Here is a 57671-nt window from a genome sequence, read left to right as displayed (position 1 = left end):
GTTTGGTAAATCAGTTATAGGATTACTATTTATCATCAATCTCTTCAAATAATCATTTATTTCATTCCAAACCTCTTCTACATTGTAGTTATCATCTAGCAAAGGAATTATCTCTTCAAGATATTCGCTATATGATGCTGAATAACTACTATTTAAGATGTCATTTGAAAATACATCAAATGCTTTTTCCTCATGCAAATTTGCATCTATATTTTTCAATGCCTTGAAGGCATTTATTCTTGTTCCTCCGTCATAGTATTTTATCCAGCCTGAACTTTCAGATAAATTTAGGCTTGTGTTAGCTAAATCTGTTGCTAACTGTTTATTGTTAAGTTGTAAGGCTATTTGACTCAATTCACAATATAATTCAGCTTCTTTATTTTTGCCTTTTACTAGTTTTACTATTTCTTCTAACTGTGGTAATGTAATTGTAGAAGATATTTTTTTTATAAAAGGCAACCAGTTAAAATGTGAGGTATTTTGTTCTTGTATTATTATTTCTTTAAATTCTTCATAGCTTGTTATCCTTTCAAAAAGCTCTTTCTCTGTTATTTCATCATCATTTTTTAATGTCAAGTTGCTAGGATAACTGTTTTGACTTTCTTCTTCAAGTTCTAACTTAGAATAATAATTTTCTGAGTTAATCTCGTTTGAAGACAGAAAATCATTTATAATAGACAATAATCTATTTCTATCTTTTTCAAAGACTTTAGTATTTATTTTTAGAATAATATCTGACAAATACTTTTCAATAAACTTATTTCCAAAAAGTTCATATCCCTTATTTAATATTTGTTCAAGAAGAAGAGAGTATGGATGTTCTACGATAGAAAAATATAGAGTTTTGTATAGTTTTAGAATACTTACAAATTCTTCTCTATTTTTGATTTGTTTTATATAATATTCTATAAATAGCTCAATAGAATCTTCAAAGCTGACTAAGCCCTTTTCTAGTTGCCATTTTGATTGAATGAATCCAGCATAAAAATTAAGTTCGTATGTAGTTTCTAGTAGTTCTTTTGAAGCATTCCAGTAAGCTCTTCCCCTTGTGGTATTTTTTATGTATTCCAAATGAGATAAAAACCATTTTATTCTTCCAATAGCAGATAAAGGTTGCTTTTTATTTATCTTTTTTAGCCAGTCAATCCAGTTACTAAACTGATAATCTTTTTTATAGCCAACTCCTATTGAGTTTTTCAATACTTCTTTGAGCCAAAACTTTCCTCTTTCGTATTCTTTAATGTCAAAATACGCCTTTGCTTGACTTTTGAAATCTTGTACTCTATCCACTATTTCATAATCTTCTCTCATAGATGGTTCTATGAACTCTAATTGTTTTCTAGCCTCTTCTTTATTGTAACCTATATCTACTAATGAGCTAATTATTATACGTTTAGTATTCATAATCCAATGCTCTGGAGTATCTACAAATTCTTTGAATATAAAATTAGCAACCTCTTCTATTTGCTCAATTTCAAGTTTAGATACTATGCTTTTTATAAAAAAAGTAAAATATTCTTCTTGTACTCGCTTTATATTGTTCCAATGTTGATTTCTATGTGATAAATCTTTGTAATAAAAACGAACAACAGGAATGATTCTTCTTATGATATTGCTCTTAGTTTCATCAGAAAGTTCTTTTGATTCTAACTGTACCATTAAACAAATCATTCGTTCAAACTCAACTATAACTTCTTCATCACTATCTTTCTCAACAGAAGGAATCGCCTCTGTAATTTCTACTCTATTGCCACATTTATTTAATACTCTATTATAGATTATCAAAGGGTGGAATTCAGAAAACGACTGCATATATCTAATGTTTTTTCCATCTACAGTTGAAGGTTGTTTTACGTCTTTTATCCACGATAAGGCTTCTTTTTCGTTCTTTGTTACTCTATACACTACACTAGCAATGTATATTTTATTTATAGATGTTGTATGTTCAACTTCATTTTTCATTTTTGATAAATAGCAAACTGCTTTATCGTTGTTTTTGATAAACAAACATTCATCTATAGCTTGATATAAAAGGTTGAAAATAATGTATTCTTTTTTTTCTTCATAATGACTATCAAAAATCTCCCCTTGAAAAATAGTATTTCTACTGATTTCTATAATAGAATCTATATCAAGAAAATGAGATACTACTTTTCCCCATTCAATTAAATGTTCTTGTGCTTCTCTGTATCTGTCAGATTCTTTAATTATTATACTTTTATAATGAATATATTTGGGATAAGCTAGATTAAAAAAAAGATTAGCTTCAGAAGTATAATGATAGTCTAAAAATAATTGTACTAACATCATAGCATTTTTCTCATCTACATAGAGTTTAGTGCCAGACCTTAAATGTTCTTTTGCTAGGTCAATATTCCCCAGTTTGAGAAACTCTTCTATAAACGAAATATTACTAAGGTAATAATCTCTTCTTTCAACTTCTGTGAGAAAAAGTAGGCAACGTATTAATAAACTTATATTTCTATCTACCTTAGAAATTTTTATTGCTAAACGAATCTCTTGTTTTACTTCTTCTAAAGGTCTAAAATCTATAATATTATCAAGAAGTTTCTCTGGATTTGCTTCTTTTAAGAAGTTGTTATATTTCTTTGCTTCAAACAAATGGTAATTTTGTTTCCAATACTTCTCTACTTTAGATTCTTTATAGAACTGTGCTAATCTAGCATGATATATTTTATCTAACTTAGGGTCAAACTTTTCTTCAAAATAATTTAATGCCGTTTTATTTAGTAAAAATTGCTTAAATGAATTATGAAAAAATGACAAGAAGTTCTCTGTTTTACTAAACAGAGGTACAACTTGCTTCATAAATAGTCTAATTATTTCACGTTCGAAATTCCACTCTTCAATAAATGCTAAATTTATCAGTCCATTAACTCTTGTAACTAAACCTATTAATTCTATTAGCTTTTCGTTCTGTTCAATTGGTTTCCATATTTTCTCATAATAATTATCAATATCACTATTTACTATTGAAAATGAATCTATTAACGAAGGTAAATTTGTTGTTTCTATTTGGTCTAAAATTACAGATAAGTATAATGGATGTCCTTGTGATTTATGAAATATATCTAGTTTCTGTGATTGCTCAAGACTTCTGCAAAAATCAAAATTATCAATGTAGTTATATACTTCTTGTTTGGTAAAAGGAGATATTTTAATCTTTCTATTATCATTTTTAGCTTCTTTCTGTATTTCTAATGGTATATCTACGAGGTCATAAGATTGACTACCCAAAATAATAAAGATACCTTTTGGAAGCTCTGAGGATAATGGAAGTTCCCTCAAAAAACTATGGATAACATCTTTATACTCTCTAGGAACATGGTCTAATCCATCAATTATAATTACTACTTTTTCTCCTGTTTTTTTATAATGATTACTTAGCTCTATAAGTTGCTTCGCAAATGTGTTTTTTAAAAAAACAATCTCTTTGTAAGGCAGAACATCAATACTGCATATAGACAGGCTTTGTATCTGAATAACTAAATCAAAAAATAGACTAACAGAATTTCCTCTTTCATAAAAGTTGTGTGTAGAAGAAGGGTTTACAAAATCAAAGGCATAATACTTAACAAAAGGAATTTCTAAATCTTTAGACCATTGGTTTAGTAAAGTTGATTTACCTGACCCTGGACTTCCCACTAAGAACAAATACCCACTTTCAAATTGTGATAAACTTGAATTCATTGAATCAATAGTTGAGTTGATGGGTTGGTATTTTTTTCTCTCAATAATTAATTCATGATTGAAGGTAGTTCGAAACCTATCAGCCCAACCTAGGTTTTCAATTATTTGCTTTCTAGTAAAACGAACGGGTCTATCAGGACTAGCTACACTTTCAATAAGAAAACTACTTAATCTTTGAAGATCATCATGTTCTTTATCATGTCTAGCACTCTTTATATTAAATCCTTTTTGTTTATGATTTGGTTGAAATTCAAAACAACGAACAAACTCTACAAATTCGGAATCACTTATATTCAAATTCTTCTTCAATTCTTTAACTACTGGATTCCATTTATTATCTATTTTTTTATCTATTTTTAATTTATTCCAAACTTCATCAATAAAGCTATCGAAAGAGCCTAAACCTTTGCCTACTTTGTCGTTAGAAGAAAGTTGTTTATTTGTTAGTAAATGAGGCACTACTTTTTTACCAAGATTATTGTTCTTTATTTTTTTCCAACTAGAAATAAGTAAAGGCATTAATTCTACAAAACCCTTATAAGATATTTTTTCCTTATTAATAGTCCACTTTACTTGATATGCATGAATTTCTGAGAAAGTTGAATATTGTATATCATCAAGCTTTTCTGCTTCTGGGTCTGCTACTTTTATCCACTCCAATTGTCTATTTACTATATTTATATAGACAAATGAAGCAAACTCGTTAAATTGAGGTAAATAACCTCCGATTGCTGCTCTTTCTCCAGCAGCTGATATTTTCTCTTCATCCATATGAATAGAAATTTTAGTAAAAAAAGAAATTACACTTTATCTACTAAATATAAATAATTATTTCTTAAAAAGAGTAAGATAAGTAATGTATAAAAATTGTATTAATATAACTTCTCCAATCTCCTCAAAAAACAAATCCAATCAAAAGTCCTATCAAAATCAAAAAAGGAGCAGGAATTTTAGTGAATTGAAGAATCAAAAAAGTAGTAATCATTATGCCAATATTAATAGGCGATTTTTCAATAGGTTCTAAAAGCAAAAATGCTCCTGCAATGACCAAACCTGCACTTGCTCCATTTATTCCTTCCAAAGATGCTTTTATAGGACGGTATTTTTTGAGCTGCTCCCAAAAACGAATTACAAAGAAAATCAGAAACATTCCAGGTAAAAAAACAGCTATTGAAGCTGTAAAACCTCCGAGTATTCCACCTAATACTCCACCCAAAATTCCTCCAAAAGCACCACTAAAAAAAGACCCAAAATATCCAGAAGAAGCCAAAAAAGAAGTCTGTAACCAAGAAAGACGCTTGTACATCGTCAGTGCACCCACAAAAGCAGCAAATGAAAACACAGGACCTGGAACAGCTTGAACGAGTGCATAACCAGATAAAAATTCGTCAGCCGTTAAGAATTGTTTGAAGGTTACAAATTCGGTATAAAGAATTGGTATCAAAACCTGTCCACCACCAAAAATAAGACTTCCATTTCTATAAAAATTTTCAAAAATAAGAAGCAAAACACCTTTAGTAGCATTTCCCAAAATAGCCACACCAATAAAAACACCACCATATAAAATCAAAAAACGCCACCGAATATCAAATTTTTGTTTTTCTTCCTTTTCTTCTTTATCAAATTTCAATGCTGTTACTACTCCTCCAGCAATCAAAATCAAAGGAAAAACCCAAGGCGTTCGATAAAAATAAGAAGCAATTCCTGCCAAAACCATCAGTATAAAAGCTGTCTTTGTCTTGACTACTTTACGAGAAATACGCAACGCAGCAAAAGACACAAAACCAATCGCCATAGGTTGAATAAAGCGAGTAAAATCTAAAGAAATTTGTTGTTTTTGAATATATGCTAGTCCAATCGCAGCAGCAGACATTAAGATTGTAGCAGGCAAAATCCAAACTAAAAGCGTCCAAAAGGCAAGAAATGTTCCTCCTCTTTTATAACCAACAGCCATCAAAGTTTGAGTAGAAGTAGGACCAGGCAGAATCTGACAAAGAGCATTGAGTTCAATCAGTTCTGCTTCTGTTAAATAAGCTCTTTTTACCACCAAAATATCCAAAAACATAGCTATATGTGCTTGAGGCCCTCCAAAAGCAGTCAGAGCAAGCAGTAGAATATCTCTCAAAAAAATATAATTGCGTAATTTTTTCACGTTCAGCTACGTTTGAAAACACATTCATAAAAAATAATCAAAACTAACTTTTGACAAAAATACAGCTTTTGATTTAGAATTTTAAAAATACAAATATAATAGACTTCCTAATCTAGTAAAAAGCATATCTTTCTATCGATTCAAAATAGATTAGAAAACTTTATTATATACAACACATTCATGACAAAATGACCCATAAAAACAATATAGCCTACTTTTTGTTTAGTTTTGGTAAAACGATTAAAATATGTACTGAAAGAAAAGTGAATGTATTTTATTTCGTATTGAAAAATTATGATAATTATGAAAAATTCATTTTATAATCATTCATAATTTAGTACAAAAAAACAAATTATGGCTTACTTAAAACTTTACAAGAAAAAGTTAGAACACAATCACGCATTTTTGAATAAACTATTCAAAGAAGAAGGAGTAGAATGGGGTGTCGTAACAAAACTATTCTGTGGAACAGAAAAATATCTTCAAGAAATAGTCAATTTAGGTGTAGTAGAAGTACACGATTCACGGATTAGCAACCTCAAAAAACTAAAAGAATTAAAGTCTGATATTCAAACTGTTTATATAAAACCTGCTGCCAAACGAAGCATAAAAGATATTATTTCGTATGCTGATGTTAGTTTGAATACAGAGTTGGACACAATAGAAATGCTTTCGAAAGAAGCACAACGACAAGACAAACTACACAAAATTATTATTATGATAGAAATGGGCGACCTTCGTGAAGGAGTAATGCCTGATGATGTAGTAGAGTTTTATGCTCAAATCTTCAAACTTCCAAATATTCGTGTTATTGGTTTGGGTACAAACTTAAACTGTTTGCACGGCGTTTTGCCTTCAGAAGACAAACTCATTCAACTTTCTCTTTATAAAAAAATAATTGAACTAACCTTTGGTAGAGAAATTCCTTGGGTATCAGCAGGAACAACCGTAACTCTTCCTTTACTTTTGAGAAAACAACTTCCAAAGGGAGTAAATCATTTCCGAATTGGAGAGGCTCTTTATTGGGGAAATGATATTTTTACAAATGGATATATCGATGGAATGGAAACCGATGTACTAGAGTTTTTTGCTGAAATTGTAGAAATTACTAAAAAACCTTTGATTCCGACAGGAGTTTTGGCAGAAAATCCAAGTGGTGAAATGTTCCAAATCAATGAAGAAGATTATGGGAAAATGTCATATCGTTGTATTATTGATGTGGGGCTTTTAGATATTCGTCCAGAGTTTTTGATTCCGAAAGATGAAACTATCGAACTGGTAGGAGCTAGTTCGGACATGCTTGTCATTGATTTAAAAACAAATCCTAATGATTATAAAATTGGCGATGTGGTCGTTTTTACACTCAAATACATGGGGGCACTTTCACTCATGAATTCAAACTATGTGGAAAAGATTGTGGAGTAAAATAGTATTTATTTGTGAAAGGTTTAATAAAATTGCGTTTATGAGTTGAATCCAAGAGACTAAAAAAATACAAATTATTTATCTCCTCTAAAAATATAATCAAAGTATATAAACAACCTTATAAAACTTGATATTTCATGTTACTTTAGAAAATCCTTATTCAATTTTTTAGTTGGATAAGGATTTTTTTGTACATTCAATTAAAAAACTCTTATGATACAATCACAATTCGTTTACAATATTTTAGACTTACTTTTAGATGAAGACGAAGGAGAAAATGAAATAAAAGCAAGATTACAACTAGAATATTTAACAGAAAACCATTATGAATATACTGGAGTAGGTGTTTTTATAGGTTTTGTTTATGATGAAGGAATAGAAAAACATAAAGTTACAGAAGATAAGTTGATACTAAGTGGAGTTGAAATAAAATCGGATGAATTAGAAATTGGTGCAGATGTTCATTTATTTTTCACAAACGGAATAATAGATTTTATGGAAATATGCTCATATGACGGAGTATATCCCAAATCAGAACTAAAAACCTATTCTTTAGAACAAATTTGGGAAGGTTCGAGTCGTAAAAAAATAACTAGAAATTAACCAAATCAAAACCATTTCCAAAAAATTCCGTTAATCAAAACAATAGAAATTGTACATTTGACACTAACCTGATTTATCTACAAAAATTGCTGTTTTTGACTGGTTCAAGCGTCGACGCTTGAACCAGAAATACAAATTAAAAAATCCCTTTATGAAATTACTAAAAGTAGCCTGTGCCGTCGTAAACCAAACCCCAATGCACTGGGAACGCAACAAAAGAAATATTCTGCAAGCCATTCAAGAAGCGAAGGCAAAAAATGTAAGTGTGCTTTGTCTGCCCGAACTCTGTATTTCTGGTTATGGCTGTGAGGACATGTTTTATTCACCCAATGTTTTGGAGCAGTCTATTCGTGTTTTGTATGAAGTTTTGCCCCATACAAAAGGAATTATTACTTGTGTTGGTCTTCCCATGATGTATCAGAATCGTACTTTCAATGCTTGTGCGCTTTTGGTAGATGGAAAAATTGCTGGTTTTGTAGCAAAACGATTTTTGGCAGGAAATGGCATTCATTACGAACCTCGTTGGTTTACACCTTGGGTAGCTGACAAACATATTAATTTGACTATTCAAAATCCACAAACAAAAGAAACAGAAAGCTATCTTTTTGGAGATATTTATTATGAGGTAGGAGGAATAAAAATTGGTTTTGAGATTTGTGAAGATGCGTGGGTGGCTCATCGTCCAGGGAGAGCCTTGTCAAATTATGGCATTGACGTAATTATGAATCCATCAGCTTCTCATTTTGCTTTCAATAAAATTAATGTCAGAAAGCGTTTTGTTTTGGAGGGTTCTCGTGCTTTTGGTGTGGCGTATTTGTATGCAAATCTCTTAGGAAATGAATCGGGAAGAGCTATCTATGATGGAGGAACAATGATTGCATCGGCTGGAGAAATTGCAAATATTGGTCAGCGTTTGAGTTTTCATGATGTCTTGGTTACAAGTGCAGTTATTGATATTAATGCTAATCGAATTGCACAATCACAGGCAAGTATGAATTTTGATTTGCCCAATAGTCAAGAAAATAAAATTACGATAGATTACGATTTTCCAAACATAGACCCAGAACCCTACGACCCAAGTGAATCAAAATGGGAGTATAGTGATTCTATCCAAGAAGAAGAATTTACACGAGCTTTAGCATTAGGACTTTTTGATTATCTTCGAAAAAGCCGTTCGAATGGTTTTGTAGTTTCGCTTTCTGGAGGAGCTGATTCAGCAGCCGTTGCGTGTTGTGTGTATTTGTTGATAAAATTAGGAATAGAAAATATTGGCTTAGAAGAATTTAAGAAAAAACTCTATTATATTTCTGCCATTCAAAATCTAAATACAGTTGATCAGATTGCTGAAAAATTATTACTTACAGCTTATCAACCCACAGAAAATAGTTCGGATACAACGGAAAATGCAGCAGGAAAATTAGCTAAATCTTTAAATGCTACTCATTATACTTTCAATATCAACGAAGTTGTGAAAGAATATCATAAAATTATTGAGAAGGGATTAGACAGAAAACTGACTTGGCAAACTGATGATATTGCGTTACAAAATATTCAAGCGAGGGTTCGTGCGCCTTCTGTTTGGATGATTGCAAATATTTATAATGCCCTTTTACTCTCTACGAGCAACCGTTCGGAAGCTGCCGTTGGTTATGCAACAATGGACGGAGATACAAGTGGTGGACTAAGTCCGATTGCAGGAATTGATAAATTTTTCCTAAGAAATTGGTTGAAATGGCTAGAAACGAAAGGAGTTTTGACTTGGATTACTGATTCTGAATCTTCTTATTTCAAAATTGAAGCTCTCAACTCTGTCAATGTACAACAACCGACTGCCGAACTTCGTCCTTCTGAAAACAAACAAACCGATGAAGATGATTTGATGCCGTATGATTTGCTGGATGCAATAGAAGAGGCTGCAATCCGTGATAAAAAATCGCCTGCTGATTGCTTGAAATTATTAAAATTAATGTTCAAACAATACGATGAAAAACAACTTAAAGAATGGACAATCAAATTCTTTAGATTATGGAGTAGAAATCAATGGAAACGTGAGCGTTATGCGCCTTCTTTCCATTTAGACGATAAAAATCTTGACCCAAAAACATGGTGTCGTTTTCCTATTTTGTCTAGTGGTTTTGAGTATGAATTGGAGCAGTTATAGGAAATCTAAACAAACGGTTTGCTTTAAGCGAACCGTTTGTTAAAATTGTAATTTTAATCAAATTTCATTATTTTTATAATCAATCAAAAAATAAAAATTATGTATCCACAAGAATTAAAACAAGAAGAATTAAAATATAAATTAATAAATTGGATTGTCAATTTGAATGATTCTAAGAAATTAGAACAGTTGATGAACTTATTGCAAAAAGATGAGACTCTAAATTCTACTATTTCCAATACAGAAAAACGTAAATTTGGTTTTGGAAAAGGAACTTATACAAACGTTGCAGATGATTTTGATGAGCCTTTAGACGATTTTAAAGAATATATGCCTTAAATTATGGATTACTTAATAGATACACACATCTTAATTTGGTTTACAGAAGGTTCAAATAAACTCTCTAAAAATCATGCTGATATAATTACAAATCCTAAAAATGTAATTTATGTAAGTTCGGTAACTTTGTGGGAAATTGCTATAAAATCAAGTTTGAATAAATTAGACTTAGCATTTCCTTTCAATGAGTTACAAAACCAATTACACTCACATGGTTTTGTGGTATTGAATCAAGATTTTGAAGATTTGAAAACACTTACATTACTACCTTTTCATCATGGCGATCCATTTGATAGATTAATTATTTCTCAAGCAATTACCAAAAATATCAATTTAATTGCACAGGATAGTAAATTTTCTTACTATGAAGAACAAGGATTGAAATTGATTAAATGAAAAATACACATCCAAATCGTCTTTTATTATTCCTTTTTTCTGTTTTTGCGTTATTATTTGCCATAATTACTTTTTTATACAAGGGTAAAATAATCTATTTGTACTTAGATGAAGATATAATTACAGTTTTTTCTTACAAACTCATTTTGTTGTTTTCATTTATCTATGTTGGCTATTCTTCTGTTTATTATGTTATTGTAAGACGAAAATTATTTCTGAATCAATTTATCTCTCTAGCTCATTTTTTTGCAACAATACTAGTGTCAGCATTTATTTGTTATGGCATCTATGAAATTAGTTTTTATAAAGAAACTCCTGAAATGTTTCGTGGTGGTTCACTCAACTTTTTCTTTCCACATTTTATTGGATTTACAATTATTCAAGTTTTATTTTTAATTTGGGTAGTCTTGAGTAGTAAGCCTATTCAAAATAAAAATATTCAAAACTAATCAAGACCACCAACTCATGAACACTTCCCTCACAGAAGAAATGTTTTTGAACTAATGAACCAAAAATTAAAAGAATTAGCTGAAAAGTGATAAATATAAGGTTAATATTAAAACATAAAACATAATTTGGTAATTAGTAACAACAAAATCAAGACAATAGGGTATTTCTTTTACCTAAAAAATCCTTATTAATCTACTTAATAAGGATTTTTTATAACTTAAAATCGTGATATGATAATTACTAGCCAGCAGGAATCATACAATGATTAGGTGGATAATTACTTACTTCACTTAAAGGTACTATGATGTTGAATCCTGTTTCTGCATCATAACAGATAGCATAATTGCCACCAGTAATTTGTTGAGCTTTTTTAGTAGTTAAAGCGAATTTTTTAAACTTGTTTAAGTTCATAGTTTTTGATAAATTAATATTTGAAAATATAAAAGGTACATGTTTTACATGACGTTGCAATATATAAATAATATCTATAACTAAAAATAATCTAATTATGTATTTTATTTTTTAAGGTTATTTAACTGATTTTTATTAAATGATTAATAACAGAGTTTTCACAAATGAATTTTTTATCAAAACAATACTTTGTTTTTTACTCTAAAAAAATACAATTTACCTATCCTCATTACTTAGTTTAGCTCAATAGGATACTACTGAATACAGCGTAATATAAGTTTGGCAATATTTTAAAAATCTTTTTGATGACAATTTTTATCAATAAAACTAACTGTCAGACACTTTTAGAAGTGTCAGTATGGTTAAGCTAAACTATCAGATACTTCTGAACGGCTTTAGCCCTCAACTTAAAGTGTCTGATAGGAATAAACAATCTCAAAATATAAACAAACTATTATTACAAGGTACTGAAGGAATACAAAATAAAATTTGGTATGCGATTGGTATTGAGAAAATCCTAAATAAATCACATTTATGAATACATTCCCTCTTACAGAATTAGAAACCTACATCAATTCTTATTTTGGCATTCAACAAGCTGGAAAGTTGCGTGAGGTAAGTAATTTATTTAAATTAACCACACTCAAAAAAGGTGATTTTTTTCTCAAAGAAAATGGACGTTGTGATAAACTAAGTTTTATCAAAAGTGGTTTTTTACGGATTTATGCTCTAAAAGAGGGAAATGAAATTACACAATGGATTTCTACAAAAGGTTATTTTATTACAGATATTTCGGGTTTTATGTTCGAAAAACCTTCTCGTTGGAATATGCAAGCCCTAGTAGATACAGAAATTTATACCATAAAAAGAAGTGATTACAACAAAATTCAAAGTATCGAACCCAAATGGTTTGAGTTTGAAAAAATGTTTATCGTAAAGTGTTTTGAAATGGTAGAGAATAGAGTTTTTAGCCATCTTTCTATGAATGCAGAAGAAAGATACAATGCTTATTTTGATATGAATAATGAAATTTTTAATCAAGTTCCTTTACAATATATTGCCTCTCTTTTAGGAATGAGTCCTGAAACATTGAGTAGAATTCGTAAAAAACAGCTTGAAATCTAATTTATCTAGCAAATAAAGAATAAAATTGTCTTGATATAGGTCAAGAAATTGAATTTTGATAAAACGGATATTTGTATCATTCAATTAGTAAATAATTAATACACAAGTATCACACTTATATCAAAAATAATTATGGCTTATCAAATTCAAACTTCGATCATCATTCATTCTTCTGCTCAAAAAATTTGGTCAATTCTGACAGATTTTAAAAATTACCCAAATTGGAATCCATTTATAAAATTCATAGAAGGAACTCCAAAAGTAGGAAATAAAATAATAGCTAAAATTCAGCCTCCTGATTCTAGTAAGATGACTTTTACACCAAAAGTTCTTGTTTTTGATGAAAATAAAGAATTTGTTTGGTTAGGACATTTACTCTTTAAAGGATTGTTTGATGGAGAACATCAATTCAAACTCATTGATAATCAAGATGGAACAACTACTTTCATTCAAAATGAAGATTTCAAAGGCTTACTTGTTCCTATTTTTAAAAGTCAGTTAGATAAAAATACACGAAATGGTTTTGAATTGATGAATCAAAAATTGAAAGAATTAGCTGAAAAATCTTAAATTAAGACTGATATTAAAACATAAAACTTAATTTTGTAACTTAGATAGAAAAATAATAGACCATTTTTTACAGAATTAAGTTACGTTTTAATGAAAAGAGCAGCTATCATAGGAGCAGGAATTGCAGGAATAGGAACGGCTATTCATTTAGCCAACAAAGGATATAAAGTAGAGGTTTTTGAAGCCAATAGTTATGCAGGTGGAAAGTTATCTGAGTTTTGGAAAGATGGTTTTCGTTATGATGCAGGACCTTCATTATTTACGCTGCCAGAGCGTGTAGAAGAATTGATTTTGAAATCAGGAAAGAAAGTAGAAGATTATTTTTCGTATAAAAGACTAGAAACCATCAACAAATATTTTTGGGAAGATGGTACAAAACTAGAAGCCAGTGCAGACATAGAAACTTTTGCAAAACAGTTAGAAGAAAAACTAGGGGAACCCAAAGAAAATGTCTTGAAATTCCTCAAAAACAGCAAAGAAAAGTATGATTTGACAGCAGATTTATTCCTTACTCGTTCGCTTCACAAAGCAGAAACATTTTTTAATAAAACGGCACTAAAAGCAGTTTCACAGATTTGGAAACTAGAGCTTTTCAAGACGATGAATCAAGCTAATAGTTCGAAGTTTGAGAAAGAAAAAACGGTTCAGTTATTCAATCGATATGCAACTTATAACGGTTCTTCGCCTTATGTTGCACCAGCACTTTTGAATGTAATTCCTCATTTGGAGTTTAATAAAGGAGCTTTTTTGCCTGATGGTGGAATGTTTGATATTACGAAAAGTCTTGTGAAATTAGGTCAAGATTTGGGAGTAAAGTATCATTTTAATAAAAAAGTAGAGGAAATTATTATTGATAAAACTCAAAATAAAATACAGGGAATAAAAATAAAAGATTCTAAAAAAGAAAATGCTACTTCTGAAAATTTAGATTTTGAGGTAGTTGTTTCGAATATGGATATTGTTCATACCTACAAAAAATTATTACCAAAAGAAAAAGCTCCTGAATTTCTGTTACAACAACAAAAATCATCTTCGGCTCTCATTTTTTATTGGGGAATGAATGCCGAATACAAAGAATTAGACTTGCATAATATTTTCTTTACAAAGGAATATAGAAAGGAGTTTAATGCACTTTTTCATGGCAAAACATTATATGAAGACCCAACTGTTTATATTTTTGTTTCCTCCAAATACATCAAAACAGATGCCCCAGAAGGCTGTGAAAATTGGTTTGTGATGATAAATGCTCCACATAATGACGGTTCGCAAGACTGGGATGCTTTGATAAAAAAAGCAAAACAAGATATTATCAAAAAATTGGAACGAATACTAATGCGAAACGTAGAAGAGAATATTATTTCAGAATCCATTTTAGACCCACGAAAAATCGAACTTCGTACTTCGTCTTTAGGAGGTTCTTTGTACGGAAACAGTAGTAATAATCGGTATGCAGCTTTTTTAAGACACGCTAATTTTTCCAAAACAAAAGGACTTTATTTTTGTGGTGGAAGTGTTCATCCAGGGGGAGGGATTCCCCTCGCTTTGTCTTCTGCCAAAATTGTGGGAGAAATGATTGAAGAAGCCTAATTTTTTATTCTTTGCTCAATAAATTGTAACTTTATAGCAATAGAAGTAGTTGTTTTGATAAGTTAGAAACTCTTTTTTGGTAAAAAATTTATAATTATGGTTTTATATGAAGTAGAAAATGCCTTTTTGTTTTATGATAGACAGTATGATATGATTACTTTCAAATGGCTAGGTTTTGTAAGTGATGAGGAATATAGAACTGCCGTAAAAATCGCATACCAAAAAACAGTAGAATTTGAAGTTACTCGTTGGCTGACAGATACAAGAGAAGGAAAAGTAATTTCTTTAGATGCTCAGAAATGGATGATAAAAGATTTTATTCCAAACTATATCTCTAAAAGTTCTCTTCGTAGAGTTGCTTTTTTGGTAGCTAAGGATTTTTTTAGACAAGAATACATCGATAAAGTAAAAAAATCATTTGGAGGATATCAAATAGAGGTTTTTGAGGATGCAGAAAAAGCTAAATTATGGCTTACCAAAATGTATAGCAAAAAAGAAGATATAGAAAATGAAGCAAGAATGAAAAGAAATCAAGAAGGAAATTAAAAGTGTAATTTTACCAATAACAAACACAAATGCCAAGTTCTTTCAATAAAAAAAATAACCTCACAAATCGCCGAGACTTCCTGAAAAAAGGTTCTTTGACTGCTGCTGCACTTTTGACAGGTGGCTTTTCTGCTTGTTCTACTGAATCTATAAAACAAGAAAAAAAATCTGATGTTCCAATTACTTCTGATGAGGTTTTTGAGTGGCAAGCGACTACAACTTGGCCTCCGAATTTTCCTGTTTTGGGAGAAGGCGTTGTAAAAATGGCAAAAGAAATTGAGATTTTATCAGCAGGAAGACTCAAAATTACTGTTTTTGGTGGTGGAGAGCTTGTTCCTGCTTTGGAGGCTTTCGAAGCTGTTTCTTTGGGTGGTGTTCAGATGGGACATGGTGCTTCTTATTATTGGGCTGGTCGTTTGCCTGCTTCTTCATTTTTTACGGCAGTTCCTTTCGGAATGAATGCACAACAAATGAGTGCATGGCTTTTTTATGGTGGTGGTTTGGAGCTTTGGAGAGAACTTTATGAACCTTATAATTTGATTCCTTTTCCGTGTGGAAATACTGGCGTACAGATGGGAGGTTGGTTTAACAAAGAAATAAATACACCAGAAGATTTGAAAGGATTAAAAATGAGAATACCAGGGTTGGGTGGAAAAGTAATTTCTGCTGCTGGAGGTTCGGCTGTTACTGTGGCTGGTGGCGAACTTTATACAAGCCTAGAACGTGGCGTAGTCGACGCTGCCGAATGGATAGGACCTTATCACGATTATAATATGGGTTTTCATCGTGTTTCGAAATATTATTATTATCCAGGGTGGCACGAACTAGGGTCTGTTTTGGAGTTGATTGTCAATAAAAAAGCCTTTGAAAAATTACCTTTAGATTTGCAAGAAATTGTAAGGACGGCTGCTTTGAAATATAATTCCTTAATTTTATCAGAGTTTGAAGCAAAGAATAATTTTTATCTACAAAAAATCCTCAAAGAAGCTCCAAATGTAGAATTAAGACAATTTCCAAAAGAAGTTTTAGATATTTTAAAAGAAAAAACAACAGAGATTTTAGATGAAATTGCTGCAAAAGATGAGTTTGCTGGGCGTGTCTATGAGAGCTTTAAAACCTTTAAAAAGCAAGTCAAAAAATGGGGCGAAGTTTCGGAACAGTCTATTGTGGATTTTTTGTAAAAAATAAATGAAATTGAGAAATGGAAAAACAAACAGGTTACAAATATCAAATTGAACAAGAACTTATTAAATTAGATTATGAAATTATAGAAATAAATTCTTCTAATAATTGGTGGAATGATGAATATTGGTTAGTAAGATATAATTATGATTCTAAAACTAAATTTTATGTGTACTTTATAGTTGATCCACATTTTGAAGGAAATAGAAAAAAAGGACAAGGTATTTACCAGATTATTGCCTCAACTGAACTTCTGAAAAACTGGAATGATTCTGATAATGTAATTTCCTCTATTGAAATGTCTAAAAAATATTTTGATAGTAAATTGATAGAGTTTGGCAATGATTTAGAGAATTTTAGAATGAAATAAAACATAATTTTATCCATTACTCGTTTCCTCACGAGCGATTTGTACTAGAAATAATCATGGCAAAAAAACAAAAACCACTCAAACGAACACCTTTAAAAAGAACTCCATTAAAGAAAAAAGAATATAATCCAGAAGATTTCAAAAATAAAGAATATAAGGCGAAAAAATATAAGAAGAAAGAGTACAAAGTAAAAGATTATAGAGAACTCAAAAAACGAGAACCCAAACCCTTTGTACAACTCACACCAAAAGAAGCATTTTTAAAATTAGCAGCCTTTTGTGCTTATCAGGAACGATGTTATCAAGAAATTTATCAAAAACTAGAAGAATGGAAAATGGATGAAGGCGACCATTATGCAATAGTTACACTTTTAGAAGAAGAGAATTTTTTGAATGAAAAACGCTTTGCAGAATCCTATACAAGAGGAAAGTTCAATTATAAAAAATGGGGAAAACGAAAAATCAGATACGGACTTTTACAAAAAGATATTTCTGAAAGTATGATTCAAGATGCCTTTCATTCAGAAATAGATGATAAAGAATATTTTTCTACACTCGTTGAATTATTAGAAAAAAAATGGTCAGATTTACTAGAAAAAGAAGAGGGTAATTTTAAAAGAATAGTAAAAGCGACGAATTATGCACTACAAAAAGGCTATGAAAATGAACTTATTAGGGAGATTTTGAATGATATAAGTAACTAAGCAAAACCTGTCTAAAAAAGAATTAGAACAGGGAGATTTAAACTGCCAAGATAAATTACGATAATATTTTGCCCAGTTGATTATTTGGATACAATGTGTCTTTTTAAATTCTTGATTTTTATACAAAAAAGTCCAATTGCCATTACTAAAATACTACTAAAAAGTATTCCCCAAGAATTATCATACATTCCTCCAATTCCCCAATGGATTTTTACTTTTCTGAAAAGAATGAAAATTCCGATTACAATAAATGTTGTTCCTAGTCTATTTGTGTTTTTCATAGTTGATTTTAGAGTTATGAGCTTGATTTTATATTTTTTTACTTTGTTAATTCTTCTATGCTCAATATATAGTTTGTGCTATCTTCTGTAATATATTTTATTCGCATTAATTTATCATTTGTAATTACCTCATCAGATAATGTTGCATGATAAGAAGGAAAGAAAAATGGTGTTTGTTTCTTATAGTTGAAGTAGATACCTTCAATTTCAAATGATTCTTTAGCTATACGGTCTAACCTCCAATTCTGTCTATTATGGTTGTTTATTTTTCCTGATACAATTTCATATTTGTTATCTAATAATAAATTTCTATACAAGAAAAATTTATAAAAGTTGAAGCCATAAGCACAACACCAAGATAATGGAATTAATAAAATTATGAAGGTAAAAAAATTATAAAACTTGTACTTAACAAACAGTATAAGAGCCTGTTCGAGTTTTTATTTTTTATTTCTTTTAGCTCCTTTGTTTATGAGATTCAAAATCATAGCTAAATACACAAATGCCTTTGCAGATTTTCTTGTTTTTTCATAATCTACTTTTAGTCTTCGGTTCTGATTGAGCCACGCAAATGTTCTTTCTACAACCCATCTTTTGGGTTGTGGAACAAATGCTTTATCATCTTTTTTTTCTCTTCTTGGACTATTGACAATTTCCACTTGCACTCCTGTTTGACTAAATATTTCAGTAGCCAAAGCCCCACTTCTATACCCTGCATCAGCAAGAATTTTGAAAAATGGTCTGCCTCTAAACTGAGCTAAATACGACAAATAAGCAAGTTGATTTACATCGGCTTGATTGGCTGGACTAATCTCTAATTCTAGTAAATTTCCTTGCGTATCTACTAAAATATGCCGTTTCCGTCCTTTTTTGAGCTTATAGCCGTCCACTCCTATCGCCTCTCCTCCATAAACACTCTGAACACTTTGAGAGTCTATACAACCCAAAGAAGGTCTTGGATTTCTACCTTGTGCTATACGTTCCCTTCTAACAAGCTTATCTAACAGCTTTTTATACCAACCTGTCTGCTGCCACTTACTGAAATAATCATACAAGCTACTCCAAGGAACACCATAACTACTAGGAAGCAAACGCCAACTGCTACCTGAACGAGTAAGATAGAATAGACCAGAAAATAAATTATACAAACTGTGTTTGCGTTTTCTTTTCAAATACGAAGAAGGTATAAATTTTTTCATATATTGCCAAAGAGCATCAGATAAATATTCATTAGTAAACATAGAAATTGATATTTTAATTAGTAACTGAAAATCAATTACTTAACTAATAAAAAAATCTGATGTTCTTTTTTTTTAAACTAAACTCGAACAGGCTCTAAAGACTGCTACAAGAATTGATAAGCCAACAAATAATAAAAATAAATTTCCTGTTATATCAGCATCATCTAAGAAACTATAAATTTCATTATACATTTATTTAGGTTACGTTTTGTAATAAGAAACTAAAATTCGAAAAATTTTTGCAGAATAACCCCAAGTACCTTGAAGATACTTAGGGTTTGGAAATTACACCAAAGGCATCAGCCACTTTCTCAAATTCTCCTTCTGCTCATCACTTGCATCTTCTTTTACAGTCAATTTAATAATTGGATAACCATCTTCATCATATTTTGTAGTGATAGTTTGGAGTTGATTATCTCTAAAAAACGAAATTTCTAGTTCTGTTTTTTCCTCTTTTGCTGCCTTGCTCAAAATTGCATTTGGATTAGTTGCATCTAATTTATAGGAATTAATCGCTACAATTTCATCATTAACAGTCAAAAATTTAGCTACCTCACTATCAGGCGAAAAACCAACTACAAAATAAGCATTATTCTGAAAAACAGTCTTTAAGCCTAATCTACGTTCCATTTCATTTTCATTTGGAATAAATGTTTTTTCAATTCCGATATATTCAAAGGCTTCTTTCAAGTAAACATTCAAGGCATTTGGCGAATAAATACACTTTTCAAAATAGTCTTTGATATGCTCTCCTGCCACCGAATCCACAACATTGTGATAATCTTCTAACGAATATCCTTTTTTCTTCTTACCAAAATCTTCCCATAATTTTACCATTACATCATCCAATGATTTTTCATTATTGCTAGACTTTCTGATTTTCATATCCAAAATAAAAGCAGCCATTGCACCCTCTACATAAATCGAAGATTTTCGGTTCGGAATGCCGAGTTCATAACCATCAAGCCACAAATCATACGACGAATCAGCCACAGAAAGGTTAAGCCTTCCGTTATTATGAAAGTGTCTTTTGAGTAAAACTTCTAATTCTTTGAGGTAATATTCCTGCGACCAAACGCCACTTCTACACAAAATATAATCGCCATAATAAGTAGTCAGTCCTTCGGCTACAAAACCAGTTTTGAAATAGGTTTCTTTAGACAAATCGTAAGGCATAAGTTCCTTCGGACGAATACGCATAATATTCCAAAAATGAAAAAGCTCATGCGAACTAATCCCCAAAAAGTCATTATAACGAGCTGTTCCGTCCATATCATAATCTGCTCCCAGCGTAATGACCGTAGAATGACAATGCTCTACACCATGATATTTTGAGTAGGGCAAAATCTGAAACATAAAATGATAGTCTGTACTTGGAAAATCTGTAAAAAGAGCAATTTGGTCTTTTGTAAATAACTGAAATTCTTCTATGGCTTTTTCAAAATTAATATTCCAATCTCCTTGAATCCAAATATGAAAATTGGCTTCTGAATTATCTACTTTGTAAGTTTTGTGTTTTAATGTATCAGAAGCAATCAGAGGAGAATCTACCAACTCAAAAAAGTCTGTTGCTACTAAATAATCCTTGTCTTTTCCTGCTGTTTTTTCGGTTTTTTGTTCTAATGCACAAGCTACTTTATAACGAGAAGGCATTTCGATATGAACTCTATACATTGAATCTGGACGGTTTTTGACTTCTAAACAACAGCAAATAAAATTCAAATAAATCTGTTTTTCGTCCACATAACAACCTCCTGCATCCATTTGGTTGGCGTAATAGGTATAACGAACTTTTACAGTCTTTGCGCCTTTTGTTTTTATTCTCCAATTATCTTTGGTAGCTTTTGCAAACTCTAAGGGGGTTTCATTTTCATCGACAACTTCAAATTTGGCTATATTTTTAGCGAAGTTTTGAAGTGTATAACGCCCTGGTCGCCACGCAGGAAGTTGAAGAGAAAGTTCTTTTTCCATAATCTCATCAACGTAATTGATAGTAAGTTCGATATTGATGAAATGATGATGTGCTTCTGTGTATGAAATTTTATAATCTAACATTTTATGATTTATATTGAAAAGAATAAAGTAATTTTGAAAAAATGTAGTTGATAGCTTCCAAGCTGTCATTTTAAATATATTTCTGACAGCTTCCAAGCTGTCAGCTACTTACTGAAAATATAATGAAAATTCTACTAATACAAACAGCTTTTATAGGTGATGTAATTCTGGCTACTTCGCTTATTGAATCCATTCATACTAAATATCCTTCTGCTCAACTTGATTTTTTATTGCGAAAAGGAAATGAAAATTTACTTCAAAAACATCCTTTCTTGAATGATGTTTTGATTTGGGACAAAAAAAATAAATACAAGAGTCTTTTTGAGTTGATAAAACAAGTCAGAAAAACTAATTATGATGCCGTTCTGAACTTACAACGTTTTGGAGCAACAGGACTTTTAACGGCTTTTTCGAAGGCTAAAATAAAAGCAGGATTCAAAAAAAATCCCTTTTCGTGGGTGTTTACACACAAATACGAACATATAATCACAACAGATGCAGCTTCTCCTCACGAAATAGAACGAAATAGTAAAGTATTAGAAAGTATAAATATAAATGAAATAGCAAAGCCAAAATTATATCCTTCTGATGCTGATAAAGAAAAAATAAAGGAATTTATTCAAAACGATTTTATTTGTATTGCGCCTACTTCGGTCTGGTTTACCAAGCAATTTCCTTTGCATAAATGGATTGATTTTATAGAAAAATTGATTTTAAATAATGACAATAATTTGCCTCAAAATTTTACGATTTATTTATTAGGTGCGCCTTCTGATACAGAAAATTGTCAGAAAATCATTGATGAAATAGACGAAAAAAGAAGCAAATTAAAAGAATTAAATCAAAATAATTTTAATTTCAAAGTAAAAGATAGAATCATAAATCTAGCAGGAAAATTATCTTTGATGCAATCGGCAGCCTTAATGGAACATGCAAAACTTGTTTTGGCGAATGATTCTGCGCCTTTGCATTTGGCTTCTGCTGTCAATGCACCTGTTTGTGCTGTTTTTTGTTCGACTGTTCCTGCTTTTGGGTTTACTCCTCTTTCTGAAACTTCATTTATTATCGAAACTGAAAAAGAATTAGATTGTCGTCCGTGTGGTTTGCATGGCTTTCAATCTTGTCCAAAAGGTCATTTTGAGTGTGCAGAGAGCATAAAAACAGAACAGATTTTGGAAATTGTAGAAAAAACAATTCTTGATTAATGTTTTTTAACAAAATAGTTTGATTTTTTTCAAAATTAGAGGGTGATAAAATTAAGTTTTGGGTATAAAGAAGTATAGACAGACATTTTTCTGTTTTACTAACTTAATTTATTCAAAATTTAAAAATAATTTCAATGAAAAAATATTCTTTCTTCACTCGTTCCCTAGTTGTTAGTTTTTTGATTTTAACGGTAGGTATTTTTGCTGCATTTTCTCCTCTTGCAGATGCTACCAAATGGAAAGTTGATGATTCCCACAGCACGGTAAGTTTTGCGATTGACCACGGATTTGTTCCTACGACAGGTCGTTTTGATAAATTTAAAGGCGATTTGAATTTTTCCCCAGAAAATCTAGCTGATAGCAAAGCCGATTTTACGATTGATATAAATAGCATCAATACACAAGAGCCAAAACGTGATAATCATTTGAAATCAAAAGATTTTTTCAATGCAAAAGAATATCCTTCTATGCGTTTTGTGTCTTCAAAATTTACGAAAGTAGATGACAAAAACTATATCGCTCACGGAAAACTGACTATCAGAAACGTAACTAAAGACATCGAACTACCTTTCAAAGTGTTAGGTTTGGGACAACACCCAGCCAAAAAAGGAACGACTGTAATGGGCATAAAAGCAAAAACGACTATCGATCGTACAGATTACGAAGTCGGAACAGGAAGTTGGGCAGCGACGGCAATCGTAGGCGATGAAGTAGAAATTACAATTATTATGGAATTGCATAATTAATTGACAATAAAGAAATTCAAGACTGTATTATCTTTCCCCTTACTGAAAAAAGCATTATTCTTCTGAATGATGCTTTTTTGTTTTCACTTTTAATAAATCAACTACTCAAAACCAAAAAATATCCTAAAAAAATAGTTCTGTAACAAAAGTAACTGTACCCAAACAACTTATGCCTTAATTTTGTAGTATATTAGAATGAGAGATAGACGTAGAATGAACTACTTCCACTACTTTTCAGACTAATCATTTTTTTAATTACTCAAAATCTAATACGACTAATTTAATAGGACTATGAACATAGAACAAATTTATACAGGCTGTTTGGCACAAGGTGCTTATTATATTACTTCAAATGGCGAGGCTGCGATTATTGACCCACTTCGTGAAGTGCAGCCTTATCTTGACCGTTTGGAAAAAGATAATGTCAAACTAAAATACGTTTTCGAAACGCACTTTCATGCAGATTTTGTTTCTGGACATTTAGATTTATCTAAAAAAACAGGTGCGCCAATCGTTTATGGAGCAACAGCACAACCCGAATTTGATGCTATCATTGCAGAAGACGGACAGACATTCAAAGTAGGAAATATCACTATCAAAGCTCTTCACACTCCAGGGCATACAATGGAAAGTACAACCTATTTGCTTTTAGATGAAAACGGAAAAGAACACGCTATTTTTTCAGGCGATACACTTTTTATTGGTGATGTTGGTCGTCCAGATTTGGCGCAAAAGGCAGCCGATATGACTCAAGAACAACTCGCAGCAACGCTTTATCATTCATTGAGAGATAAAATTATGACTTTGCCAGACGAAACTACTGTTTATCCTGCTCATGGTGCAGGTAGTGCGTGTGGAAAAAATATGAGTAAAGAAACAGTTTCTACAATCGGAGAACAGAAAAAACTCAATTATGCTCTTCGTGCAGATATGACAGAACAAGAATTTGTACAAGAAGTAACAGACGGACTTTTACCTGCTCCTGCTTATTTTGGAATGAATGTAGCGATGAACAAAAAAGGCTATTCTAGCATTGATGAGGTAATGAAAAAAGGCAAACAACCTTTAGAAGTAGATGCTTTTGAAGTGGCTGCCGAAGAAAGTGGTGCTCTTATTTTGGACACTCGTAATCCAAAAGAATTTCATAAAGGTTTTGTTCCACAGTCTATTAATATTGGAATTGATGGAGGTTTTGCGCCTTGGGTTGGGGCAATGATTCGTGATACAAATCAAGCTATTTTGCTTATTACAGACGAAGGAAGAGAGGAAGAAACAATCATTAGACTTAGTAGAGTAGGTTTTGATAACGTTTTGGGTTATCTCAATGGAAGTTTTGAGGCGTGGAAAGCAGCAGGAAAAGAAGTGGATACTGTTGATAGAATTTCTCCACAAGAATTTGCTCAAAAATTTGATAAAGAAAAAAGTAAAATTGTTGATGTCAGAAAAGAAGGTGAGTATTCAGCGCAACATGTAGAAGAGGCTTTTTTAAGACCACTTGATAATATTAATGACTGGGTAAAAGATATTAATCCAAACGAACATTTCTTTATGCACTGTGCAGGTGGCTATCGTTCTATGATTGCTGCAAGTATTTTACAAGCAAGAGGTTACCGTAATTTCACAGAAATTGAAGGTGGCTTTTCACAAATTGAAAAACAAGAAGCAATTCCTACCTCAAATTTTGTTTGTCAGAGTAAAACACTTGCTAAGTAAATAATTTTCAGACAGACCCTAAGGGTTTTTAAAACCCTTAGGGTCTAAATTACAAAAAAATGATAGAATTTATAACACAGCCATGGTCGTGGTACATGGCAGGTATTTTTGTGGGCTTGACTGTTCCTACGCTTTTAATAATAGGCAACAAGTCTTTTGGAATTAGTTCTTCTTTGCGTCATGTGTGTGCGATGTGTGTCCCTGCCAAAATTCCGTTTTTTCAGTACGAATGGAAAAAAGAAATATGGAATTTGTTTTTTGTAGTAGGAATTTTATTAGGTGGAGTAATTGCAGCCAATTTTTTATCGAATCCAAATGATGTTCAGATTGCAGCAACTTTACAAGCAGATTTAATGACTTATGGAGTTACAGATTATTCAAATCTTGTTCCTTTAGATATTATGAATTGGGAAAGCCTTTTTACACTTAAAGGTTTTTTATTAATGGTAGTAGGTGGTTTTTTGGTAGGTTTTGGAACTCGTTATGCAGGTGGTTGTACAAGTGGACACGCCATTATGGGAATGTCGACGTTTCAGCTTCCATCTTTAATAGCTACTTGTTGTTTTATGATAGGAGGATTCATTATGGCAAATCTTATTTTACCTTTAATTTTAGCTTTATAAAAAATGTGTCTATTTATATCCCTCTATTAAACTCTACAATAACTATTTCTCATCTAGTAAAAATAAAAACAATAATGAAAAATCAAACACTACCATTTCAGAAAACGATAGAAGATACAACTCGTCGAAAAGATGCAATTTGTGTCAATGAAAGTGAGAAAGTAGAAAAATGGTATCATAATTTAAAATATTTATTTGTTGGTATTGCCTTCGGAATTGTCTTTGTAAAAGCTGAAATAATTAGTTGGTTTAGAATACAAGAAATGTTTCGTTTAGAATCTATTCATATGTACGGAGTTATCGGAACAGCAATTCTGACAGGAATGATTTCTGTTTTTATCATCAAAAAATTTAATATCAAGACTTTATCAGGCGAAAAAATAGTTTTTAAAGACAAAGTATTTAATAAAGGTCAAATCTATGGAGGACTTATTTTTGGTTTGGGTTGGGCAATGACAGGTGCATGTCCAGGTCCTTTGTTTGCTCAAATCGGAACAGGTGCAACCGTCGTTTTGGTTACACTTCTGAGTGCTATTTTCGGAACTTGGATGTATGGACTTTTAAGAGAACGATTACCTCATTAATTTTTAGTATCACAGACTTCCCAGTCTGTGCAATAGTTACTTTCATACAACACAGACTAGGAAGTCTGTGATACAATCAAAACCATTTTTCAAAAAGAAGAATGGTTTTTTTATGTGTTATTTTTTCTAAAACATTTAGTTCAAACAAACATTCAAATCTATTCAAACGTTTAGCAGTCAGACCAAATTCATTTATTCCACTTAATTCTTACAGATATGAAAATCCTGTTTTCTAATTTATTCCTTTTAGGCTCACTAATTTTATTTTTAACAAGCTGTAATAACACACCCAAAACCTCAAACGCATCAGACATGACAACTACAAACCCAACCTCAGCAGAAACAGTTTATGAATTTAAAGTAAAAGATATCGATGGAAAGGACGTTGATTTATCAAAATACAAAGGCAAAAAATTAATGATTGTCAATGTAGCTTCAAAATGTGGTTTTACTCCTCAATATGAAGATTTACAAAATGTAAAAGAAAAGTATAGTGATAAAGTTACTGTTTTGGGATTTCCTGCTAATAATTTTGGTGGACAAGAACCAGGGTCAAATGAAGAAATTAAAGAATTCTGTTCGACAAAGTTCAATGCTGATTTTGATATGTTTTCAAAGGTTTCTGTTACAGGAGATGACCGTGCGCCATTATATACATGGCTTGTAGAAAAAGCAGGAGAAGAGCCTTCTTGGAATTTTTGTAAATATATTGTGAGCGAAGACGGAAAAACAGTTCAGTTTTATAATTCAAGAATGAACCCAATGGAAATTGCAGAGAAATTATAAGAGGTAAAAATCCTCGTTGATGGCAAAGCCTCAACGACGGTTTTTTTAAGCACATCTTGTAGGGACAATGTACGCATTGTCCTTTTTTTATAAAATAAAATATTAATTTCTGTCAATGAAAAATTATAAATTCGCCGTTGTTGGTGTTCCTACCAACGACATAAAAACTCTGTTCTTTTCTCTTTTCCTAATTTTTTCTTTAATCTCTTGTAATGAAAAATCAAGTTCGGCAAGTGAAGTAGATAAAGAACAAAAAATAATCAAACTCAATCCAAAATACATGGTTGTTCCTCCCACTACTGCCCCCGAAATTGATACAAAATTTGGCTGGGTAAATACCAAAAAATCATATAAATTAGCAGACTTTAAAGGAAAAATAGTTTTGTTAGATTTTTGGACTTTTGGTTGTATAAATTGCCAACACATTATCCCAGACCTTGAAAAATTAGAAAAAGAATTTGAAAACGAATTAGTAGTAATCGGTATTCATTCGGCAAAATTTAGTGCAGAACAATCGACACAACGAATCCGTCAGGCAGCCTTAAAATTTGGCGTTCATCATCCTGTTGTCAATGATGCAGATATGAAAGTTTGGAAAAGTTATGCTGTTCGTGCTTGGCCTACGCTTACCCTTATTTCTCCAACTGGAAAAGTAGTTTGGCAGCGTGCAGGAGAATCTTTTTATGAAGATGCAAGAAATCAAATTTTAGCCTTAAAATTAAAACATAAAGCAGAATTAAATAATAAAAAATTTGAGTTTCAGCTTGCTCAAGTAGAGAAAAAAGAACTTATGTTTCCTTCAAAAATTATAAAAGCAAAAACAGAAAGTGATAATGAAAATAATGAACCTACTTTTTGGGTTGCTGATAGTGGAAATAATAGAATTATTAAGATAAATTTGGAAGGCAAAGTATTAGAAACTATTGGAAATTCTAAAAAAGGAAATACAGATGGAACTTTTGAAGAAACATCTTTCTACGAACCTCACGGATTAGCTTTATCTCAAAATGGAGAAAAACTATACATTGCTGATACAAAAAATAATGTAATAAAAGAAGCTGATTTAATCAATAAAACAGTCAAGACAATTAGTGGAACAGGCGAAAAAAGTTATTATTTTGGAGATAAAAAATGGGGGAAAAACGTAAATCCAAACTCGCCTTGGGATTTATTAATCGACAAAAAATATCCAAACATAATGTATATCGCTAATGCAGGAAATCATCAAATCTTGAAAATGAACTTGCAGGATTATAAAACCGAACGTTTTGCAGGAAGTGGAAAAGAACAACTCACTAATGGCGATGACTTCAAAAAAGTAGCTTTCAATCAACCAAGTGGACTTACGCAATTTGAGAATTTCTTGTATGTAGCCGATGCAGAAGCAAGTGCCATTCGTCAGATAGATTTGCAGAAAAAGGAAGTCAGAACGCTGGTAGGTTCAGGGCTTTTTGACTTTGGAGATACTGATGGAACAGCACAAAAAGCAGTTTTACAACATCCAGTAGGAGTTTATTATACAAAAAATGAAGTTTATATTGCTGATACCTACAATGGAAAAATAAAAGTTTTAGACTTAGAAAAAAATAGAGTGAAGACTTTAATTAGTGGACTTTCAGAACCAAATGATGTTCTTTTAATTGGAAATTATTTGTATATTTCAGATACAAATAATCATCAAATTTTGAGAGTAAATACAAAGACTTTTGAAAAAAAAATAATTTTGTAGCTTACGCTTTAGCGTGAGAAAAAATGTACCCTATCTTTTAAGATATGAATAGTAGTTTCACTAAAAAAATAAAATTATGGCATTAAAATCAGAAGGTGTTTGTCTTTATTGCAAAAAAGTAATAAGCAAACAAGGAATGAACAGACATGTAGGTACGCATTTCAAAACAATGGCTAAAGAACTGGCTAAAGACAACAAAGACAGAGGGAAATATTATCACGTTTCTGTAACGGCTGCCGAAATGTTTTTGACTTTGGCAGTAGAAGAAACGACACTTTTTGAGGATTTAGATAATTTTCTTAGAGGGATTTGGTTGGAATGTTGTGGACACATGAGTAGTTTTAGAGCAAATTCTGGAGTTACGATTATGGATATGACTGATGATTTTGGTTTTGGATTTGAGCGAGGAACAAAATCTATGGAAACAAAAGTAGGAAAGGTTTTTAAAAAAGATATGTTGCTTACCTATGAATATGATTTTGGTTCTACTACAGAATTAAAAATCAAAGTAATGGATAAATATACTATTCCACTTCAAGAAGACAATATTTTGCTTATTTCTCGCAACGAACCATTACCTATTCTTTGTATGACTTGTGAAAAAGAACCAGCAGAAGAAATTTGTGGCGTTCATGTTTATGACGATGGTTTTTTTTGTAAAAAATGTGCTAAAAAACATGCCAAAAAATGTGATGATTTTGAGGATTATGCAAAAATGTCTGTTATAAACTCGCCTAGAATGGGAGTATGTGCGTATGAAGGAGGTTCAATAGATGAAGAAAGAGATGGATATTACAAGCCTAAAAAATTGTAGCTTACGCTTTAGCGTGAGAAAGTAATTATTAACAATAACATAGAACACAATTACTGAAAATATTAATTTCATGAAATATTTACTCCTTTTTATTTTCTTTATAAGTTGTAGAGCAAGTACTGTTGAAGTTGTGAACTATAAGTATAAGAGAAATAAAAAAAGTCCGACATTCTATATGTCTATACCTAGAGAATATGAAGTAAGTTATTTATCTGGTAATCACGAATATACTCAGCAGTATTTATATAATGATTCGGCTCTTTTATATATTACAACATTTAGTAATACTCCAAATTATCCACAGACAAGAAAGGAAAACTATTATTATGAAAGGTTTTATGCTATATTAAATAAAGATACTCTGTGTATTTCTGGAATTGATAGCCTCGGTAAATATTGGAAAGACAGTCTTTTATCAAATGGAACAACTTTAGGTTATTCAAAAGTTTCAGAAGAAAGAAAAGTAGATTTTGATAAAGCACTTTCTTCTTTTCGTAGTAAACGTACAGAAAAATAGCTTTTACAAGATGCTTCTTGTTCATTCTTAACTAATCAATAATATATTCTACAAACCAAAATAGACTTATCATAAAGTAAAGTTTATGGTAAGTCTATTATCTATATCCACTTAATAGACCAGAATTTCAATCCTCTTTGTTTTGGGAAAAAACAAAAACTACATCTTCAACAGTTCATCATTCTCAATAATTTCAAGCTCATTTTTTCCATCGTTGGCAGCTTTTATCATTGCTTTTGCTACTTGTGCAGCCTCAATTCCGTCGTATTTTGCTGGAATAATTGGACTGAAAAGTTTAGAAAAAGTTTGTGCAATTCCTTCTCCTAAGCGTTCTTCTTTTCTATCTCCCAATAAAAGCGAAGGACGAGCAATCGTTATTTTTTCAAAATCTAATTGAGAAATAGCATCTTCAATTTTTCCTTTTACTTCACTATAATAAAAAAAAGAATCTTTATCTGCTCCCATTGATGAGACTAAAGTAAAAGATTGAGCTTGATTTTGAGCCATTATTCTACCAAATTCCCAAATGTAGGTATAATCAACCTTGTAAAAAGCCTCTTTGCTTCCTGCTTTTTGGCGAGTTGTTCCTAAGGCACAAAAGGCATCGTCGCCCTGAATTTCTTTTTGATAAGTAGCCAAAGCATCAAAATCAACGACTACATATTCTACTTTTGGTAAATCTGATTCTTTTGCTTTACGAGTAAGAGCCAAAATTTTATCATAACGACTATCGTTTGAAAGCAATTTGATAAGTTCTTGTCCGATAAGTCCTGTAGCTCCTGCAATGACAGCTGTTTTTCCCATAATGTTTATACTTGATTTTTCTGATTAATGATTTATTTCTAAAAAAAATCTGATTCTATTCTATGTAAAACAAATTACGATACGAATGTTTTCTGAGAAATCAAAAATAATAAATCTAGTACTAGCAAAAACTCTAAACGAATAGTTTGTATTTTTGTCAAATAATTAAAAAATAGAAATCTAAAATTCAAATCAAAATTCAAATGAAAACAGAAAAGAAAAATTATTATAAAAATGCAATCTATGGAGGTGTTCTTATTTTACTGATGTTTTTGGTTTATAAATTCCGAAATACAGAAACAACAAACCAAGAGCAGACCTATCAAGTCTATGGAGAAACCCAAGGAACAACTTATACTGTAAAGTATCTATCTCAAAAAGGAAATAATTATCAAATAGCTATTGATTCTGTTTTGGTAGCTTTTAGTCAGAGTCTTTCTACCTATATTCCTAATTCTGAAATTTCTGTTTTTAATAAAATGGAGAATACTGATAGTGCAATAGTTTTTCAGAATGAATTTTTTTATCCTGTTTTGAAAAGTAGTAAAGAAATTTTTGATCTTAGTCAAGGAGCTTTTGACCCAACTCTTGCACCCATTATTCGTGTTTGGGGATTTGGGGAAATAGAAGAACCAGAAAAAATTCCGTCTGACAAAATTGATTCTTTATTAGAATTTGTTGGTTATGATAAATATATCGTTTTTGATAAAACATCCCTCAAAAAAACAAAAAAGAAGGTTCAACTCAATTTTAATGCGATTGCTCAAGGTTATGCAGTAGATGTAGTGGCACTTTTTTTAGAGAAGAAAAATATCAAAAATTATATGGTCGAAATTGGTGGAGAAGTAAGAGCAAATGGAATAGGAACAGATGGAAAAGGTTGGAAAATAGGAGTGGATAAACCGATAGAAGAAGGTAAAAGTGAGAACGAAAACGAAAATACACAAAGACAACTTCAAGCTATCGTTACTCTGAATAATAAATCGTTAGTAACTTCTGGAAATTATCGTAAATTTTATATCAGAGAGGGCAAAAAATATCCTCATACCATTAATCCAAAAACAGGTTATCCTGTTTCGCACAATCTTCTGAGTGCAACTATTTTAGCAAATGATGCTATTACGGCTGATGGTTTGGGAACAGCTTGTATGGTTTTGGGAAAAGATAAAGCATTAGCAATGATTGAAAAATTAGAAAACACAGAAGTATTTTTGATTTATGATGAAAATGGAACTATCAAAACAGTAATGAGTAAGGGGTTTGAAAATTTTATTGAAGAAGTAAAATAGAAATTATTTTTTAGAAAAATTAAGACTTGCTAAAGCAGTGTAGCTAATTAAATTTTTTGTTTATCTTTAATCTTTCGTTGTCAGAATTATTTTGATATTATTACAAAATCACTCTGACTTTTTTTTAAAAATTACTTCAAAATAAAATCGTTTTTGTATTTTGGCTAGTAAATTGAATTACAATAAGTTACATCTGTTTATAAATTCTGAAAATAAGATGATTCTCATTGGGTGCAAGTTATTTTTTAAATGAAGCCACACCAACCACCACAGGTAAGAGTGTGTTATGTATCCTTGTCATTTTATCAAAGATTTATAAAAAAATAATTTTATTCTAGTCCTATAAAAAAATAATTATGAAAATTTTCCTTTTTTTGTGCAGTTTGTTTGCCTTTATGGCTTTTGGAGCTTCTAATGCCAATGCTCAATGTGATATCGATTCGATGGCTCAAGTAAAAGTTTTGAAAGATTTATCCAAAAATGGTTATCGTCTTTCGAAGAGTTATCGTGTTCAACGCACCTGTAGAGGGTGTAATAATTTTAGAAATTATACAGTTATTATGACAAAAGGTAATACTTATACACTTACCGTTTTGAGTAGTGAAGGTGGTTCAAAAGGTATTATTGCTAACTTCAAAGAACTTTCAGGAGCTGTCATAGCTTCTAATTATGATGACAGCACAAAAAAATTCTATACCTCTATTACTTTTCAATGTAGTAGAACAGCACCCTATTACCTCAATTTTTTGCCTAAAGATTCCAAAACCTCATGTGGAATGGCTTTTTTAGCGTTTAAGATGACTAGATAAATTATTATTTTGTTTGAGATAAATGTACTAGAAACCTAATTCTGAAATAGAGTTAGGTTTTTTGTTGATTGCTATTTTAAAGAGTTTGAAAAAGGAAATCGAAATAAAATGCTAAAAAAGTGAACAAAATTTATGTATTTTGCATAGTTAATCAAATAAGAAATAATTTTAAGATTCGTATAGCTAAAAGACAATAAAAATGAAAAGAACGGCATTCTATCTCGCTTTATCGCTCATTCTGACAGGATTGGTTTTTCTTGTTTTGGCTGTTCAGAGTTGGAATAAAGAACAGATTCGTCAGACAAAATACGAACGTACATTAGGTAGGGTAGTCCAAATAAAACCTCTTCCTGAAGACAAAACTTATCCTGTCATTGGATTTTATGCCCTAGATAGTCAGAAAGTGATGGTACATGCAAAGCACGAAGTTTCTCGTTTTTCAAGTTATGAATTGGGCGAAGTAGTAGAAATTTATTATGATATTATTAATCCTGATGATACACATATTGTGCGTTACGAATGGTTTTGGATGAGCTTTTTGTCCATTACAGGAGTAGCTTTTATTGGAGGAGGTGTAATTTGGGGATTATTGATTTGGTTGCGTGCTAACCGTCGAAAGTGGCTTTTAGAAAATGGAAGTGTTTTGGAAGGTGTGATTCAAGCAGTAGTACAAGACCCACAAATTATGTTACAAGACAAAGCTGCTTTTATTATTTTGTGTGAGTGGAAAAGAGATGAAAATTCGGGCGTTTTACTATTCAAAAGTGAACCTCTAGCGTATGACCCAACAGAACTTTTAGAAGAAAGAGAAACCTTACCAATTTATATAGATTTAGAAAACCCAGAAAATTATTGGATTGATATTTCTTTTTTGAATGAAGAAATAGATAAAGTAGAAGGAAAAACAGAAGAATCAGAAAATATACAAGAATAAATCTATCAAAATAACTGATTTTAGAAATTATGTTAATACCAACAAACACACTAGAGTTTTTTAAGTGGGTAAAGGAAAGAAGTGAACACTATTGGAGCAAAGAATTTCAAGATTCAATCGCTTCTAAAGATGAAATATATAAGTGTGAAAAATGGATTATTGGTGCAAAATGGACTGGACTAACTGAATCTCAAATTGAAGAAGTTGAGAAAAAATATCAAGTAACTTTTACTAACGAACATAAAGCATTTTTACAAATTCTACATTCTATAGATAGAAAAGAGGTTAATGAGCATTTAGAAGAAGACCCTTTTTTCTATCATTGGTTAAGAGATGAAGAAGAAATTAGATATAGAATGAATTGGGCGTTTGAACAAATATTATTTGATATTTTAAATCCTAGATGTGATTTTTGGTTAAAATCGTGGGGAGAAAAACCAGAATCAAAACAAGAAAAAGAACATATTTTTGAAGAACAGTTTGCAAAATCTCCTCAACTTCTTCCTATTATTTCTCATAGATTTATAGTAAATGACCATCAAAATAAACAAAATCCAATTTTATCTATTTGGGGAAATGATACAATCGTTTATGGTCAGAATTTTAGAAATTACTTATTGAATGAAATAGGAGTACATTTGAATTTATCTATAAAAGAGAGAAAAGAAAGGGATAAAATAATTGCAAAAGCAGTTAAAAATAAGGAATATCAAAATATTCCGTTTTGGGGAGAAATACTTGATGCTAATTTTTAAACTTTTTCTCTGTTATTATATCATTTTTTGGTTTTAAAATCTCTTCTAATTCTTTACACATTTTATCAAACTTCCTTTTGTGTTCGAACTTAGAAATAATGAAAAATATGACACCACCAACCAAAGGAATAAAACCTAATTCTGCATTTCCATCAGGATTATAAGAAGCTCCAATGATACCTGCAATACAGATGATAGGCAAAAATATCATATATAAAGTATCTTGTAGAAAAGTATAAGACTGAACTTTTAAGGTGTTTTTATTTACTGTTTTGGCTACTGCTTTAATCATTGCACTTCCTCCAAAGTTTCTTTTTTTATATTTATTGCTAAAACTTTTGATATAAATTACCCCATTTTCATCAAATTGAAATTCTGTCTTTTCAGTTGATATAGATTGACCTTTTACTCCTTCCAACTTAATTATAGTGATATTCTCTATCGTTTTTCCAAAACTTCTTATGCCCAAAGAAAAAACAAATTTTACATTACTATACATTCCAACTTTTTCTAAAATAAAAATAGGAACTGCGATAGTTAAGCAATAAATGCCATATTTGAAAAAGTCGATGGTCAGTTGTTCCATTTCTTGTACTCTAATTTACTTTTTATCCAAGCTTTTAGACTGAATTGTAGTCGGATTATTCAATATGTTTTTCTGTTGTGTTTTTAATTGACTTTCTGGATTTACTTCTTCTTTTACAGGAATAGGCTCAAAAGTCAGAAAAACAGTCTTTTTGGTAAGGTTTTCTAAGAGAGGTTTGAGCATTGTCTTTGCCATGGATTGTGTTTGAATTAATATTCCAGATTCTAAAGCAGCTTTTTCAATTTGTTTTTCGGCTTTTGCAAAGGCTTCTCCTACCAAATTATCATCTTGCATAAATGGCAACGATTCCGAATCATAGACTTTAGATTTTTGGTGGTCTATTTTGTAATAACATAATTCGGGTGCAGGCAAATGAACATAAATAGAATCGCCTACTTCGGTAATATCTTCGGTTTTGATACGTGTCAAATCCATACAACCAACAGCTTCAGCAGCTACAATTAATAAAACCTTTGAATCCAAAACAGAACTATATCCATTTTTTTGTTTGTGTTCTACTACATCTTTGAAGTTATATTTTACCAATTCTAGCTTTCCTAAACTTTCTACTTCTTCCAAAACAGTCTTAAAACTCGTTTCCGTAACTGTTTCTCTAGGTTGTAATAATTCCTTAGCATCTTTTCGAAGCATAATATAATATCCTCCAAGTCCAAGTAAAAGGACAACCAAAAGACCAGTAAGAGATTTTATAAAATTAGTCATATTCAATTACGAATTAAAGATTACGGATTACGAATTTTTCCTATTGAAAAATAACGATATTTATACTAAAAATCAAAGAAAAGCAGTTTTGCACTGATAACTGTAAAAATTACATTCCTTTCTGTGCTGCTGCAATCAAACTAATATCTTTATAACGCATATTAAATTTTTTGCTCAAATGTTGATTTGTTAAGCCTCCTTGATAACTATAAACACCTTTTGCAAAACCCATATCAGCATAAACCATTTCTTCTATACTTCCAAGCTCACCAGCACGCAAAAGCAAAGGCGCAAAAATATTACTTAGTGCATTAGTTGCCGTTCTTGCTACACGAGAAGGTATATTGGGGACACAATAATGAATGACATCGTATTTTCTGTAAATAGGTTTGTTGTGAGAAGTGGTTTCAGAAGTTTCGATACAACCACCATAATCAATACTCACATCAATAATTATAGAATTTGGTTTCATACGTGATACCATTTCTTCTGTAACGACAGAAGGAGTTCTTCCGTTTTCTGGTCGGATTGCTCCCACTACTACATCAGCTTCTTCTAAAGCAGATTTGAGTGTTCCCAAATCAAAAATGGAAGTAAAAAGGTGAGGTTGTAAAAGGTTATATTTTATTCTACGAAGCATCGGAACACTACTATCAAAAACTTTTACACTTGCACCCAGTCCTAGAGCTGTTCTGGCTGCATATTCTCCAACTGTCCCCGAACCCAAAACGACGACATTGGTAGGTGCAACACCTGTAATGCCACCCAAAATAATTCCTTGCCCTTCATTTGCACTACTCAAATATTCGGCTGCAATAAGCATAACAGTACTTCCAGCAATTTCACTCATCGAACGAACAACAGGCAAACCACCTTCTTTGTCTTCAAGCATTTCATAAGCAATAGAAGTGATTTTTTTACGATTGATAGCGTGCAAATATTCAGGTGTTACGTTGGCAAGATGCAAGGTAGAAATGAGTGTTTTTTTGCTTTGCATTTCCTCTAGTTCTTTCAAAGTAGGAGGTGCAACTTTCAAAACAATTTCAGATTGAAAGACTTCTTTTGATGAATATTTTATTTGCGCTCCTGCATCGCTATATTCGTGGTCGGTGTATTTACACTTTTCTCCTGCGCCTGTTTCGATGATTATTTCGTGTCCGTTTGCGACTAATAATCGCACAGCTTCTGGACGCATAGCAACCCTAAACTCATCTTGATTGGTTTCCTTTGGGATTCCGATAGTGAGTTGTTGATTGCGCTCACGTACTTTGGCGAGCATTTCTTGAGGTTGATAATATTGGTACTGTTGTACTAATTTTTTGATGGCATCGTCTTGACTCATAAGCTACGCACAGTTAAAATACGTGAATTGGTTGTTTGATTTACTTCTATATCTATCCTTAAATACTGTTCTGGTAGAAAACCTTCTATTTTGGAAGCCCATTCTATAAAACAATAATTGCCATTTTCTTCTGCTTTTTCGAAGTATTCTTCTATTCCTAACTCTAAAACCTCCGAAGGGTTATTTATTCTATAAAAATCACAATGATAAATCAGTTTTAACTTCTCATTATCTTGAGTAGTATCATAATTTCCTTCATATTCATTTATGAGTGCAAAAGTAGGGCTACTAACCGTTTCTTTTACCCCTAATATTGCACAAACAGCTTTTGTAAAAGTAGTTTTTCCTGCTCCCAAATCGCCTTCTAATATCCAAATTCGTTTATTTAGTTTGTTTGCTAAAGAAATTATTTTTTGAGCAATCTCTGGCAACTCAGAAATAGATTTACATTCGAATTGTGTAAAATTAGAAGAAGAGTCAGCTAAAGAATGAGTAAAAGAGCTAGTCATTTGTAAAGAAAAAGTAGAACAAAAACAAGTTGGAATCAAATTTTCATCGAAGATACATAGAATTTGAGAATTTTTGACAGAATCTTAGATGAAATTTCTAATTCAATCTAAAAATATCATTGTTTTTTTCTCAAAATACCCATTTCTACGTATAACCTCGCTTTTATTTTTTGCGTAACTTTATTGACAAATAAAAAGCTATTTAGCCTTAATTTTTCCAGTTTACCAACTAATAAATATTTTAAATTATGAAATCATATCATTTTCTTACCACACTAAAAGGAATATTTTTTTCCTTTATTTTACTCTCTTTTGTCATAGGTTGTTCCAAAAAAGACGAAGAAGAGGAGACTCCCACAGCCCCAGTAGCTCAGTTTTCATTTACTCCTGTTAGTCCGAAAGTAAATGAAGCAGTTACATTTAATAATACCAGTACAAACGCAACCTCTTTTGTATGGTCAGCAGCAGGAACAAGTTTTAGTTCTACTGAAAAAAATCCGACATTTACTTTTACCACAACAGGTGATTTTGAAGTAACCTTAGTAGCGACAGGAGAAGGTGGAAGCTCTACCAAAACGACACAAATTAGTGTTGCGCCAGCAGATACAAATCCATCTGCTCCTATTGCAGCTTTTAGTTTTGCTCCAACAAGCATAACAAATGTTGATGAAGTTACTTTTACGAATGAAAGTCAAAATGCAACTTCTTATCAATGGTCAGCAGAAGGAACAAGTTTTAGTTCGACAGAAGAAAATCCAAAATTTACTTTTACTACAGCAGGCGATTTTGATGTGAAACTGGTAGCCACAGGCGCAGGAGGAACAGATGAAATAACTCAACGAATTACTGTAAATCCTGTTACACAATTACCTCCACCAGTTGCAAGTTTTAGCTTTTCGCCAGAAAATCCAGAAGCAGGGCAAGAAGTGAGCTTTACAAATGAAAGTGAGAATGCAGAATCATATCAATGGTCAGCAGCAGGAACAAGTTTTAGCTCAACAGAAGAAAATCCAAAATTTACGTTTGATACAGCAGGTAATTTTGATGTAAAATTAGTAGCTACAAATTCAGAAGGAACAAATGAAATAACTAGACAAGTAACTGTAACAGCAGCTCAATCAGCACCTGTGGCAGCCTTTAGTTTTTCTCCAAGCAGTCCAGAAGCAGGGCAAGAAGTGAGCTTTACAAATGAAAGCCAAAATGCAACTTCTTATCAATGGTCAGCAGCAGGAACAAGTTTTAGCTCAACAGAAGAAAACCCAACATTTACGTTTGATACAGCAGGCGATTTTGACGTAAAATTAGTAGCAACAAATGCAGCAGGAACAAATGAAATAACCAAGCGTATTACAGTTGCAGCAGCATCTGGAGGAGGAGGAAATAGCAATCCTTGTAATTTGCCAGAATGTTATGTAGAAACGACTACCTCAGCAACAGTAGGAGGAAATGTAACAGTAAATTTTGGATATACAGTTGTAAATGGAATAAAAAAGATTTCTTCTATTACTACTGGTACTATTGCAGGAAATTTTGTTACAAGTATTCAGTATGATGCACAAGGAAGAAGAAGTAGAGATGAAAGTAGATTTGGAGGAGTTTTGAGTAATTATATAGAGTATGAATATAGCAATAATGACCGTACTGTGAGAGCAAACTCGTATGATGCAGGAGGAAACCTAACAGGTTATACTATTAGCCAATATGATACAAATATGCGTTTGACTCGTACAGATTCTTATACACCAGCAGGTGCATTGACAAGTTATGTTGTTTATTCTGATTTCTTGAATATTGAAGGAAGTTTTCCTCAGCTTGTAGAAACATTTGATGCAAACGGAACTCTTACACAAAGAGATAGACATACCTATCAAGACTGCCAACTTCTAAGAACAGTATCAACAGATGGAAGTGGAGCAACAATAGGAGAAATAAATAATACGATTGATGCAAGAGGATTATTGCGTACAAGTGTAGCTACCATAAATGCAGGAGGAACAACGACTACAAGTACTACACAGTATGTTTATGATTGTGATTAATAAAGTTTTGTAGAGTATCGGAAGTAAAAAATGGTTCAAACATTATTGTTTGAACCATTTTTTGATAAACTTTTACAAATCTAAATAAAATATTACGACAATAAAGCACCTGCAATCGTAGCCGTCATCATACAAGCGAGCGTTGCAGCTAATAAGGCTTTCAATCCCAAACGAGATAAATTTGCTTGTTGATTCGGTGCCATTGCTCCAATTCCTCCAATCTGAATAGCAATAGAGCTAAAATTAGAAAAACCACAGAGTGCAAAAGTGGAAATTAAGATTGATTTTTCAGAAAGTAGCTTGGCATTCTTCAATTCTTTAAGGTTTTCGTAGGCTATAAATTCATTAATAACAGTTTTCTGTCCTAACAAACTTCCTACTTGTAGTGTTTCTGACCATTCTACCCCAATGACAAAAGCAGCCAAACGAAATACTTGACCAAAAATGTATTCCATTGATAATTTTTTAAAAATTCCTCCTGTACTTTCTGCAATAATTGCATTTAGGGTTGTCCAATCTCCCACAACTTCAAGCATATAATTAAGAAGAGCAATCACAGCGATAAAAGCCAAAAGCATTGCACCAATATTGAGAGCTAGTTTTAGTCCTTCACCTGCACCAATAGCAAGCGCATCAATAACATTTGCGCCTAGTGTTTCTTTATTTACTTTTAAATCTGAATCAATGAGTTCTGGTTTAGTTTCTGGAATTAGCATTTTGGCAAATACAATTCCCGCTGGTGCATTCATAATGGAAGCACTAAGTAAAAAAGCTGCAAATTTTGCTTGTTCAGCAGGGTTATCTCCTCCTAAAAAAGCTACAAAAGTACCCAAAACACTTCCTGCAATGGTTGCCATTCCTCCTGTCATCAAACACATGAGTTCGGAAGTTGTCATTTTGGCAATAAAGGGACGAACTAAGAGAGGAGCTTCTGTTTGTCCTAAAAAGATATTTCCTGCTGCCGAAAGGCTTTCTGCACCCGAAAGTCCCATTGTTTTTGCCATCAGCCATGCAATTCCGTAAGATATTTTTTGAAGAACTCCTAAATAATACAATCCTGTGGTTACGGAAGAAAAGAAAATAACGGTGGGCAAAACTTGAAAAGCGAATATAAAGCCACTAGAAGGAATGTCAGCTAAATCTCTGAAAATAAATTTAGCCCCTTCTCCTGAAAAACTTAAAAACTTTACAAACCCTTCACTTACATATTGGAATCCTAATTTTACAAATTCTACTTGAGTAATAAGTAAGCCAAAAATAATTTGTAGAGAAACTCCAATCGCTACCAATTTCCAATTTATAGCTTTACGGTCTCTAGAGAATGCAAATCCTACACCTAGCAAAACCAACATTCCTAATAATCCCCTCAAATAATCCATAATTCAATTAAAATTTAAACAAAGAGTAAGCAAATTCTTAAATTTATTTCCTCAAATGTACTGAGAAAACAATTAAATAGCGAAAGTAGCCTAATTTATTTAGATATAGAAATTTGAAATTGAATTTGGTTGTTTTTTTGGGTACTCTAGTGCCAGATAAATTGTTAATCTTGCACTAGAAAAAATGACATTATCTTTTGAATACTATATTTTTTAAATTTTGTCCTGAGATTTTAAAGGCTGTTATTTCCCCTTTTTCATCATATACAAAATCTAATTTGCCTAATTGTGGGGAGTAAAAACTATTTATTACAAAAGGCTTCAATTCAATACTATCAAAAGCTCTCTTTACAACTAACTGATTATCTTCTATAACTAGCTCAAAATCAATAGCATATTCTTCATTTTTAAATCGTCCAGTAAAGTTTTCTAACTGTATTTCCTTTGTATCAAAAGCAGGAATAGTTATTTTCTTGCATTCATAAGTAAAATCTGCAATATGAAAATCAAATCTATCTTCATAAAAAGTAAATTTAGTATGAGGCAGATATGGAAAATCAAAAGTATTTTTATTTATCAAAGGAAGAGGAGCTTTTTCTTCTGTGCCATACGATTGAAAGTATAACGTATCATTTTGAGCTAGGATAGTAAAATATATACTCGGATAAAATTCATACGTTCCTTCATATTTTTTGAGTTGCTGATTAGTAGGTGTTATTTTTTCAGTTTTTTCTTCTTTTATTTCATTTTTTAATAAAAAATCAAGCGTTTGATGAACCATATCTAAAGGCGAAAAATCATTTGTGTTTGCTAAAACTACAACAGATATTTTGTGTTTGGGTACGTGCAAAATATAAGAACGATACGCTACATCTCCTCCTCCATGAAAGACAATATCCAATCCTTTATACGTTCCAAACTGCAATCCTAGACCATAATTTATTTTCTTATTTGATGTTAGATAAGTAGGCTGTTGCATTTTATTATAAAACTCTCTACTTCCCACTTTTGGAGATTGATAATTTTTTGCCCACAAAATCAAATCATTGATTGTAGTATTAATTCCAGACGAACCTATTGCTCCAAGATGTAAAGGATGTTTTTCATAGCTATTACCTACAAATCTATATGAATTTGCTTTATTTTTTATCAAAATATTAACATCATCAATCGCTTTAGAAGCATTCATTCCAAGAGGTAAAAATATTTTCTCTTCCAACTGCTCTTTGAAAGGCTTTTGACCAACTCTCTCTATAATTTCAGCTAATAAAATGTAGCCTGTATTATTGTATTTGTATTTTCCCTTCGGTTCAAAATTAGTTTGTTTAGTCTGCAATAAAAACTTCACAACTTCTTTATGCGTCATCTGACCTTCTGGATATGCGCCTTTCAAATTCATCAACTCGTGTATGTTGGGTAAACCATGCGTATGAGTTGTTAGCTCTTTTATAGTAATTTTATTGGGTAAGTGCTTCAATTCTGGTAAGTGAGTTCTGATGTCGTCTTCCAAAGAGAGTTTGCCTTCTTCTTCTAATAGAAGAGCCAAAAAAGCAGTGAACTGTTTAGAAACAGAGGCAATATGAAACATTGTAGAATCAGTAATAGAAATTTGATGTTCTATATTGGCTAATCCTTTGGCGTTTTTGTAGGTTGTCTGTCCATTTTCGATGATGGCAAAAGCAGCACCTGTTTTATTGGATGAATAAAGAGAATTAAATAAAGAATCAATTTTTTGATATGGTTTTTCTATAACATTATTTTGTCCTAAAACAGAAAGAGACTGAAAAAATAAAAATACGAAAGCGATAATATAAGTTTGATATTTCATTATTAAATGGTTTTTGTTTGAGATATTTGATTTCCAACAAAAGTGAAAAATATCCCTACACAAATCGTCCGACTACCGAAAAACGAACTCATTTCTCTCAAAAAAAGTGTCCGTTTTAAAGTCATACTACCCTTAACTTACTGATTTTCTGTATTTTGTAGGTGTTAGGTTGGTTTCCTTTTTAAATGCTGTATAGAAAGATGATTTTGAATTAAAACCTATTTCATAAAGTATTTCTAAGACGGTTAGGTTGGGCTGCTGCTTCAATAATTGCTTGGCATCATTAATTCTAAATTCATTGATATAATCAAAAAAATGCTTGCCGATGTGCTGATTGATAAGCCCAGAAAGTTGCTTTTCTGAAAGGTTTACTGCTACTGCCAATTTTTGCAAACTAAGTTCAGGGTCTAAATACGGTTTTTCATTCTTCATATAATCGGTGAGCTGTTGGAGGCTTGACTGAGTTTGAGTATCCATTTTTTGCTTGGATTGAATATGAATAGAAGAGGGAGATAAATTTTTATCCACACCAACAAACAAACTTGGATTGTAAAGAGCCTTCAAAACAAACCAGCAGATAATAAACAAAGCAAAAAGACTACTCAATAAAATTAGGCTTGTAAATACAACTTTGTTTTGTTCGGAGAATACAAAATTCCGAAGCTGAACAAAACTATTTCCAATCAGAAACAAAATAGTTACTTGTAAAAACCATTTGTAGGTATTTTGATGATTGGTAGAATAATTTTCTTGATATAATTTCTTAAAGCGATACAAAGTAAAAAACACAGTAATAATATAACTGTAATACTGAATTTGGGCAGTAATTTTATAAACCGTATAACTCATTTCTGAAATAGAAGTGGCTATCAAAAATATAGAAAAAACAAAAAATGGAAGTGTATGTAAAAAGTGTTTTAGCTCTAGTTTAAAATTGAAATAACAGACCGATTGTACATACAAATAGTAAAAAGGCATTTGAAGCAAAACAGAAGCAACTCTACTACTTTGCAGTATTGGATTTGAAATGGACAGAAATAAACCTGATAAATCAAAAGTAGTAACGAGCAGAAAGGCTGCAAATAAATAATTTGAAGTTTTCTTCTTTGACTTTGCAGTAATCAAAAAAACGGAGAGCAAGAGCATCAGAAAAACAACAATTTTTCCAATGTCGCTTATTAATTCAATGAGAAGTATCAAAGATTTTCCTATTTATTTCAGAAAAAAATTAAATAATAAAAGTAGCCTAATTTTTCTAGATTTAGAAATCTGAAATTGAATTTGGTGGTTTTTTGAGGTTTCTATTACTTTTTTTTGATATCTATTGAAAATGATTGAAACGAGGAAGAACTTGTGCTATATGATTAACATAGGAGTTACACACCATAAACTCACTCAATATCATAATTCATTGACAATCAATTATTTATGAGTTTTTAATAACTTTATTTGAGTGAAAATTTGAGATATATACAGTCTAAATAAAGCTATAAGTTACTGAAAGTATATAAAACTAACATACTATTAGCGTACATAACTCCTATAATAATGTTAAAAAAATAATTTGTTGAAAAATTAGAACTATTAAAATTGTTTTTATATCTTTATGAAACGCTACTCATTTATAAAATAATAGTGTTTTTGTTTTATCACTTTTAAAATACTAAAATGATAGCTGTTGAATATTTAGTTTTCATAGACTCTAAGAACGTAAAATGCAAAGATGAGAAATCTTTTAGACACCTTTTACAATCAGACCCTGATATTATAATAAAGGATAGTAAAATTCATTTTAAAAACACTTTTAAAGTAAATTTTAGTATTCAATCTGGTAAAATAGGAGAAACTGAACAAGTGTACTTTCATCTTATGTTTTCTGTAAATAATGAAGCTCATATAGATAATTTAATAGAACTTTTAAGAAGCGTAAAGTCTGTATTTTCTATCATGACCACATCCCCTCAAGTTTTGTATGATGGTATCAGTCAATATTATGCTGAAAAAACCTATCCTATTATATATCATATAGAAAATTTAGTGAGAAAGTTAATTACTAAATTTATGCTAGTAAATGTAGATATAAATTGGACAAATGAAAAAGTACCAGACGATGTCAGAAGTTCTATTAATGTTGAAAATAAAGATACAACATATTTACATAATGTCGATTTCATTCAGCTAAAAAATTTCTTATTTAGTGAGAAGTATAGTGTAAGTAAAGATAAATTGATAAAAAAAATAAAAGAAATAAATAAGTCATCAGATATAGATTTAGAAGAACTAAAAAATCTAATTCCAACTTCTAACTGGGATAGGTACTTTTCAAAGGAGATAAACATAAGTAAGGAAAAGTTAGTGAAGAAATGGACAGATTTGTATGATTTAAGATGTAAAATTGCCCATAACAAGACATTCAGTAAATCTGATTTTACCAAAGTGACTAACTTGACAGATGAACTTAATCCAATTTTTCAGAAAGCCATTCAGAATTTAGATAGTATTGATGTAAGTGAAAATGATAGAGTAAACTTAGAAGAGGAAGTTGCTGGAAACTTTAATCCAGTACTGGGTGAGTTTATTTCACAATGGAGAAAATTAGAAATAACAACAAAAATTGTTGTAACTAGACTAATAGACAACAAAGAAATTAAAAAAGATGTAAAAGGAAGGAGTTTTGTAAAAGATATAATTCTTTTAAAGAATATAGATATTATAAGTAATGAGAATTATATTGAAGTGAAAAAATTAAGACAGTTAAGAAATCAAATAGTGCATTTTAGTGAAGAAGTATCATTTAGTGAGTTAGCTCTTCAAACATTACGAGTAGTGAAACTAAGAAATATAATAAAGAGCAGTAATAAAGAAGATTAAATATACAAGAAAAGTTAGCTCTGTTAAAATAAAACTAAAGAATTTTTAATCAAAAAAAAGATATGAAAAATAAAAAAAGTACTCTAATCGATGAACTTCTAAAAAGTGGAGAAATTACTATTAATCCAGAGTTAGATAAATATGATGATGTAGTAATGTTTCCAGAGAAGGTAAAAAAAGGAAGAGAAACTATTGCAAGAATAGGTATGCCAAAAGAATATTACGAACAACAAGCCAAACTAAAAGCAGAAAAAGAAAACTCGTAAAATATAAAATTCTACGAGTTTAAGAGTAGGGAAAAGACACGTCTTTTCCTAAATATATTGCAAAAATCTACTTCGCCAAAACAGGCGCATAAATTTCATTTACTTTTTCTACTACATAATCAATTTCTTTAATCGTATTGTATTTGCTAAATGAAAAACGAACCGAAGTATGAGAAGGCTCATTTTTAAGAGCTGTCAAAACATGAGCTATTGTTAGAGTAATTACTACAATCTACTATTTCTCTGAAATTATTTTTAGTGGTTTATTTTGTTTACAGAATATTTAACTTTATAAAAGACCGTTTAAAAGATTGATAGCCAACATCAAGTTTTCCAGTACTATTATACGTTTTTAATAATTGCAATATAGGTCAGTCTCGTAGAAGCAGACTGTTTGTAATCGATTTCTGCTATTTTTAGCTTCATTAGACGGTCTGACCATTTATTTGAAAAAATGTCTAGTAGTATGCAATTTTCCTTTATAGGTCATCATTTTTTTTAGGAAATCTAAACTAAACACTTAGTCACTTAGGTACTGATTTTTTTGTTCAAATAGATATTTTTTTTGTTTCTTTGCATAAAAAAATAACTTTACATCCATGAAATACTTCGAATCAAAACATACTTGGCTTCTTTATATATTGGCTTTTTTCACACTCTTAAATTTATATGCTAATTACAAATATGATTTTGTGTTAGAATTAGCCTCAAAGCCTTTTCTTATTCCCATTTTAGGAATTTATTTTTATGTAAATACTAGAGAAGTAACAATTACGTACAAAAAAAGTCTGACTAATTTTATCTTAATTGCCCTTTCTTTGGCTTGGATTGGCGATGTTTTGTTACTTTTTCAAAAGGAAAGTCCATTGTTTTTTATGCTTGGTTTGGGGAGTTTTCTCATTTCTCATATTTTGTATATTCTTACCTTCAAAAAATCGTTGCAGAATAAAGAATTAGGAGAAACCAAAACTTTACTTATTCGTGCTATTCCATTTATCGGAACTTTTATCTTGATGTTTACTTTTTTGTATAAATCACTGGATGAGGTTATGATTTTTGCTGTTCCTATTTATATGTTAGTGATTATAACAATGGCTTTTATGTCAATGGAACGCACAGGAAAAGTATTGAAAGCTAGTGCAGAATATGTTTTTTTTGGAGCATTTTTATTTATGGTTTCAGATTCGTTACTTGCCATTGATATTTTTGTCAAACATTTTACTATTCCATTCGCATCTGTTTTGGTAATGCTGACTTATGTCGCTGCACAAGCACTGATTGTTTATGGAATGATGATTCAAATAAAATCTAGTTTAAATTAATTCTAATACTTTAACCGTCGTTGAGGTCTGAACCGTCAACGAGGATTATAATTTAGCAAACACAAATAAAAATTTATGTATAATTTACTTAAAGGAAAAGTAGGTATTATTTCAGGAGCTTTAGATGAAAATTCTATTGCTTGGAAAATTGCAGAAACAGCACATGCAGAAGGTGCAAAATTCGTCTTGACAAATGCACCTGTTGCGCTCAGAATGGGAACAATTCAAGAACTTGCAGACAAATGTAATACAATCGTTATTCCTGCTGATGCGACTTCAATAAAAGACTGGGAAAATTTGTATGAAAAAGCAACAGAACATTTAGGAGGAAAACTTGATTTTGCATTGCATTCTATCGGAATGAGTCCAAATGTTCGTAAGAAAAAAGATTATGGCGATTTGAATCATGCTTGGACACTTCAAGCTATTGATATTTCAGGTCTTTCTTTTCATAAAATGCTTCAAGTAGCTGAAAAAATGGATATTCTCAATGATGAAGCTTCTATTGTTGCACTAACTTATATTGCTGCACAAAGAACTTTCCCTGATTATAGTGATATGGCTCATGCTAAAGCTGTTTTAGAATCTATTGCTCGTAGTTATGGATACCGTTTAGGGAAATCTAAAAAAGTAAGAGTAAATACCGTTTCACAATCTCCAACAGCTACAACAGCAGGAACAGGAGTAGGTGGTTTTGATGCTTTTATGAGCTATGCTGAAAAAATGTCGCCGTTAGGAAATGCCTCTGCTCAGGAATGTGCTGATTTTGTTATTTCTCTTTTCTCTGATTTTACGAAGAAAGTAACGATGCAAAATCTTTATCATGATGGAGGTTTTTCTGCAATGGGAGTTTCAGAAGAAGTAATGGAAATGTTTGGGGTAGAAAAATAAAGAGTATTTGATTTTATAATTCTTATTTTTGGATAAAAAAGCGTACTTTTGCGCCATTGATTTTTTCTTGCAATTCATCAAGAAATAAAATCACAAAAATATTTTTTACTTAAAACAGAATTAGAAAAATTATGGCAACTAACCGTACTTTCACAATGATTAAGCCTGACGCTTTTGGCGCAAACAATACAGGCAATATTTTGGCAATGATTGAAGAAGCAGGTTTCCGTTTGGTAGCTGCAAAAATTACTCGTCTTTCTGAGGAGCGTGCAGGACAGTTTTACGAAGTACATAAAGAGCGTCCTTTTTATGGTGACCTTTGTAAGTATATGTCTTCTGGCAATATCGTTGCTGCAATTTTAGAAAAAGAAAATGCAGTTGAAGATTTCCGTAAACTTATAGGAGCAACTAATCCTAAAGATGCAGAAGCTGGAACTGTTCGTGCAAAATATGGCGAATCTATCGAAGCAAATGCTGTCCACGGTTCAGATTCTGATGAGAATGCACAAATCGAAGGAAGTTTCTTTTTCTCTAACTTAGAGAAATTCTAAATCAAAACAGATTTTGATTTTTATAAAAAACCGTTTCAAAAACTAAATTTTGAAACGGTTTTTTGTTGAAACTTAGTTCAGTTTTTCAACCTAATTTCATACTCTCAAGTCAATTACAAGCACAAGAAAAAAATAGCACAATAAAACATACAGAATTTAGCGAAGGGAAAGTAGCTAAATATGTAAAAAAAAAATGACTCTCTAGACTTCTTCGTGCAGATAAAACAGCATCGACAAAGACAAAATAATATTCTATTCTTAGCTTAACTATATTTTTTTAAAGAAAAAACAGTCTTGAACGTTTCAACAAATTACAGATTCAAAGTAAAATTTTGTATTTTGCTTTATCTATTTATACTTAAATTTAATTCAAAATGAATACTAACCTAGAAACAACAAAAGAAAGACCTACTGTAAAAAGCTCAGAGGCTTTTCCTAATTATACACTTCCTTGTAGAGTTTTTGAAAATGTAGATGTCAAAAATCTTAGTCAAGAGGAGTTTGAAGAAATACGTAAAGCAGTTCCTCAAAACGGAGTTATTCTTATCAAGAATCAACACCTTTCGTTAGACGAATTGGTAGCTTGGACAAAACGTTTTGGAGACCCTGTCGAACTTCCAGACGGACTTCGTTTTAATAATTTTCATAAAGAATATCCAGAAGTTACACGTATTTCAAATATTTTACCGAATGGAGAATTATTGCAAAATTATTCGGGTGCAGAATATTGGCACAGTGATGGAGATTTTTGGCAAGCACCAAAAAATTATGTTTTCAGTTGTTTGTATGCTGAAAAAGTACCACCAACAGGAGGCGAAACAGGTTTTGCAGATTTGAGATTGGCTTATAATGGACTTAGCCAAGAATTAAAAGATAAAATCAAGAATCTTCGTGTTTGGGTTTCTCCTAAAAACATTCCTGATTTTGAAGGAGCAAAAGAATCAGAACTTCCACCAGATGCTTATCACAATATTGCTTATTTACACCCAGAAACACAAAAATTATGTTTGTATTTTGGTTGTACAGCTTCTGATATAGAGGGATTGAGCAGAGAAGAAGGACAAGCTCTTTTGAAAGAACTAATGACAGAAGTAGAAAAAAATGAATACGTTTATGCTCACAAATGGAGTCCAAATGACCTTTTAATGTGGGATAATACCTCAACAATGCATCGTAGTTTGGGGGGATACGGAAATTATCCTCGTCTGATGTACCGTACACAGGCGTATGCGAAATAAAGAAAGTCAGAAGTCTGAGGTAAGAAATAAATTCAAATTAAGTTAATAAAAAAAGTCAGAACTAAGAAATGTATAATTGTATTACTTCTTAATTCTGACTTTTTACCTCAGACTTTATTTTAATAGTGACTTTCCATTACTTCCTGCAATGGACTATCTTTTTTTACAAGACTTTTGATGCTTGAGTAAGGAATGAAAATTTCAAATGAACCCATTGAATGTGCTGCAATTTCATCTTCATTAAAACGAAACGTAATTCCACCTTTACTAAGAGCATAGTTATTATTTAAGACAAATTTGTTGTCTTTAAATTGTATTCCTTCTTTTGAAAAATCCTCAATATCTTTAAAACCATATTTATTACGAAAAACTTCCTCAGCTACTTTCGTAAGTTGTGGCATAAAATCCTTCTCAAAAAGCTCCTCTAATTCAATTTGCTCTCCTGTTCCTAAATCAAAATTCACAAAGTTTATTTTATCATTAGCATAAACTCCTCCTTCAAAAACACTTTCTACAAATTCCAAAACTACAATATTATGATTATTGTAATCTAAGATAATCTGATGATGGTTGTCCCACATAGGCATTTGCCCTTCAGCTTTTTGAGCTTCTTCACTTGCCTTTTTATAACGAATTACAAAATCATCTAAAAATTCGCTATGGTCACCAAATTGTTTTTTAGTGCTTTTAGGATGGTCGTAGTTTAGGATGTGGCTATTAATAAATTCATTGATTTTCTTTGCAGTAGCTTTATGTTTTTCATCACCCATTACTACATAAATCAAATCAACAGTAGCCGTTCCACTATAGCTTCTACCTTCATGAACTACCCAAAAGCTAGATGATTTTTCTGGATAATTTTCTTTTACAGTAAAGGTATTGTATTCTTCTCCATCGTAAGAATGCCAAGTACCTGCTATTTCAGTGGGAGACATAAATTTTCCATCAAAAAAACCAACTACGTTTGCTTCTCCTTCTTCAGTTTTGCCTTCAATTTCTTCTAAAGATACACGACCTGTTTCAGAAATTGTTCCTCTGATAGTTCCTTTTTCTTCTTTGTCTAAGAAATAGAAATGACCTTCTAATGTTGAACCAAAACGCATCAAATCAAATTCTATACGTTGGTCGCCAAGTTGTCCATCAAGTTTTTTGTAAAAATATTTTGCAATCTTAATGGGTGTTTTTTCTTCCTTTTTTACGTGTTGATTTTTTTCTGTTTCTGATTGTGCTACTGCCAAAAAAGGAATAGCAAAAAGTAGAGAAAAAGTGAGGAAAAAAGATTTTTTAAAAATAAGAGACTGAGTAATTTTATTTAACTTCATTGTAAGAAATTATTAAATATGTAAATTAAGACAATTTTAGTGTAAAGTTTTGGATAGGTTAAGTCAATTAGTATGTGGAATTCTACTTATAGAAGGGTAATAATAATTGTTGTGTTCTACAAATATACATAATTAACAATCTACTGACTAAAAATAGTATAGATAATCAACATTAAATCAATAATGATGCTATTTTAGGTACATTGTATTTTTTAGACCAAAAACAAAAGCCTTTTTAGGAATTAGTTAAGCTAGTTATTTGTATTAATTCTAAATAAGTCCGAAAAAGAACAAATGATTTTTCTTATAGTTTTTTGCGTATTAATTTTGCAGTATAGAATAAAAAAACATACCTCCTATGCAACTGAACTTCAAGGCTTTAACCATAAATTACAAAACTGCTCCTGTAGAAATACGTGAAAAATTATCTTTGAGTGAAACAGAGTGTCAAAACTTCTTGCAAAGGGCTTCTGATATGTTTGCTTTAAGTGAGCTTTTTGTACTTTCTACCTGTAATAGAACTGAAATTTATTATAGTCTGTCAGAAAATGCGACCTTAAATACTACTTCAAAAATACCTAAAAGTTGTCCTTTTTCTTCTAAACCACTTTCAGAACAACTTATTTCTTTGCTTATTACTCAAAAAGGGCTTTCAAATTCTGAAACTTATTTTCCTTATTTTCAAGCTATAGAAGAGCATAAAGAAGCTGTAAACCATTTGTTTTCAGTGGCTATGGGACTAGAGTCGCAAGTAATTGGAGATATTCAGATTAGCAATCAAGTAAAAAAAGCCTATCAATATAGTGCTGATTTGAATTTGGCAAGTCCATTTTTACATCGCCTTTTACACACTGTTTTTTTTACAAATAAGCGTGTAGCACAAGAAACCAGTTTTAGAGATGGTGCTGCTTCGGTATCTTATGCAGCAACTGAAATGACTTCCGAACTTGCCCAAACCGTAATTCAACCTAAAGTTTTGGTAATTGGAGTGGGAGAAATTGGAGAAGATGTAGTCAAGAATTTAGATGCAGATGATTATCATACTGTAACAATCATGAATCGTACTTTTGAGAAGGCAGAAGAACTTGCAAAGCTAAAAGGATTTGAAGTAGCTAGAATAGAAAACTTGAAAGAAGAAGTACAAAAAGCAGATGTGATTATTTGTTCTGTGGCTGCAAATGAACCTATTTTGACAAAAAAATTAGTAGAAGAGGTTCAAGATATTCGTTTCAAATATTTGATTGATTTATCTGTTCCTAGAAGTGTTGAACCAGAGGTAGAACAGATTCCTCACGTTATGGTATATAATATTGACCAAATACAAAATCGTACAGCAGAAGTAATAGAACGCAGAAAATTAGCTATTCCACATGTAAAATCTATAATTGATGAAGCCATAGAAGGCTTTGAAGATTGGAGTAAAGAAATGATTGTTTCGCCTACTATTCATCGTTTAAAAAATGCCTTAGAGCAAATTCGAAAGGAAGAAATAAACCGTCATTTGAAGAATTTAGATGATAAAGAAATAGAAAAAATAGAAAAAATTACAAAAGGAATGATGCAAAAAATAATTAAACTTCCTGTGATTCAATTAAAGGCAGCCTGCAAGCGTGGAGAAGCCGAAACATTAGTGGATGTTTTGAATGATTTGTTCAACTTAGAACAAGACGAAAAAGTATAAAGTTTTGATGAATGTTTTTTATAAAAAAACTCTTTATTTTCATTAATTGTTAAACAATTTTATCAAAATTATGTTCGTTATTACGGACGGTAATAGTTTTTCATAAGTGCATACGAAAACCTGTATTCTTTGAATACAGGTTTTTTTGTGTGTTTTCATTTGAATAGAATATACTAAAAACAACCTGTAAAGCATCCTTATCTTCAACACTTATACTCATACGTTTTTGGTTTTCGAAAATCAAATTTATCAGTACACCTCAAAGGTGTTTGATAGGAAAAATAATAAATATCTAATACCAAGTTCACGTTAAATCTAACTTCTAAACTTTATTCAAAGGTTTGTTTGTTCATTGGATAAAGGTTGAATGTTCCGATTCCTTTAGCTACTATTTTGCCTGTTTTTTTATTTTTAATATCACAAACTGTATGAACAAGGCGTTTTCCTGTGTGTTCTAAGTTAGCTTCTGCAATAAGTTCGTCGTGAAGTTTGACAGGAAGAAAATAATTGATTTTAAATTCTACCGTAGCGCATAATTTTCCTTGTGCAAACGCATAACTCAAAGCCGAACTTCCAAGAGTTGCGTCCATCAATCCAGCAATTACACCTCCATGACAATGCCCTGGTGCGCTTTGGTGTTTTTCTACAATCTTCATTTCAGAAATGGCATGTCCTACTTCTGGAACGTCTAATGTCATTCCATTGTCTTTTGCAAAATAATTGAATTGATTATAAAGTTCAATTAATTGTTTGTAATTCTTATTTTCTGTAAAAAAGAGCGTTTTTTCTTCTTTGGTGTTTTCCATAATTTGAATAATTATTAGTGATTAATGAATTACTGTATAAATTTTATTTGTTATGCACGCTGAATATTTTGGTAAGGGATTGACTCAAATATTAATGCTTAAACCAGTTTAAAAAAAATAAAAATTATTTTTTACGAGTATTATGATAGTTATAAATTTGATTTTATCAATTTTATCAGACAACAAATGAAAAGCTGTCGGCTACTGACTATTTTTTACTCGCTTGAAATAAAATTTGTTTTTCTTTTTGTGTAAGAGATTCATACCCAGATTCAGATATTTTATCCAAAATAGCATCAATCGTATTTTGTTCTTCAGTAGATTTTTTTGCTCGTGCTTGTTTTTGACGATTTTCATCATCTGCTTTTGCATTTGTGCCACCTCTATAAGCTTTCATTTTGGGCTTTCTTTTAAAGATATTTTGAAAAAAAGTAATAAAACTAACAACAGGCTTGCTCCAATCATTTCCTTTTTTGTACTGAACAATAAATAAATAACCAATTAATGCACCTCCTAAGTGAGCCATATTTCCACCTGCATTGCCTCCAGCAAGAGAAACAAAAGAAAGAATTACATAACCAAGTGCAATCCATTTCAAGCTCACTTCACCTATTAAAAACAAATTCATTTTTACATTAGGAAGTAAAGTTCCTGCTGCCACTACCACAGCATAAACACCAGCCGAAGCTCCAATAAGTCCTAAAGTAGAACCACGAAGTGCAATAAAAAATGGAACAAGATTATAAAGCATCAAAAAAGCAATTGCACCAGCCAAAATACCCCAAATATAAAGTCCTAACAAACGATTTGAACCAATTTCAGAAACCACAATTTGTCCAAACCAATAAAGAATTAACATGTTGAAAAGGATATGAAAAATACCTCCCAAAGAGTGTGTAAAACCATACGTAATAAGTGTCCAAGGACGAAAAGCGAGTTCAGACAAACTTGGAGGTAAATAAAAAGCCTTTACAGCAAACTCACTCAAAGCAGGTAAACTCCCAAACTTAGCCACAATAATAATTGTAGCAAACAGAAGGTAGAAAATCACATTTATCATCACGATACGCATTAAGACATTATCGGATTTGTTCCACTCATATTTTATTCGTTCTGAAAAGTCCATAGTTATATATTTTTTTTATGGTGTCGCTCGTGGGGACACGAGCAACGGTCTTTTTAAATTTACTCTTGCCGTTGTTGGTGTCCCCACCAACGACATAAAACTCTAATTCCATCGCATCGGTTTATCATTCTTTCCCCACAATTTAACCAAAATAATCCCGAAAATAAATCCTCCAATGTGTGCAAAGTGGGCTACATTATCTGTCGGATTGGCTTGATAAATAGCATACACTTCGTATAAAGCATAACCAAAAACTAAATATTTGGCTTTTATTGGAATAGGAGGAAAAAGTAAAACCAGCTTTATATTAGCGAAAATAATCCCAAAGGCTGCCAAAATACCGAATACTGCACCTGATGCGCCTACTGTTTTGATATTTCGTTTAGAGTAAGCAATTCCATCTGCCCAATAACTTTTTGATCTATTTATAACAGCAGCATCAGTAGGATTTTCTTCAAATAAATACACGAATTTTCTTAGCTCTGAAGAGTTATCATATACTCCTTCTTCTTTTGTAAGAGCAAGAAACTCAGCAGGAGTTGGATGTGTTTTATATTCTGTTATATTTGCTTCTGTGTTTTGCACTTCCCAAGCACTCACCCCCACATGCAAAACAGCAGCTCCCAAACCTGCAATCATATAAAGTGCAAGAAATTTTTTAGAGTCAAAATAAGTTTCTAAAGGAGGTCCAAAAATATAAAGTGCATACATATTTCCTAGAAGATGAAATATACTACCAAAGCTAGGGTTACGAGCAAAAAAGCTACTCATATCATGTAAAAACATATGAGTAAGAAGTTGATAAGGAGCAAATGTTTCTGCTCCAAAATAACGTAATGCAAAAATATCAACTAAATCTACATTAAGATAAGATTTTAATAAGACTTGAAGTGCAAAAATACCAATATTGATTATCAATAATACTTTTACAACAGGTGTCATTCTAGGCATATTTCTTTATTTTAATTTCCTAGACCCTAAGGGTTTTCGAAACCCTTAGGGTCTTTGTGTTTTCTTTTATTAATTACTGTATTTTCTTGAAAAATGTTTTAGCTGTTCACTAATAATTAATCACTTATCACTATTTACTTCTTTCATTGAATTTCTGACCATTCTACCAATTCCGAAAATAGTAATTATGGTTAGTAAAATTATTATTATTTCAGAATAAGGAAAATCTGTTTCTGTTTCATTTTCTATCAAACTCTTTAGTGTTTGTGCTTTTGTTCCGATATAAATTGCAAAAAGAGTTCTGGGAAGCATTCCTATAAAAGAGCCTATCAAAAAAATATTTATTGGAAAACGAATCGCAGAAAGCACCAAGTTCATAACTGCAAAAGGCAAGACAGGCGATAATCTCACTAAAATAATCAATTTCCAGCTTTTTTCTTTCAAAGAAGCCAAAAAACGACTTACTTTTGGTTTTTCTAGTAGATTTTTATGAATTTTTTTACCTTCCAAAAATAATCCCAACTGATAACCTATATAAGAAGCAATCAAATAAGAGATAATCATAAAAGGAGTTCCCTCAAAGCTCAAAAAATAACCTGTCAGAAAAGCCATCAAAGTAGTAGGCATGAGCGCAAAACCCATCAAAATACTTACTCCCAAATATAGAAAAAGCCATTGCCAAAAATTCCATAGTAGAAGCTCACTTTCAAAATACAAAAGCAATACCGTAATACCTGTACTTGCCAAAATGGGTAATAAGGCTGACAAAATTACCATACTGATGCTTCGAATATGTTTTTGTAATGTGTTTAGTGTTTTTCTTAGGAATTGCATCAAATGAAACCAAATAAAATAGAATGTTAAAATCTTGTTTCTTTCTAACTAACTACTCAAACTGATGTTTATATATTTCATATTCTTTAGATAAAAAGAAATCATTTTCAAAATTGAAAAAAAATGTCGTACTTCAATTTTCAGAAAAAACTTAGTTTGTGTCCTCAGAAAAATACTAAAAAAAGAAGTGAAATTTAATTTCCCATTATTTCCTTTATTTGATGATATATATAGCAAATTAGTTATAAATTTTATTTATAAGTGGAGTTTTTGGTGCGTTCTGACTTTTGTATTTATTTTTTCAACTACTTATTCTTCTGCTCAACAAACTGTCAGTCTAGATACTAAAAAAAGTCTGTCTCAGTATATTTTCAGAACTTGGACAACAGAAGAAGGATTGCCTTCCAATGCTATTTTAGATATTATTCAAGACCAAAAAGGGTATATTTGGATAGCCACACACGACGGACTAGCTCGTTTTGATGGTGCAAAATTTACGTCTTATACTGTCAAAAACACTCCTATTGTTCGCTCTCATGCTATTCGTTCGCTTTTATCAGACTCCAAAGGAAATGTTTGGATAGGTACACAACGAGGAATTTTGAAATATGAAAATAACCAACTTACTATTCCAATTGAATTTTCTGTACTGAATGAATACAGTATTGAAGTTATTTATGAAGATAAAGAGGGAATTATTTGGATAGGAACAAGTTCGAATGGAGTTTTTCTCTATCAAGATGAACAATTCAGACCACTCAAAGAACTTCGTTTGCATCTTCAAGGTGC

The 57671-nt window shown here is 31.3% G+C and carries 56 protein-coding genes (2 of these 56 only partly in view); 35 read left to right on the top strand and 21 right to left on the bottom strand.

The genetic code is table 11. The features are described 5' to 3' along the window. Together ACE193_RS10815 and ACE193_RS10810 are read right to left on the bottom strand one after the other, a co-directional pair. Positions 1 to 4482, bottom strand: the 5' portion of a protein-coding gene (locus ACE193_RS10815) for an AAA family ATPase (protein ID WP_375562985.1). Its footprint begins 1383 nt before the window's first position; 4482 of the gene's 5865 nt are visible here — the first part of the coding sequence; its start codon is at positions 4480 to 4482; its stop codon lies off the left edge, out of view. Between the two features lie 124 nt (positions 4483 to 4606). Then, complete coding sequence (locus tag ACE193_RS10810) at positions 4607 to 5863, bottom strand: chromate transporter (protein ID WP_375562984.1); 1257 nt, start codon at positions 5861 to 5863, stop codon at positions 4607 to 4609. Between the two features lie 354 nt (positions 5864 to 6217). On the opposite strand from ACE193_RS10810, the gene ACE193_RS10805 reads away from it, so the two are divergent. From ACE193_RS10805 to ACE193_RS10780, 6 genes are all read left to right on the top strand, one after another. Continuing rightward, positions 6218 to 7288 carry an alanine racemase gene (locus tag ACE193_RS10805; RefSeq protein ID WP_375562983.1) on the top strand — a complete coding sequence of 357 codons (1071 nt, stop codon included), beginning with the start codon at positions 6218 to 6220 and terminating at the stop codon, positions 7286 to 7288. Between the two features lie 213 nt (positions 7289 to 7501). Continuing rightward, positions 7502 to 7891 carry a hypothetical protein gene (locus tag ACE193_RS10800; RefSeq protein WP_375562982.1) on the top strand — a complete coding sequence of 130 codons (390 nt, stop codon included), beginning with the start codon at positions 7502 to 7504 and terminating at the stop codon, positions 7889 to 7891. A 151-nt stretch (positions 7892 to 8042) separates the two neighbouring features. Beyond that, positions 8043 to 10052, top strand: a complete 2010-nt coding sequence (gene nadE, locus ACE193_RS10795) for an NAD(+) synthase (RefSeq protein ID WP_375562981.1) — start codon at positions 8043 to 8045, stop codon at positions 10050 to 10052. 99 nt (positions 10053 to 10151) lie between these two features. Next, positions 10152 to 10391, top strand: coding sequence for a hypothetical protein (locus ACE193_RS10790; protein WP_375562980.1), 240 nt, complete (start codon positions 10152 to 10154; stop codon positions 10389 to 10391). 3 nt (positions 10392 to 10394) lie between these two features. Next, a complete protein-coding gene (locus ACE193_RS10785) occupies positions 10395 to 10787 on the top strand; it encodes a type II toxin-antitoxin system VapC family toxin (protein WP_375562979.1) in 393 nt (130 codons plus the stop codon). Further along, complete coding sequence (locus ACE193_RS10780; RefSeq protein ID WP_375562978.1) at positions 10784 to 11236, top strand: hypothetical protein; 453 nt, start codon at positions 10784 to 10786, stop codon at positions 11234 to 11236. Before ACE193_RS10785 ends, ACE193_RS10780 begins: the two co-directional genes overlap by 4 nt. A gap of 241 nt (positions 11237 to 11477) precedes the next feature. Here the strand turns inward: ACE193_RS10780 and ACE193_RS10775 are convergent, their stop codons facing one another. Then, complete coding sequence (locus ACE193_RS10775) at positions 11478 to 11648, bottom strand: hypothetical protein (protein ID WP_375562977.1); 171 nt, start codon at positions 11646 to 11648, stop codon at positions 11478 to 11480. A 534-nt stretch (positions 11649 to 12182) separates the two neighbouring features. On the opposite strand from ACE193_RS10775, the gene ACE193_RS10770 reads away from it, so the two are divergent. The 7 genes from ACE193_RS10770 (at position 12183) to ACE193_RS10740 (ending at position 17732) form a co-directional block, all read left to right on the top strand. Next, positions 12183 to 12773, top strand: a complete 591-nt coding sequence (locus ACE193_RS10770; RefSeq protein ID WP_375562976.1) for a Crp/Fnr family transcriptional regulator — start codon at positions 12183 to 12185, stop codon at positions 12771 to 12773. A gap of 132 nt (positions 12774 to 12905) precedes the next feature. Continuing rightward, positions 12906 to 13343 (top strand): SRPBCC family protein, encoded by a 438-nt coding sequence (locus ACE193_RS10765; RefSeq protein ID WP_375562975.1) that lies wholly within the window; start codon positions 12906 to 12908, stop codon positions 13341 to 13343. Positions 13344 to 13433: 90 nt separating this feature from the next. Continuing rightward, a complete protein-coding gene (crtD, locus tag ACE193_RS10760) occupies positions 13434 to 14930 on the top strand; it encodes a 1-hydroxycarotenoid 3,4-desaturase CrtD (protein ID WP_375562974.1) in 1497 nt (498 codons plus the stop codon). A gap of 96 nt (positions 14931 to 15026) precedes the next feature. Beyond that, a complete protein-coding gene (locus tag ACE193_RS10755; protein WP_375562973.1) occupies positions 15027 to 15476 on the top strand; it encodes an STAS/SEC14 domain-containing protein in 450 nt (149 codons plus the stop codon). A gap of 29 nt (positions 15477 to 15505) precedes the next feature. Then, the gene (locus tag ACE193_RS10750; protein ID WP_375562972.1) at positions 15506 to 16657 is read left to right on the top strand and encodes a TRAP transporter substrate-binding protein; all 1152 of its coding nucleotides are present in this window, start codon (positions 15506 to 15508) and stop codon (positions 16655 to 16657) included. Between the two features lie 20 nt (positions 16658 to 16677). Beyond that, on the top strand, positions 16678 to 17028 hold the full coding sequence (locus ACE193_RS10745) for a hypothetical protein (protein WP_375562971.1): 351 nt from the start codon (positions 16678 to 16680) through the stop codon (positions 17026 to 17028). 56 nt (positions 17029 to 17084) lie between these two features. After that, positions 17085 to 17732: a regulatory protein RecX gene (locus ACE193_RS10740; RefSeq protein ID WP_375562970.1), complete on the top strand. Its 648-nt coding sequence runs from the start codon at positions 17085 to 17087 to the stop codon at positions 17730 to 17732. 80 nt (positions 17733 to 17812) lie between these two features. Here ACE193_RS10740 and ACE193_RS10735 read toward each other — a convergent pair whose 3' ends face one another. The 4 genes from ACE193_RS10735 to ACE193_RS10720 all read right to left on the bottom strand — a co-directional run bounded on the left by ACE193_RS10735 (position 17813) and on the right by ACE193_RS10720 (position 21309). Beyond that, entirely contained in the window at positions 17813 to 18013 is a 201-nt protein-coding gene (locus ACE193_RS10735) for a hypothetical protein (RefSeq protein WP_375562969.1), read from the bottom strand. A gap of 38 nt (positions 18014 to 18051) precedes the next feature. Next, complete coding sequence (locus tag ACE193_RS10730) at positions 18052 to 18330, bottom strand: hypothetical protein (RefSeq protein ID WP_375562968.1); 279 nt, start codon at positions 18328 to 18330, stop codon at positions 18052 to 18054. A 123-nt stretch (positions 18331 to 18453) separates the two neighbouring features. Then, complete coding sequence (locus ACE193_RS10725; protein WP_375558806.1) at positions 18454 to 19254, bottom strand: IS5 family transposase; 801 nt, start codon at positions 19252 to 19254, stop codon at positions 18454 to 18456. Between the two features lie 285 nt (positions 19255 to 19539). After that, a complete protein-coding gene (locus ACE193_RS10720) occupies positions 19540 to 21309 on the bottom strand; it encodes a M61 family metallopeptidase (protein WP_375562967.1) in 1770 nt (589 codons plus the stop codon). A 122-nt stretch (positions 21310 to 21431) separates the two neighbouring features. Between ACE193_RS10720 and ACE193_RS10715 the strand changes: the two genes are divergently transcribed. The 9 genes from ACE193_RS10715 to ACE193_RS10675 all read left to right on the top strand — a co-directional run bounded on the left by ACE193_RS10715 (position 21432) and on the right by ACE193_RS10675 (position 30026). Continuing rightward, on the top strand, positions 21432 to 22514 hold the full coding sequence (locus tag ACE193_RS10715; protein ID WP_375562966.1) for a glycosyltransferase family 9 protein: 1083 nt from the start codon (positions 21432 to 21434) through the stop codon (positions 22512 to 22514). A gap of 134 nt (positions 22515 to 22648) precedes the next feature. Beyond that, the gene (locus tag ACE193_RS10710) at positions 22649 to 23260 is read left to right on the top strand and encodes a YceI family protein (RefSeq protein WP_375562965.1); all 612 of its coding nucleotides are present in this window, start codon (positions 22649 to 22651) and stop codon (positions 23258 to 23260) included. Positions 23261 to 23551: 291 nt separating this feature from the next. Further along, complete coding sequence (locus ACE193_RS10705; protein ID WP_375562964.1) at positions 23552 to 24973, top strand: rhodanese-like domain-containing protein; 1422 nt, start codon at positions 23552 to 23554, stop codon at positions 24971 to 24973. 59 nt (positions 24974 to 25032) lie between these two features. Further along, positions 25033 to 25596 (top strand): YeeE/YedE family protein, encoded by a 564-nt coding sequence (locus tag ACE193_RS10700; protein ID WP_375562963.1) that lies wholly within the window; start codon positions 25033 to 25035, stop codon positions 25594 to 25596. A gap of 74 nt (positions 25597 to 25670) precedes the next feature. Continuing rightward, the gene (locus ACE193_RS10695; protein WP_375562962.1) at positions 25671 to 26180 is read left to right on the top strand and encodes a DUF6691 family protein; all 510 of its coding nucleotides are present in this window, start codon (positions 25671 to 25673) and stop codon (positions 26178 to 26180) included. 312 nt (positions 26181 to 26492) lie between these two features. Next, complete coding sequence (locus ACE193_RS10690; protein ID WP_375562961.1) at positions 26493 to 26966, top strand: glutathione peroxidase; 474 nt, start codon at positions 26493 to 26495, stop codon at positions 26964 to 26966. Between the two features lie 115 nt (positions 26967 to 27081). Further along, entirely contained in the window at positions 27082 to 28695 is a 1614-nt protein-coding gene (locus ACE193_RS10685) for a thioredoxin-like domain-containing protein (protein ID WP_375562960.1), read from the top strand. 76 nt (positions 28696 to 28771) lie between these two features. Continuing rightward, a complete protein-coding gene (locus ACE193_RS10680; protein WP_375562959.1) occupies positions 28772 to 29509 on the top strand; it encodes a hypothetical protein in 738 nt (245 codons plus the stop codon). A 70-nt stretch (positions 29510 to 29579) separates the two neighbouring features. Continuing rightward, on the top strand, positions 29580 to 30026 hold the full coding sequence (locus ACE193_RS10675) for a hypothetical protein (RefSeq protein WP_375562958.1): 447 nt from the start codon (positions 29580 to 29582) through the stop codon (positions 30024 to 30026). Between the two features lie 159 nt (positions 30027 to 30185). On the opposite strand, the gene ACE193_RS10670 is transcribed toward ACE193_RS10675, so the two are convergent. Then, the gene (locus ACE193_RS10670; RefSeq protein ID WP_375562957.1) at positions 30186 to 30830 is read right to left on the bottom strand and encodes an NAD(P)H-binding protein; all 645 of its coding nucleotides are present in this window, start codon (positions 30828 to 30830) and stop codon (positions 30186 to 30188) included. Positions 30831 to 31033: 203 nt separating this feature from the next. On the opposite strand from ACE193_RS10670, the gene ACE193_RS10665 reads away from it, so the two are divergent. The 4 genes from ACE193_RS10665 to ACE193_RS10650 all read left to right on the top strand — a co-directional run bounded on the left by ACE193_RS10665 (position 31034) and on the right by ACE193_RS10650 (position 34617). Next, positions 31034 to 32119: an FAD:protein FMN transferase gene (locus tag ACE193_RS10665; RefSeq protein WP_375562956.1), complete on the top strand. Its 1086-nt coding sequence runs from the start codon at positions 31034 to 31036 to the stop codon at positions 32117 to 32119. 356 nt (positions 32120 to 32475) lie between these two features. Beyond that, complete coding sequence (locus ACE193_RS10660) at positions 32476 to 32928, top strand: hypothetical protein (RefSeq protein WP_375562955.1); 453 nt, start codon at positions 32476 to 32478, stop codon at positions 32926 to 32928. A gap of 199 nt (positions 32929 to 33127) precedes the next feature. Then, a complete protein-coding gene (locus ACE193_RS10655) occupies positions 33128 to 33862 on the top strand; it encodes a DUF3592 domain-containing protein (RefSeq protein ID WP_375562954.1) in 735 nt (244 codons plus the stop codon). Between the two features lie 29 nt (positions 33863 to 33891). Next, positions 33892 to 34617, top strand: coding sequence for a hypothetical protein (locus tag ACE193_RS10650; RefSeq protein WP_375562953.1), 726 nt, complete (start codon positions 33892 to 33894; stop codon positions 34615 to 34617). On the opposite strand, the gene ACE193_RS10645 is transcribed toward ACE193_RS10650, so the two are convergent. The 4 genes from ACE193_RS10645 to tsaE all read right to left on the bottom strand — a co-directional run bounded on the left by ACE193_RS10645 (position 34607) and on the right by tsaE (position 37777). After that, entirely contained in the window at positions 34607 to 35203 is a 597-nt protein-coding gene (locus ACE193_RS10645) for a hypothetical protein (RefSeq protein ID WP_375562952.1), read from the bottom strand. The genes ACE193_RS10650 and ACE193_RS10645 overlap by 11 nt on opposite strands. Before the next feature lie 15 nt (positions 35204 to 35218). Beyond that, a complete protein-coding gene (locus ACE193_RS10640) occupies positions 35219 to 35926 on the bottom strand; it encodes a DUF4230 domain-containing protein (RefSeq protein ID WP_375562951.1) in 708 nt (235 codons plus the stop codon). A gap of 109 nt (positions 35927 to 36035) precedes the next feature. Next, positions 36036 to 37268, bottom strand: coding sequence for an alanine dehydrogenase (locus tag ACE193_RS10635; RefSeq protein WP_375562950.1), 1233 nt, complete (start codon positions 37266 to 37268; stop codon positions 36036 to 36038). Then, positions 37265 to 37777: a tRNA (adenosine(37)-N6)-threonylcarbamoyltransferase complex ATPase subunit type 1 TsaE gene (gene tsaE, locus ACE193_RS10630; protein WP_375562949.1), complete on the bottom strand. Its 513-nt coding sequence runs from the start codon at positions 37775 to 37777 to the stop codon at positions 37265 to 37267. Before tsaE ends, ACE193_RS10635 begins: the two co-directional genes overlap by 4 nt. Before the next feature lie 248 nt (positions 37778 to 38025). On the opposite strand from tsaE, the gene ACE193_RS10625 reads away from it, so the two are divergent. Further along, complete coding sequence (locus ACE193_RS10625) at positions 38026 to 39816, top strand: PKD domain-containing protein (RefSeq protein WP_375562948.1); 1791 nt, start codon at positions 38026 to 38028, stop codon at positions 39814 to 39816. A gap of 92 nt (positions 39817 to 39908) precedes the next feature. Here the strand turns inward: ACE193_RS10625 and ACE193_RS10620 are convergent, their stop codons facing one another. From ACE193_RS10620 to ACE193_RS10610, 3 genes are all read right to left on the bottom strand, one after another. Next, positions 39909 to 41195 carry a NupC/NupG family nucleoside CNT transporter gene (locus ACE193_RS10620; RefSeq protein ID WP_375562947.1) on the bottom strand — a complete coding sequence of 429 codons (1287 nt, stop codon included), beginning with the start codon at positions 41193 to 41195 and terminating at the stop codon, positions 39909 to 39911. A 190-nt stretch (positions 41196 to 41385) separates the two neighbouring features. Beyond that, positions 41386 to 43023, bottom strand: a complete 1638-nt coding sequence (locus tag ACE193_RS10615) for a serine hydrolase domain-containing protein (protein WP_375562946.1) — start codon at positions 43021 to 43023, stop codon at positions 41386 to 41388. 132 nt (positions 43024 to 43155) lie between these two features. Continuing rightward, positions 43156 to 44223, bottom strand: coding sequence for a helix-turn-helix domain-containing protein (locus ACE193_RS10610; protein WP_375562945.1), 1068 nt, complete (start codon positions 44221 to 44223; stop codon positions 43156 to 43158). Between the two features lie 468 nt (positions 44224 to 44691). On the opposite strand from ACE193_RS10610, the gene ACE193_RS10605 reads away from it, so the two are divergent. Together ACE193_RS10605 and ACE193_RS10600 are read left to right on the top strand one after the other, a co-directional pair. Beyond that, complete coding sequence (locus ACE193_RS10605; RefSeq protein ID WP_375562944.1) at positions 44692 to 45894, top strand: Swt1 family HEPN domain-containing protein; 1203 nt, start codon at positions 44692 to 44694, stop codon at positions 45892 to 45894. A 62-nt stretch (positions 45895 to 45956) separates the two neighbouring features. After that, the gene (locus ACE193_RS10600) at positions 45957 to 46160 is read left to right on the top strand and encodes a hypothetical protein (RefSeq protein ID WP_375562943.1); all 204 of its coding nucleotides are present in this window, start codon (positions 45957 to 45959) and stop codon (positions 46158 to 46160) included. Between the two features lie 67 nt (positions 46161 to 46227). Here the strand turns inward: ACE193_RS10600 and ACE193_RS10595 are convergent, their stop codons facing one another. After that, a complete protein-coding gene (locus ACE193_RS10595; RefSeq protein WP_375562942.1) occupies positions 46228 to 46359 on the bottom strand; it encodes a hypothetical protein in 132 nt (43 codons plus the stop codon). Positions 46360 to 46759: 400 nt separating this feature from the next. On the opposite strand from ACE193_RS10595, the gene ACE193_RS10590 reads away from it, so the two are divergent. The 4 genes from ACE193_RS10590 to ACE193_RS10575 all read left to right on the top strand — a co-directional run bounded on the left by ACE193_RS10590 (position 46760) and on the right by ACE193_RS10575 (position 50162). Further along, the gene (locus tag ACE193_RS10590) at positions 46760 to 47482 is read left to right on the top strand and encodes a lysoplasmalogenase (protein ID WP_375562941.1); all 723 of its coding nucleotides are present in this window, start codon (positions 46760 to 46762) and stop codon (positions 47480 to 47482) included. A gap of 75 nt (positions 47483 to 47557) precedes the next feature. After that, a complete protein-coding gene (locus ACE193_RS10585) occupies positions 47558 to 48373 on the top strand; it encodes an enoyl-ACP reductase (RefSeq protein WP_375562940.1) in 816 nt (271 codons plus the stop codon). Positions 48374 to 48504: 131 nt separating this feature from the next. Further along, the gene (locus ACE193_RS10580; RefSeq protein ID WP_375562939.1) at positions 48505 to 48924 is read left to right on the top strand and encodes a nucleoside-diphosphate kinase; all 420 of its coding nucleotides are present in this window, start codon (positions 48505 to 48507) and stop codon (positions 48922 to 48924) included. Positions 48925 to 49298: 374 nt separating this feature from the next. Beyond that, on the top strand, positions 49299 to 50162 hold the full coding sequence (locus ACE193_RS10575; protein WP_375562938.1) for a TauD/TfdA dioxygenase family protein: 864 nt from the start codon (positions 49299 to 49301) through the stop codon (positions 50160 to 50162). 119 nt (positions 50163 to 50281) lie between these two features. Here ACE193_RS10575 and ACE193_RS10570 read toward each other — a convergent pair whose 3' ends face one another. Then, a complete protein-coding gene (locus ACE193_RS10570; RefSeq protein ID WP_375562937.1) occupies positions 50282 to 51484 on the bottom strand; it encodes an RsiV family protein in 1203 nt (400 codons plus the stop codon). Positions 51485 to 51842: 358 nt separating this feature from the next. On the opposite strand from ACE193_RS10570, the gene hemA reads away from it, so the two are divergent. Beyond that, positions 51843 to 53165 carry a glutamyl-tRNA reductase gene (gene hemA, locus ACE193_RS10565; RefSeq protein WP_375562936.1) on the top strand — a complete coding sequence of 441 codons (1323 nt, stop codon included), beginning with the start codon at positions 51843 to 51845 and terminating at the stop codon, positions 53163 to 53165. Between the two features lie 329 nt (positions 53166 to 53494). On the opposite strand, the gene ACE193_RS10560 is transcribed toward hemA, so the two are convergent. The 4 genes from ACE193_RS10560 to ACE193_RS10545 form a co-directional block, all read right to left on the bottom strand. Continuing rightward, entirely contained in the window at positions 53495 to 53971 is a 477-nt protein-coding gene (locus ACE193_RS10560; protein WP_375562935.1) for a PaaI family thioesterase, read from the bottom strand. Between the two features lie 208 nt (positions 53972 to 54179). Then, on the bottom strand, positions 54180 to 55097 hold the full coding sequence (locus ACE193_RS10555) for a rhomboid family intramembrane serine protease (protein WP_375562934.1): 918 nt from the start codon (positions 55095 to 55097) through the stop codon (positions 54180 to 54182). Between the two features lie 102 nt (positions 55098 to 55199). After that, on the bottom strand, positions 55200 to 56048 hold the full coding sequence (locus ACE193_RS10550; protein ID WP_375562933.1) for a rhomboid family intramembrane serine protease: 849 nt from the start codon (positions 56046 to 56048) through the stop codon (positions 55200 to 55202). A 120-nt stretch (positions 56049 to 56168) separates the two neighbouring features. Next, positions 56169 to 56882, bottom strand: a complete 714-nt coding sequence (locus tag ACE193_RS10545) for a TVP38/TMEM64 family protein (RefSeq protein ID WP_375562932.1) — start codon at positions 56880 to 56882, stop codon at positions 56169 to 56171. A 187-nt stretch (positions 56883 to 57069) separates the two neighbouring features. Here ACE193_RS10545 and ACE193_RS10540 point away from each other — a divergent pair, with 187 nt between their 5' ends. Further along, on the top strand, positions 57070 to 57671 hold the 5' portion of the coding sequence (locus tag ACE193_RS10540) for a two-component regulator propeller domain-containing protein (RefSeq protein ID WP_375562931.1). The gene runs 2845 nt beyond the window's last position; only the first 602 of its 3447 coding nucleotides appear in the window; the start codon lies at positions 57070 to 57072; its stop codon lies off the right edge, out of view.

It is taken from the genome of Bernardetia aquimarina (assembly GCF_042180575.1).
GTDB lineage: Bacteria > Bacteroidota > Bacteroidia > Cytophagales > Bernardetiaceae > Bernardetia.
This window is presented reverse-complemented; position numbering and strand designations above follow the sequence as displayed.

What these genes read in the sequence shown, in the direction of transcription:
- ACE193_RS10575 (WP_375562938.1), top strand. Translation starts at nt 49,299, where the DNA reads ATGAATACTAACCTAGAAACAACAAAAGAAAGACCTACTGTAAAAAGC.
- ACE193_RS10725 (WP_375558806.1), bottom strand. Translation starts at nt 19,254, where the DNA reads ATGTTTACTAATGAATATTTATCTGATGCTCTTTGGCAATATATGAAA.
- ACE193_RS10655 (WP_375562954.1), top strand. Translation starts at nt 33,128, where the DNA reads ATGAAAAGAACGGCATTCTATCTCGCTTTATCGCTCATTCTGACAGGA.
- ACE193_RS10705 (WP_375562964.1), top strand. Translation starts at nt 23,552, where the DNA reads ATGAACATAGAACAAATTTATACAGGCTGTTTGGCACAAGGTGCTTAT.
- ACE193_RS10710 (WP_375562965.1), top strand. Translation starts at nt 22,649, where the DNA reads ATGAAAAAATATTCTTTCTTCACTCGTTCCCTAGTTGTTAGTTTTTTG.
- ACE193_RS10585 (WP_375562940.1), top strand. Translation starts at nt 47,558, where the DNA reads ATGTATAATTTACTTAAAGGAAAAGTAGGTATTATTTCAGGAGCTTTA.
- ACE193_RS10715 (WP_375562966.1), top strand. Translation starts at nt 21,432, where the DNA reads ATGAAAATTCTACTAATACAAACAGCTTTTATAGGTGATGTAATTCTG.
- ACE193_RS10740 (WP_375562970.1), top strand. Translation starts at nt 17,085, where the DNA reads ATGGCAAAAAAACAAAAACCACTCAAACGAACACCTTTAAAAAGAACT.
- ACE193_RS10635 (WP_375562950.1), bottom strand. Translation starts at nt 37,268, where the DNA reads ATGAGTCAAGACGATGCCATCAAAAAATTAGTACAACAGTACCAATAT.
- ACE193_RS10645 (WP_375562952.1), bottom strand. Translation starts at nt 35,203, where the DNA reads ATGGAACAACTGACCATCGACTTTTTCAAATATGGCATTTATTGCTTA.
- ACE193_RS10745 (WP_375562971.1), top strand. Translation starts at nt 16,678, where the DNA reads ATGGAAAAACAAACAGGTTACAAATATCAAATTGAACAAGAACTTATT.
- ACE193_RS10545 (WP_375562932.1), bottom strand. Translation starts at nt 56,882, where the DNA reads ATGCAATTCCTAAGAAAAACACTAAACACATTACAAAAACATATTCGA.
- ACE193_RS10775 (WP_375562977.1), bottom strand. Translation starts at nt 11,648, where the DNA reads ATGAACTTAAACAAGTTTAAAAAATTCGCTTTAACTACTAAAAAAGCT.
- ACE193_RS10720 (WP_375562967.1), bottom strand. Translation starts at nt 21,309, where the DNA reads ATGTTAGATTATAAAATTTCATACACAGAAGCACATCATCATTTCATC.
- ACE193_RS10640 (WP_375562951.1), bottom strand. Translation starts at nt 35,926, where the DNA reads ATGACTAATTTTATAAAATCTCTTACTGGTCTTTTGGTTGTCCTTTTA.
- ACE193_RS10570 (WP_375562937.1), bottom strand. Translation starts at nt 51,484, where the DNA reads ATGAAGTTAAATAAAATTACTCAGTCTCTTATTTTTAAAAAATCTTTT.
- ACE193_RS10660 (WP_375562955.1), top strand. Translation starts at nt 32,476, where the DNA reads ATGAAAATTTTCCTTTTTTTGTGCAGTTTGTTTGCCTTTATGGCTTTT.
- ACE193_RS10680 (WP_375562959.1), top strand. Translation starts at nt 28,772, where the DNA reads ATGGCATTAAAATCAGAAGGTGTTTGTCTTTATTGCAAAAAAGTAATA.
- ACE193_RS10675 (WP_375562958.1), top strand. Translation starts at nt 29,580, where the DNA reads ATGAAATATTTACTCCTTTTTATTTTCTTTATAAGTTGTAGAGCAAGT.
- ACE193_RS10590 (WP_375562941.1), top strand. Translation starts at nt 46,760, where the DNA reads ATGAAATACTTCGAATCAAAACATACTTGGCTTCTTTATATATTGGCT.
- ACE193_RS10615 (WP_375562946.1), bottom strand. Translation starts at nt 43,023, where the DNA reads ATGAAATATCAAACTTATATTATCGCTTTCGTATTTTTATTTTTTCAG.
- ACE193_RS10670 (WP_375562957.1), bottom strand. Translation starts at nt 30,830, where the DNA reads ATGGGAAAAACAGCTGTCATTGCAGGAGCTACAGGACTTATCGGACAA.
- ACE193_RS10755 (WP_375562973.1), top strand. Translation starts at nt 15,027, where the DNA reads ATGGTTTTATATGAAGTAGAAAATGCCTTTTTGTTTTATGATAGACAG.
- ACE193_RS10650 (WP_375562953.1), top strand. Translation starts at nt 33,892, where the DNA reads ATGTTAATACCAACAAACACACTAGAGTTTTTTAAGTGGGTAAAGGAA.
- ACE193_RS10735 (WP_375562969.1), bottom strand. Translation starts at nt 18,013, where the DNA reads ATGAAAAACACAAATAGACTAGGAACAACATTTATTGTAATCGGAATT.
- ACE193_RS10605 (WP_375562944.1), top strand. Translation starts at nt 44,692, where the DNA reads ATGATAGCTGTTGAATATTTAGTTTTCATAGACTCTAAGAACGTAAAA.
- ACE193_RS10765 (WP_375562975.1), top strand. Translation starts at nt 12,906, where the DNA reads ATGGCTTATCAAATTCAAACTTCGATCATCATTCATTCTTCTGCTCAA.
- ACE193_RS10790 (WP_375562980.1), top strand. Translation starts at nt 10,152, where the DNA reads ATGTATCCACAAGAATTAAAACAAGAAGAATTAAAATATAAATTAATA.
- ACE193_RS10550 (WP_375562933.1), bottom strand. Translation starts at nt 56,048, where the DNA reads ATGCCTAGAATGACACCTGTTGTAAAAGTATTATTGATAATCAATATT.
- ACE193_RS10770 (WP_375562976.1), top strand. Translation starts at nt 12,183, where the DNA reads ATGAATACATTCCCTCTTACAGAATTAGAAACCTACATCAATTCTTAT.
- ACE193_RS10555 (WP_375562934.1), bottom strand. Translation starts at nt 55,097, where the DNA reads ATGGACTTTTCAGAACGAATAAAATATGAGTGGAACAAATCCGATAAT.
- nadE (WP_375562981.1), top strand. Translation starts at nt 8,043, where the DNA reads ATGAAATTACTAAAAGTAGCCTGTGCCGTCGTAAACCAAACCCCAATG.
- ACE193_RS10695 (WP_375562962.1), top strand. Translation starts at nt 25,671, where the DNA reads ATGAAAAATCAAACACTACCATTTCAGAAAACGATAGAAGATACAACT.
- ACE193_RS10580 (WP_375562939.1), top strand. Translation starts at nt 48,505, where the DNA reads ATGGCAACTAACCGTACTTTCACAATGATTAAGCCTGACGCTTTTGGC.
- ACE193_RS10600 (WP_375562943.1), top strand. Translation starts at nt 45,957, where the DNA reads ATGAAAAATAAAAAAAGTACTCTAATCGATGAACTTCTAAAAAGTGGA.
- ACE193_RS10690 (WP_375562961.1), top strand. Translation starts at nt 26,493, where the DNA reads ATGACAACTACAAACCCAACCTCAGCAGAAACAGTTTATGAATTTAAA.
- ACE193_RS10785 (WP_375562979.1), top strand. Translation starts at nt 10,395, where the DNA reads ATGGATTACTTAATAGATACACACATCTTAATTTGGTTTACAGAAGGT.
- ACE193_RS10805 (WP_375562983.1), top strand. Translation starts at nt 6,218, where the DNA reads ATGGCTTACTTAAAACTTTACAAGAAAAAGTTAGAACACAATCACGCA.
- ACE193_RS10665 (WP_375562956.1), top strand. Translation starts at nt 31,034, where the DNA reads ATGAAAACAGAAAAGAAAAATTATTATAAAAATGCAATCTATGGAGGT.
- ACE193_RS10750 (WP_375562972.1), top strand. Translation starts at nt 15,506, where the DNA reads ATGCCAAGTTCTTTCAATAAAAAAAATAACCTCACAAATCGCCGAGAC.
- crtD (WP_375562974.1), top strand. Translation starts at nt 13,434, where the DNA reads ATGAAAAGAGCAGCTATCATAGGAGCAGGAATTGCAGGAATAGGAACG.
- hemA (WP_375562936.1), top strand. Translation starts at nt 51,843, where the DNA reads ATGCAACTGAACTTCAAGGCTTTAACCATAAATTACAAAACTGCTCCT.
- ACE193_RS10700 (WP_375562963.1), top strand. Translation starts at nt 25,033, where the DNA reads ATGATAGAATTTATAACACAGCCATGGTCGTGGTACATGGCAGGTATT.
- ACE193_RS10560 (WP_375562935.1), bottom strand. Translation starts at nt 53,971, where the DNA reads ATGGAAAACACCAAAGAAGAAAAAACGCTCTTTTTTACAGAAAATAAG.
- tsaE (WP_375562949.1), bottom strand. Translation starts at nt 37,777, where the DNA reads ATGACTAGCTCTTTTACTCATTCTTTAGCTGACTCTTCTTCTAATTTT.
- ACE193_RS10625 (WP_375562948.1), top strand. Translation starts at nt 38,026, where the DNA reads ATGAAATCATATCATTTTCTTACCACACTAAAAGGAATATTTTTTTCC.
- ACE193_RS10800 (WP_375562982.1), top strand. Translation starts at nt 7,502, where the DNA reads ATGATACAATCACAATTCGTTTACAATATTTTAGACTTACTTTTAGAT.
- ACE193_RS10780 (WP_375562978.1), top strand. Translation starts at nt 10,784, where the DNA reads ATGAAAAATACACATCCAAATCGTCTTTTATTATTCCTTTTTTCTGTT.
- ACE193_RS10620 (WP_375562947.1), bottom strand. Translation starts at nt 41,195, where the DNA reads ATGGATTATTTGAGGGGATTATTAGGAATGTTGGTTTTGCTAGGTGTA.
- ACE193_RS10685 (WP_375562960.1), top strand. Translation starts at nt 27,082, where the DNA reads ATGAAAAATTATAAATTCGCCGTTGTTGGTGTTCCTACCAACGACATA.